General features: G+C 35.6%; 57 protein-coding genes, 1 tRNA gene, 1 other RNA gene, 1 pseudogene and 2 riboswitches (2 of these 62 running past the window's edge). Of the genes and pseudogenes, 15 read left to right on the top strand and 45 right to left on the bottom strand.

The window, feature by feature from the left end:
• The 5 genes in view from CS937_RS18720 to CS937_RS18700 are tightly spaced (at most 17 nt apart) and all read left to right on the top strand, a layout consistent with a single transcriptional unit that may run on beyond the window.
• Positions 1–371 carry the end of a metal ABC transporter ATP-binding protein gene (locus CS937_RS18720; protein ID WP_099159976.1) on the top strand. It extends 385 nt beyond the left edge of the window, so only the last 371 of its 756 coding nucleotides appear in the window; its start codon lies off the left edge, out of view; the stop codon is at positions 369–371.
• A 17-nt stretch (positions 372–388) separates the two neighbouring features.
• The gene (locus CS937_RS18715) at positions 389–1243 is read left to right on the top strand and encodes a metal ABC transporter permease (protein ID WP_099159975.1); all 855 of its coding nucleotides are present in this window, start codon (positions 389–391) and stop codon (positions 1241–1243) included.
• Positions 1240–1653, top strand: coding sequence for a Fur family transcriptional regulator (locus CS937_RS18710; protein ID WP_099159974.1), 414 nt, complete (start codon positions 1240–1242; stop codon positions 1651–1653). The genes CS937_RS18715 and CS937_RS18710 overlap by 4 nt, the downstream gene beginning before the upstream one ends.
• Complete coding sequence (gene crcB / locus CS937_RS18705) at positions 1638–2045, top strand: fluoride efflux transporter CrcB (protein WP_245835807.1); 408 nt, start codon at positions 1638–1640, stop codon at positions 2043–2045. Before CS937_RS18710 ends, crcB begins: the two co-directional genes overlap by 16 nt.
• Positions 2042–2386: a fluoride efflux transporter FluC gene (locus tag CS937_RS18700; protein ID WP_099159973.1), complete on the top strand. Its 345-nt coding sequence runs from the start codon at positions 2042–2044 to the stop codon at positions 2384–2386. Before crcB ends, CS937_RS18700 begins: the two co-directional genes overlap by 4 nt.
• A 34-nt stretch (positions 2387–2420) precedes the next feature.
• Here the strand turns inward: CS937_RS18700 and CS937_RS18695 are convergent, their stop codons facing one another.
• The 6 genes from CS937_RS18695 to CS937_RS18670 form a co-directional block, all read right to left on the bottom strand.
• Positions 2421–3224 (bottom strand): VLRF1 family aeRF1-type release factor, encoded by an 804-nt coding sequence (locus CS937_RS18695; protein ID WP_099159972.1) that lies wholly within the window; start codon positions 3222–3224, stop codon positions 2421–2423.
• Positions 3225–3292: 68 nt separating this feature from the next.
• Positions 3293–3607: a DMT family transporter gene (locus CS937_RS18690; protein WP_099159971.1), complete on the bottom strand. Its 315-nt coding sequence runs from the start codon at positions 3605–3607 to the stop codon at positions 3293–3295.
• Positions 3607–3948, bottom strand: a complete 342-nt coding sequence (locus CS937_RS18685; RefSeq protein WP_099160118.1) for a DMT family transporter — start codon at positions 3946–3948, stop codon at positions 3607–3609. Before CS937_RS18685 ends, CS937_RS18690 begins: the two co-directional genes overlap by 1 nt.
• Before the next feature lie 59 nt (positions 3949–4007).
• Positions 4008–4102: riboswitch (guanidine-I (ykkC/yxkD leader) on the bottom strand.
• Positions 4103–4135: 33 nt separating this feature from the next.
• On the bottom strand, positions 4136–5329 hold the full coding sequence (locus tag CS937_RS18680) for a hypothetical protein (protein ID WP_099159970.1): 1194 nt from the start codon (positions 5327–5329) through the stop codon (positions 4136–4138).
• Complete coding sequence (locus CS937_RS18675) at positions 5319–6530, bottom strand: DUF58 domain-containing protein (protein ID WP_099159969.1); 1212 nt, start codon at positions 6528–6530, stop codon at positions 5319–5321. The genes CS937_RS18680 and CS937_RS18675 overlap by 11 nt, the downstream gene beginning before the upstream one ends.
• Positions 6527–7471, bottom strand: coding sequence for an AAA family ATPase (locus CS937_RS18670; protein WP_099159968.1), 945 nt, complete (start codon positions 7469–7471; stop codon positions 6527–6529). The genes CS937_RS18675 and CS937_RS18670 overlap by 4 nt, the downstream gene beginning before the upstream one ends.
• A gap of 409 nt (positions 7472–7880) precedes the next feature.
• Between CS937_RS18670 and CS937_RS18665 the strand changes: the two genes are divergently transcribed.
• Positions 7881–8465, top strand: coding sequence for a YitT family protein (locus tag CS937_RS18665; RefSeq protein WP_099159967.1), 585 nt, complete (start codon positions 7881–7883; stop codon positions 8463–8465).
• A 23-nt stretch (positions 8466–8488) separates the two neighbouring features.
• Here the strand turns inward: CS937_RS18665 and CS937_RS18660 are convergent, their stop codons facing one another.
• From CS937_RS18660 to CS937_RS18640, 5 genes and pseudogenes are all read right to left on the bottom strand, one after another.
• On the bottom strand, positions 8489–9988 hold the full coding sequence (locus CS937_RS18660; RefSeq protein WP_099159966.1) for a BCCT family transporter: 1500 nt from the start codon (positions 9986–9988) through the stop codon (positions 8489–8491).
• A gap of 131 nt (positions 9989–10119) precedes the next feature.
• Positions 10120–11307, bottom strand: coding sequence for an MFS transporter (locus CS937_RS18655; protein ID WP_099159965.1), 1188 nt, complete (start codon positions 11305–11307; stop codon positions 10120–10122).
• A 325-nt stretch (positions 11308–11632) separates the two neighbouring features.
• Positions 11633–12220, bottom strand: a complete 588-nt coding sequence (locus CS937_RS18650) for a nitroreductase family protein (RefSeq protein ID WP_099159964.1) — start codon at positions 12218–12220, stop codon at positions 11633–11635.
• 218 nt (positions 12221–12438) lie between these two features.
• Positions 12439–13623: a C40 family peptidase gene (locus CS937_RS18645; RefSeq protein ID WP_099159963.1), complete on the bottom strand. Its 1185-nt coding sequence runs from the start codon at positions 13621–13623 to the stop codon at positions 12439–12441.
• A 285-nt stretch (positions 13624–13908) separates the two neighbouring features.
• Positions 13909–14621 (bottom strand): annotated as a pseudogene (locus tag CS937_RS18640) (isocitrate lyase); the annotation flags it as partial.
• Between the two features lie 101 nt (positions 14622–14722).
• On the opposite strand from CS937_RS18640, the gene CS937_RS18635 reads away from it, so the two are divergent.
• Positions 14723–15739: an FUSC family protein gene (locus CS937_RS18635; protein ID WP_099159962.1), complete on the top strand. Its 1017-nt coding sequence runs from the start codon at positions 14723–14725 to the stop codon at positions 15737–15739.
• Positions 15740–15787: 48 nt separating this feature from the next.
• Here the strand turns inward: CS937_RS18635 and CS937_RS18630 are convergent, their stop codons facing one another.
• From CS937_RS18630 to CS937_RS18580, 11 genes are all read right to left on the bottom strand, one after another.
• The gene (locus CS937_RS18630; RefSeq protein ID WP_099159961.1) at positions 15788–16420 is read right to left on the bottom strand and encodes a response regulator transcription factor; all 633 of its coding nucleotides are present in this window, start codon (positions 16418–16420) and stop codon (positions 15788–15790) included.
• Positions 16413–17456 (bottom strand): sensor histidine kinase, encoded by a 1044-nt coding sequence (locus CS937_RS18625; protein ID WP_099159960.1) that lies wholly within the window; start codon positions 17454–17456, stop codon positions 16413–16415. The genes CS937_RS18630 and CS937_RS18625 overlap by 8 nt, the downstream gene beginning before the upstream one ends.
• The gene (gene liaF, locus CS937_RS18620; RefSeq protein ID WP_099159959.1) at positions 17453–18184 is read right to left on the bottom strand and encodes a cell wall-active antibiotics response protein LiaF; all 732 of its coding nucleotides are present in this window, start codon (positions 18182–18184) and stop codon (positions 17453–17455) included. Before liaF ends, CS937_RS18625 begins: the two co-directional genes overlap by 4 nt.
• Before the next feature lie 102 nt (positions 18185–18286).
• On the bottom strand, positions 18287–18922 hold the full coding sequence (locus tag CS937_RS18615) for a PspA/IM30 family protein (protein WP_099159958.1): 636 nt from the start codon (positions 18920–18922) through the stop codon (positions 18287–18289).
• Positions 18923–18936: 14 nt separating this feature from the next.
• Positions 18937–19287, bottom strand: coding sequence for a lmo0954 family membrane protein (locus CS937_RS18610; RefSeq protein ID WP_099159957.1), 351 nt, complete (start codon positions 19285–19287; stop codon positions 18937–18939).
• A gap of 286 nt (positions 19288–19573) precedes the next feature.
• On the bottom strand, positions 19574–20596 hold the full coding sequence (gene ltaE, locus CS937_RS18605; RefSeq protein WP_099159956.1) for a low-specificity L-threonine aldolase: 1023 nt from the start codon (positions 20594–20596) through the stop codon (positions 19574–19576).
• Positions 20597–20621: 25 nt separating this feature from the next.
• Entirely contained in the window at positions 20622–21626 is a 1005-nt protein-coding gene (locus CS937_RS18600) for an LLM class flavin-dependent oxidoreductase (protein ID WP_099159955.1), read from the bottom strand.
• A gap of 119 nt (positions 21627–21745) precedes the next feature.
• Positions 21746–23032 (bottom strand): nucleobase:cation symporter-2 family protein, encoded by a 1287-nt coding sequence (locus CS937_RS18595; protein ID WP_099159954.1) that lies wholly within the window; start codon positions 23030–23032, stop codon positions 21746–21748.
• A 1-nt stretch (position 23033) separates the two neighbouring features.
• The gene (locus CS937_RS18590; RefSeq protein ID WP_099159953.1) at positions 23034–23612 is read right to left on the bottom strand and encodes a xanthine phosphoribosyltransferase; all 579 of its coding nucleotides are present in this window, start codon (positions 23610–23612) and stop codon (positions 23034–23036) included.
• A 145-nt stretch (positions 23613–23757) separates the two neighbouring features.
• A riboswitch (purine riboswitch) is annotated at positions 23758–23859 on the bottom strand.
• 318 nt (positions 23860–24177) lie between these two features.
• Complete coding sequence (locus CS937_RS18585; protein WP_099159952.1) at positions 24178–24504, bottom strand: SAP domain-containing protein; 327 nt, start codon at positions 24502–24504, stop codon at positions 24178–24180.
• Positions 24505–24587: 83 nt separating this feature from the next.
• Positions 24588–25163, bottom strand: coding sequence for a DUF1836 domain-containing protein (locus tag CS937_RS18580; RefSeq protein WP_099159951.1), 576 nt, complete (start codon positions 25161–25163; stop codon positions 24588–24590).
• Positions 25164–25302: 139 nt separating this feature from the next.
• Between CS937_RS18580 and trhA the strand changes: the two genes are divergently transcribed.
• Positions 25303–25950 carry a PAQR family membrane homeostasis protein TrhA gene (trhA, locus tag CS937_RS18575; RefSeq protein WP_099159950.1) on the top strand — a complete coding sequence of 216 codons (648 nt, stop codon included), beginning with the start codon at positions 25303–25305 and terminating at the stop codon, positions 25948–25950.
• A 228-nt stretch (positions 25951–26178) separates the two neighbouring features.
• Here trhA and CS937_RS18570 read toward each other — a convergent pair whose 3' ends face one another.
• The 3 genes from CS937_RS18570 to CS937_RS18565 all read right to left on the bottom strand — a co-directional run bounded on the left by CS937_RS18570 (position 26179) and on the right by CS937_RS18565 (position 28207).
• Positions 26179–27258 carry a M42 family metallopeptidase gene (locus CS937_RS18570; RefSeq protein ID WP_099159949.1) on the bottom strand — a complete coding sequence of 360 codons (1080 nt, stop codon included), beginning with the start codon at positions 27256–27258 and terminating at the stop codon, positions 26179–26181.
• A 95-nt stretch (positions 27259–27353) separates the two neighbouring features.
• Positions 27354–27464, bottom strand: a complete 111-nt coding sequence (locus tag CS937_RS19260) for an anti-repressor SinI family protein (protein ID WP_176555887.1) — start codon at positions 27462–27464, stop codon at positions 27354–27356.
• A gap of 125 nt (positions 27465–27589) precedes the next feature.
• On the bottom strand, positions 27590–28207 hold the full coding sequence (locus tag CS937_RS18565) for a TetR/AcrR family transcriptional regulator (protein ID WP_099159948.1): 618 nt from the start codon (positions 28205–28207) through the stop codon (positions 27590–27592).
• 464 nt (positions 28208–28671) lie between these two features.
• Between CS937_RS18565 and CS937_RS18560 the strand changes: the two genes are divergently transcribed.
• From CS937_RS18560 to CS937_RS18550, 3 genes are all read left to right on the top strand, one after another.
• Positions 28672–30258: a peptide chain release factor 3 gene (locus CS937_RS18560; protein ID WP_099159947.1), complete on the top strand. Its 1587-nt coding sequence runs from the start codon at positions 28672–28674 to the stop codon at positions 30256–30258.
• 274 nt (positions 30259–30532) lie between these two features.
• Positions 30533–32014: an alkaline phosphatase family protein gene (locus tag CS937_RS18555; RefSeq protein WP_099159946.1), complete on the top strand. Its 1482-nt coding sequence runs from the start codon at positions 30533–30535 to the stop codon at positions 32012–32014.
• A 949-nt stretch (positions 32015–32963) separates the two neighbouring features.
• A complete protein-coding gene (locus tag CS937_RS18550; RefSeq protein ID WP_099159945.1) occupies positions 32964–33380 on the top strand; it encodes an LAGLIDADG family homing endonuclease in 417 nt (138 codons plus the stop codon).
• Between the two features lie 673 nt (positions 33381–34053).
• Here the strand turns inward: CS937_RS18550 and ssrA are convergent.
• The 6 genes from ssrA to secG all read right to left on the bottom strand — a co-directional run bounded on the left by ssrA (position 34054) and on the right by secG (position 39392).
• Positions 34054–34396, bottom strand: a transfer-messenger RNA (tmRNA) gene (gene ssrA, locus CS937_RS18545).
• Positions 34397–34526: 130 nt separating this feature from the next.
• The gene (smpB, locus tag CS937_RS18540) at positions 34527–34994 is read right to left on the bottom strand and encodes an SsrA-binding protein SmpB (protein ID WP_099159944.1); all 468 of its coding nucleotides are present in this window, start codon (positions 34992–34994) and stop codon (positions 34527–34529) included.
• Positions 34995–35066: 72 nt separating this feature from the next.
• Positions 35067–35876 (bottom strand): zinc transporter ZupT, encoded by an 810-nt coding sequence (zupT, locus tag CS937_RS18535; protein WP_099159943.1) that lies wholly within the window; start codon positions 35874–35876, stop codon positions 35067–35069.
• 209 nt (positions 35877–36085) lie between these two features.
• Positions 36086–38263: a ribonuclease R gene (gene rnr / locus CS937_RS18530; RefSeq protein WP_099159942.1), complete on the bottom strand. Its 2178-nt coding sequence runs from the start codon at positions 38261–38263 to the stop codon at positions 36086–36088.
• A gap of 60 nt (positions 38264–38323) precedes the next feature.
• The gene (locus CS937_RS18525) at positions 38324–39070 is read right to left on the bottom strand and encodes an alpha/beta hydrolase (protein WP_099159941.1); all 747 of its coding nucleotides are present in this window, start codon (positions 39068–39070) and stop codon (positions 38324–38326) included.
• Between the two features lie 88 nt (positions 39071–39158).
• A complete protein-coding gene (secG, locus tag CS937_RS18520; RefSeq protein ID WP_099159940.1) occupies positions 39159–39392 on the bottom strand; it encodes a preprotein translocase subunit SecG in 234 nt (77 codons plus the stop codon).
• A gap of 174 nt (positions 39393–39566) precedes the next feature.
• On the opposite strand from secG, the gene CS937_RS18515 reads away from it, so the two are divergent.
• Complete coding sequence (locus tag CS937_RS18515; RefSeq protein WP_099159939.1) at positions 39567–40484, top strand: alpha/beta hydrolase; 918 nt, start codon at positions 39567–39569, stop codon at positions 40482–40484.
• A 98-nt stretch (positions 40485–40582) separates the two neighbouring features.
• Positions 40583–42295, top strand: coding sequence for a phosphoenolpyruvate--protein phosphotransferase (ptsP, locus tag CS937_RS18510; RefSeq protein ID WP_099159938.1), 1713 nt, complete (start codon positions 40583–40585; stop codon positions 42293–42295).
• A gap of 327 nt (positions 42296–42622) precedes the next feature.
• Here ptsP and CS937_RS18505 read toward each other — a convergent pair whose 3' ends face one another.
• The 14 genes from CS937_RS18505 to CS937_RS18440 all read right to left on the bottom strand — a co-directional run bounded on the left by CS937_RS18505 (position 42623) and on the right by CS937_RS18440 (position 55905).
• Positions 42623–43180, bottom strand: coding sequence for a nitroreductase family protein (locus CS937_RS18505; RefSeq protein ID WP_281251929.1), 558 nt, complete (start codon positions 43178–43180; stop codon positions 42623–42625).
• Positions 43181–43326: 146 nt separating this feature from the next.
• Positions 43327–44283, bottom strand: coding sequence for a nucleoside hydrolase (locus CS937_RS18500; RefSeq protein WP_099159936.1), 957 nt, complete (start codon positions 44281–44283; stop codon positions 43327–43329).
• A 162-nt stretch (positions 44284–44445) separates the two neighbouring features.
• Positions 44446–45732, bottom strand: coding sequence for a phosphopyruvate hydratase (gene eno, locus CS937_RS18495; protein ID WP_099159935.1), 1287 nt, complete (start codon positions 45730–45732; stop codon positions 44446–44448).
• A gap of 34 nt (positions 45733–45766) precedes the next feature.
• Entirely contained in the window at positions 45767–47305 is a 1539-nt protein-coding gene (gene gpmI, locus CS937_RS18490) for a 2,3-bisphosphoglycerate-independent phosphoglycerate mutase (RefSeq protein ID WP_099159934.1), read from the bottom strand.
• A complete protein-coding gene (gene tpiA, locus CS937_RS18485) occupies positions 47302–48060 on the bottom strand; it encodes a triose-phosphate isomerase (protein ID WP_099159933.1) in 759 nt (252 codons plus the stop codon). The genes gpmI and tpiA overlap by 4 nt, the downstream gene beginning before the upstream one ends.
• Before the next feature lie 17 nt (positions 48061–48077).
• Positions 48078–49259, bottom strand: a complete 1182-nt coding sequence (locus CS937_RS18480) for a phosphoglycerate kinase (protein ID WP_099159932.1) — start codon at positions 49257–49259, stop codon at positions 48078–48080.
• Between the two features lie 138 nt (positions 49260–49397).
• Positions 49398–50408, bottom strand: a complete 1011-nt coding sequence (gene gap / locus CS937_RS18475; RefSeq protein WP_099159931.1) for a type I glyceraldehyde-3-phosphate dehydrogenase — start codon at positions 50406–50408, stop codon at positions 49398–49400.
• A gap of 39 nt (positions 50409–50447) precedes the next feature.
• Complete coding sequence (locus tag CS937_RS18470) at positions 50448–51476, bottom strand: sugar-binding transcriptional regulator (protein ID WP_099159930.1); 1029 nt, start codon at positions 51474–51476, stop codon at positions 50448–50450.
• A gap of 141 nt (positions 51477–51617) precedes the next feature.
• On the bottom strand, positions 51618–51857 hold the full coding sequence (locus CS937_RS18465) for a glutaredoxin family protein (RefSeq protein ID WP_099159929.1): 240 nt from the start codon (positions 51855–51857) through the stop codon (positions 51618–51620).
• 2 nt (positions 51858–51859) lie between these two features.
• Positions 51860–53152, bottom strand: a complete 1293-nt coding sequence (gene rpoN, locus CS937_RS18460; RefSeq protein ID WP_099159928.1) for an RNA polymerase factor sigma-54 — start codon at positions 53150–53152, stop codon at positions 51860–51862.
• 163 nt (positions 53153–53315) lie between these two features.
• Entirely contained in the window at positions 53316–53528 is a 213-nt protein-coding gene (locus CS937_RS19255) for a hypothetical protein (RefSeq protein WP_141554377.1), read from the bottom strand.
• 138 nt (positions 53529–53666) lie between these two features.
• Positions 53667–55208 carry a solute symporter family protein gene (locus tag CS937_RS18450; RefSeq protein WP_099159926.1) on the bottom strand — a complete coding sequence of 514 codons (1542 nt, stop codon included), beginning with the start codon at positions 55206–55208 and terminating at the stop codon, positions 53667–53669.
• Between the two features lie 3 nt (positions 55209–55211).
• Positions 55212–55562 carry a DUF485 domain-containing protein gene (locus CS937_RS18445; protein ID WP_099159925.1) on the bottom strand — a complete coding sequence of 117 codons (351 nt, stop codon included), beginning with the start codon at positions 55560–55562 and terminating at the stop codon, positions 55212–55214.
• A gap of 267 nt (positions 55563–55829) precedes the next feature.
• Positions 55830–55905, bottom strand: a tRNA-Arg gene (locus CS937_RS18440).
• 218 nt (positions 55906–56123) lie between these two features.
• Here CS937_RS18440 and CS937_RS18435 point away from each other — a divergent pair.
• On the top strand, positions 56124–57128 hold the full coding sequence (locus CS937_RS18435) for an ABC transporter ATP-binding protein (RefSeq protein ID WP_218012847.1): 1005 nt from the start codon (positions 56124–56126) through the stop codon (positions 57126–57128).
• Positions 57125–57671 carry the 5' portion of an ABC transporter ATP-binding protein gene (locus CS937_RS18430; protein ID WP_099159923.1) on the top strand. It continues 434 nt past the right edge of the window, so 547 of the gene's 981 nt are visible here — the first part of the coding sequence; it begins with the start codon at positions 57125–57127; its stop codon lies beyond the right edge, outside the window. Before CS937_RS18435 ends, CS937_RS18430 begins: the two co-directional genes overlap by 4 nt.

The following is a 57671-nucleotide window of genomic DNA, read 5'->3' as shown; positions in this document are numbered from 1 at the left end:
TAGGTATGAGTGAATATGCTCATCAAAACATCGGAAATTTATCCGGCGGACAACAGCAACGAGTTTTTATCGCCAGATCGTTGGTTAATAATCCTAAACTGCTCATACTAGACGAGCCAACTGTTGGTGTAGATAATGACAATGTACAACGGTTTTATAAATTATTACATCAATTAAACAATAAACAAAACATTACATTATTACTTGTTACACATGATACTGGTATCATAACGGAACATGCTACCGATATTGTCTGTTTAAATAGAACGTTGCATTTTCACGGAGATCCGAAAGAATATACTTCATTGACAAATCGTGACTTATCACAAATTTACGGGCATGCGGTAAGCATCGTTTCACATGATCATTAAGTTGGAGGAAAACAGCTATGCTATCAGATATTTTAGAATATGATTTTCTTAGAAATACATTTTTAACCGGTCTACTAATTGGTGTAATCGCTCCACTACTAGGAACGTTTATTGTTGTACGACGCTTGTCCTTAATAGCGGATGCATTATCTCATGTTACACTTGGTGGTATAGCATTCGGATTACTGTTAGAGAAAAAATTTGCCACGACAATCATCACGCCACTATATGGTGGTATGATTTTTTCCGTCATTGGGTCAATATTTATTGAGAAGCTTAGAAGCGTTTATAAAGCATATGAGGAGCTTGCGATACCTATTATTTTATCTGGGGGGGTTGGGTTAAGTCTTATTTTCATTTCCCTTGCTGATGGATTTAACACGGAGCTTTTCAACTTTTTATTTGGTTCCGTTTCGGCAGTGAGTCAAAAGGACTTTTTGTCAATAGTAGGGATTTCAATTTTTGTTATAATCATTATCGTTCTATTTTATAAAGAATTATTTACATTGTCTTTTGATGAAGAACATGCAAAAGTTTCAGGGATTCATGCAAAACGAATCCATTTATTATTTATCATACTGACCGCATTGGTTATCGCCGCATCCATTAGAATTGTTGGTGTGTTGCTCGTATCTGCATTAATGACATTGCCAGTCGCCTCTGCCATGAGATTGGCAAGAGGTTTTAAACAAACAATTATTTTATCTGTTATTTTTGGAGAATCTTCTGTTATTCTCGGATTATTCTCAGGTTATTATTTTAATATACCACCTGGAGGAACAATTGTACTTGTTTCAATTATTATTTTATTACTTTCAATAAGTGCAAAGCGTCTTACTTTTAATTCAAAAAGAGAGAGGGAATCAGCGTGAATATAAATGAAGCTATCGATCTTTTGAAGGAAAAAGGATACAAAACAACTGGAAAACGAAAAGATATTCTTACTTTTTTTGAGCAAGCTGATGGTTACCGTACAGCAAAGGATCTTATTCAGCATTTAGAAACGACTTACGAAGGTATAAGTTTTGACACAGTATACCGAAATTTACATTTATATAATGAAGTAGGTATTTTAGAAACAACTGAATTAAATGGAGAAAAACTATTTCGAATGAATTGTACACATCACCATCATCATCATTTTATCTGTAAAGATTGTGGTAAAACTAAAGAAATTGATGTATGTCCAATGGAAGAAGTAGTAAGTGAGTTAGCAAATTATGATATAGAAGGTCATAAGTTTGAAATTTACGGGGTATGTCCAGCATGTCAAACCGTATGAGTAATCTCCATTCCTTTAAACTTTATATTGCAGTTGGGATAGGTGGAATGATTGGAGCTATTGGTAGGTATGTTATTTCACTTTTATTCCAAGCAAGTGAAGTATTCCCTTACGCAACGTTGATTACGAATTTAATTGGTTGCTTTTTGTTAAGCTTTGTATTGAACAAAGGACTGATAAATCAAAAACTATCCCCTGAAATGTTCGCTGCACTGGGGACTGGAATGATTGGAGCGTTCACAACCTTTTCCACATTTGCCGTTGAAACAGTTGAACTATGGCAAACAAATCATTACCTCTCTATTCTATATATAGTACTTAGTATTTTCGGTGGACTTGGATTTTGTTATCTCGGTTTTATGTCTGCTAGGGGAAGAGAGGTTCTGTCATGAGTTTTCTCTTCGTGGCTATAGGTGGATTTTTCGGTAGTATGCTTCGTTTTTATATTTCAGTTAAAGCTAAAAAACATCTGTTTGGCACATGGATTGCTAATATAACCGGTTCTATTCTATTAGGTATAACGGTACATTTTCATATAACGAATCAATTATCAGAAATAGTTTGGCTATTAAGCGGTATTGGATTTTGTGGTGCCTATACGACTTTTTCTACTTTTGGGAATGAAACATTACAGCTTATTTTTGATAAAAGATATGGAGTTGCTACTGGATATATTGCTAGTTCTCTAGTTGTTTCATTGTTTTTTGTATATACCACATTAGTTGTAATGTAAATAAGAGAGTTGGATCATTGCCCAACTCTCTTATTTAAGCAAATACTTCTTCAAGTACTCTTGATTCTTCATGATCCAGCATATTCTTCTGAATTACATTATCAACAGACTTGTTCATTTGTGCTTCCACATTATGTGATGCATCCGCTTCTCCAACAACATAAATTTTTTCCCATTCATGATCCTTTGCTAATTTGTCCAGTTTTGGCGCAATACTTTTATACCATCTATGTTTATTCGCCTCATAGCGGTCTTTGAAATTATCTTGCTGCAAACCTTTCCCACCTTTTCCCATTGAAGCATCCGCTTTATGTGGTCCGGCAAATTGACGCCACTTATCCGTGTCTATATCCAGATTATAATGTGTAGTATCCTGTATTTCACCTAACTCCGCTTCTATAACTTTAACATGATCCTGCTGAACGAGTATAACACCTGATTTTGGAAATGCCTCATACATAGCCTTTAATTGTTCTAATTTTGGTGTCTCCTGCCAATAAAATTCTGTTTTTACTCGCATTTGTACACGGTAGGCGAACCAAATATCTTCATCAGCTGTGGCAAACAGAACAATTCCTTTTCGAAAATTTTGTTCATTGCCGCGAACAAATTTTTCTACCTTTTGTCTAACTTGTTGAAAATTTTTTAATTCCTCTTTATTATTATCTTCTTCCAGATATTGTTCAAAATTGCGCATTCCATTTTTAAAATGGATTTTCCATTCCCCACCTTGTTGCTCGGGATCAGAGGGATCTGTATTCAAATACATCGTTAAAACTTTATTCGTATTATCTTTTCGTACCTTTTCCAGCTTTTTGATTTGTTCATGTAAATCCATTAATATCGGCACTCCTTTTTTACTATTTTAGTAATGTGTAGCCGATATTATCATATGATAAACATCGTTTAGGAGATTAACTTTAAACCAACTGCCGACAACAAAATCATGCTGATAAATAAGATCCTTCGCCAATTCTTCGATTCCCCAAAAACAAACATTCCAACTAGTGCACTACCAACAGTTCCAATTCCAGTCCAAACTGCATAAGCAGTACTCATCGGAATGGTTTCCATGGCAATGGATAGGAATACAAAACTTAACAAAAACCCGCCAAACAATACTAGAAACGAACTCGTGTTTTTTTTCTGATTTACTTGATTTATTCCTAATACACCTACTACCTCGCCCACACCAGCAATGATTAGATAAATCCAAGCCATTATGCATTCTCTCCTTCATCGGTTGTTTCTATTGTAATTGTTTTAAGGCCGATTACACCATACAGTAACAGTAGGATTAAAAATACCTTCATCAGTTTGAATGGCTCTCCAAATACAGCAATTTCAAAAATAACTGTTCCAGCAGTTCCAATACCGGTAAACACCGCGTATGTCGTACCTACTGGAAGCCTTTTGGTAGCTACAATTAATAAATGCATACTCATGTAAATAGCAATTGCAGTTAGAACCCACGTTCCAATATTGTATGCGTGCTTTAAACCAACTACCCAGCCTATTTCAAATAACCCTGCAATAAATACTAAATTCCAATCTCGTTTCATATTATTAGCACCTCTATAATTATCCAAATAAAAGCCCGGAACGATATCTGACATCGATATCCTCCCGGGCTTTTGTCCCTCCGTGTACACAAACGTGCGTTTTCTCTTGGACCAGACCAATAAATAACATTGCGGAACCCTAGAAAACTTTTATTATTTTAAAGTATAGAAACAGTTGATGAAAATGTCAAACCTTCTCATCTAACTTAGCCTCAGCCCGAAGTAGCTGATCCCTTAATACGCTAACTTCATGATCACTAACTTTTTTTTCACCATATCTGACTTTCTGATACACAGTTAGATTATCATCAACCCCTATACGTTTTAGCCAATCCTCTACTGTTTCAAATGGATTTCTCCCATACCCACCTTTAGACGCTTTTCTTTCAAATTGATAGACTAGTTTTCTTACTGGATGATTCGGTTTCTTTTGAGATGCAAATATCTTATTTATGAAATTTCTATTGTCCCTAGGTTTATCATCCAAATCACCATAAACGATTGCATCACTCACATCTGCTTGCTCGATTCGTCTAAATTTGTTGTTAAAGAAACGAATTGCTAGAATAATTACCAATCCGGTTATGATAATGGCGATTGCCCAATACATGTATGGCATGATCTTCTCTATTAATGAAGTATTACTGCCTTGTTGCAATTCATTCAGCTGATTTTGCTGCTGTCCCATCGGTGAAGAATCCCCAGGCAATTGTACTTTATTAAAATCTAAATATTGAAAAACCACTGCTACTTTACTAGCAACCACTGCCGCAATATAGCTGAGCCCTTCACCAATTTTTAAAAATAAATTACGACCAGGATCAAACAATAGAAAAATGATGACTGATCCAGTTACCAACATGAAGCTAATATAAAGCCAGAGTTTCTTATCAAACCGCTTTCTCTCCTCTTTGTGAATAACGGTCAAATGACTACTAATATATCCAACAATCAAAAATAAAAATTGTAAAAATGCAAAGAGGACAATCTGATAATTATTAATTAATAGCATAAGCCCCGTTGCCAAAACTAACGTTATTTTTATATAACCCATTTCCCGATTCAATACTGTTTCATTTCGAATATTAATAAAACGCCATGTTAATATAACTGAAAATACAACACTCATGAAAGCCGGGTAATTACTAATATAGAATATTACCATCAAAAAAGGTGCTGATATAATATACCACATATAACTATTGCTAATTTTGGTAACTAACAAATATACGACGCAAATTCCACATGAAATAGCGAAATAACTTCCATATGGAACCCATTTATAATGAAAATACATTACTGGAAGACAGATTAAGAAAAGAAGAATAGCCTCACTCAAAAAATGATAGGCATATGTAATGATTGGATGTTTAGTTTGCATGATAAATCGCGTCCTTTACCCAACGTTTCAGATGTGCTTCCTTTTCCAAGGACTCAATATGAAAAATATTCTTTTGCGTTTGCTTCCATTTGTCGATAATTTGATCTGCTTCTTTAGGAATCTGTCCAATTAAAACGATCGTTTTTGGTTTATAAAATTTTTGCCCCACGCGGTGCAGCATTTGATTAAGTGGAACAATCATCGATTGCGAACGAATACGCGCTAGTATTTCAAGCGCATGAACATAATGGGTTTTCCCTTCCCCATCCGGCAAAACCATATAAGGCGTTTTCCCTGGTACTCTAGCATTTATAACCAGTTCAAAGGGATAGCCTTTTTCAGTAGCGTATTGACATAGATAGGCAGTGTACGATAACAACTTTTCCAATTCTTTATTTAACATGTTTAAACTGTGCTGTGTACTGAGATTAACGATAAAAACATATGACATATCAACTACCTTGTCAAAAACATTCGTTTGCAATTCTTGTGTTTTGGCAGAGGCTTTCCAATTAACTCGATGGAAGGGATCACTATAACTATAATCTCTCGTTCCGCGTGGACTCTGCACATCTTCAAATGGTGAAAAATTCGTTCGTTGTGAGCCTGCTGTGACATGGGAAATTGATTCTATCCCTTTCACTTGAATCGGCTTTGGATACACGACATATTCCATATAAAAAAATGGATTATACTTTAATGTTACGGAATCAAAGTTGAACAAGTGTGGAAATCTATAATTTATATTTTTTATTTTTGATGTACCACGTTGTTTAGCTTTGATTGGTAATGTTACAGTAACTTTCCCTTTACCAACTACTGACAATGGTAACGTAAACTGGTTCCAATATTTGCTTGATGACTCAACATAGTTAGTTGCTACAATAGCCTGTTCAGTTTGGAACTGAAATTCACCATTAAGAATCGGAAACATAGAATGGTTTTGAAATTCAAACGTCATCACTGTCTCGTCTCCTGGAAACATTCTTACAACCTGGTGTTGATTTTCAAGAAATAATTTCTCCCCGATTCGCTTATCATAAAATTTATTTAGTAACAGATAGGCAGTAAACAATCCTACTACAATAAATAATATCGGTTTTCTAAATATAAACCCAATTACAACCAATACAACAATCGCAGCAAGTAAGTAATCGTAGTTTTTGTCATTAGTTAAGCCGAATTCCTTTTGCCACATCATGCTTGATCGACTCCAGCTTCAATAGGAACAGCAACATTTGTTATAATTTCATTCACTACTTCTAATGCTGTTGTCTTAATTGAACCTTCCATTGATAATATCAGACGATGTTCAAAAACATACGGTGTTAATACCTTAACGTCTTCTGGAGAAACATAATCTCTATTCTGCAAAAATGCCCTTGCTTGTGCTGCACGCATTAATGCTAATGTGCCACGCGGACTAATTCCAAGTTCAATACCAGCGTGAATTCTCGATTGCTGAACAAGTGCTAATAAATAATCAGTTACTACATTCGAAATAGTTATTTGTCTTATTTCATCCTGCAACATAATTATATCTTCTACTGAAAATGATGAAAAAACTGATTCCATTGGATCGTTCGTCCGATATGTATGGAGAATACGCTTTTCCTCTTCCTTTGATGGATAACCTAAGTCAATTTTAAACAAAAAACGATCTAACTGGGCTTCCGGTAAAGGAAAAGTCCCATAATTACTTTCCACCGGATTTTGAGTTGCAATAACTAGAAACGGTGCTTCCACCTTTACTGTTTCCCCATCGATTGTAGTTTGATATTCTTCCATTACTTCAAGAAGACTCGATTGTGTTTTCGGGGTTGCTCGGTTTATTTCATCAGCAAGTAAAATGTTTGTTACAACTGGGCCAACACGAAGCTCAAACGCTTGTGTTTTCGGATTAAAATAACGAATTCCGGTTACATCACTGGGGAGAACATCAGGTGTGAATTGTATACGACTAAATTTCCCATCGAACACTTTAGCAAAGCTTTTTGCTAATTTTGTTTTACCTGTACCAGGAACACTTTCAAGTAGTACATGGCCTTGAGCAAGTAAAGCAATAAATAATAAATCGATAACCTCTTCCTTACCAAAAATAATTCCATTCAAATCTGTTTTCGCTTGCTTGAATTTATCCATACAGCTACCAACCTTTCTCCCATATTCACTAGTTTTTTGACTATTATCATTATTATTACATACTTCTTTAGAACTAGAAAGGTTTCAAAATGACTTAATTTTTCCTTTATTTAAAACTACTATATACTTTTTTAAAATTTTAAAAAAGACAAATCCTATTTTGAATTTGTTTTTTTCAACACTAATTCGTTCTTATTTCACTTGCTTTTTTCTAGTATCCATAATTTCTTCTAAAATATCTTCAAGCGTTAACATTCCTGCAGTTCTATCACATTCAAAATTTGACAATTGATAATTTAGGTCTACTTAAATCTTTTTATCTTTTTTGCAATAAAAGGATAAATGGATAGATTCCCGCATAACTATTCATATATAAGTATTTTTGGACAAGTTGAGTAGGTGAATCCATATGATACAAAAAATACTATCTATTATGATTGGAAGTACGTGTGTAGCGGTTGGGATAAATTATTTTCTAATCCCAAACCATTTACTGGATGGAGGAATTATTGGGCTAGGATTAATCGCTAAATATTCGTTAGGTTTAAAACCTGGTTTAACCATAATCGTTTTAAGTCTACCTTTATATATGATTGCATGGTTTCGTTATCGAACATATTTTTACAATGGTTTACATGGATTACTATTCTCTTCCCTGCTGATAGATTATTTCCATCCATTATCTCACATGGATACGACCCCAATACTTATCAGTTCTTTAGCTGGAGGACTGTTAATCGGAACAGGTATTGGGATAATGCTGATAGCAAATATCAGTACAGGTGGAACAGATCTTTTAGCATTAATGTTATCCAAGGTTACTTCACTGAACGTAGGGATATATATTCTTCTCATCGATAGCATGGTGATTACCTTTGGTTGGATTGTAATACAAGAAGCAACAATAACGTACTCTGCAATAATGGTGTTAATGGTTGGTTTAACCACCTATTTTATTACGAGTTGTTTCCAAACAGATACAAAAAGCAGCTGAGTGGACAGCTGCTTTTTAGTGAATTATTTATCATTTTTCATGGTAGACTCTTTCCTTATCATCCTAATAAAGGCGACGACGATAAGTAGTAATATGACCGTAAACGGTAGCGCTGAAATTAATGATGCTGTTTGTAATGCATCCAAGCCACCTGCTAGTAATAATACAACCGCAATAGCTGTTATAAGTACACCCCACACGATTTTAACAAACAAAGCAGGATTCAAACTTCCTTTAGATGTCATACTTCCAAGTATATAGGTTGCAGAATCGGCAGATGTAACAAGAAACGTAAAGATTAAGAACAATGCTAAAATGGAAAGTACATTTGGAAACGGCATATCACCAAACGTTTGGAATAAAGCGACTGCCATATCATCATTAACCGCTTCAGCAATTTGTGTACCTTTGTTTAAATCGCTATATATCGCAGTACCACCAAATGCTGCAATCCATAAACATGCGATAGCTGGTGGGACAATTAATACACCAAATACGAATTCACGAATCGTTCGCCCCTTTGAAACACGGGCAACGAATGCACCAACAAATGGTGACCAAGCGATCGCCCAAGCCCAGTAGAAAATCGTCCAGTCACGGACCCATGTATCACCTGAGTAAGGTGTTAACCGTAAACTATATTGGATAAAGTTTGTAAAATAATCACCTAATCCTAATACAAACGTATTCAAAATAAATACAGTTGGTCCTGCGAAGAAGACAAAAATAAGTAATAAAAGACACAATCCGAGGTTAAGATTACTTAACCATTTGATTCCTTTATTTAAACCAGTACTAGATGAAAGTAAATACATTACAAGCATGATTGTTGCGATGATAATTTGTATCCAAATTGAATTTGGTATGTCGAATACAGTATGTAGACCACCGTTCATCTGCAATATACCCAATCCCAATGAGGTGGCAACACCCATTACTGTAGCGATGACCGCTAAGGAATCAATCGTATTGCTTAGTCCGCGGTTTCTACCCACAACTGGTTGGATTGAAGTTGAAACAAGACCTTTCTTTTCTTTCTTAAATTGCAAATAGGCCATAATCAATCCAACGATGGCAAATACCGACCACTGACTAACACCCCAGTGAAAAAACGCATATCCCATTGCTACCCTTGCTGATTCCTCCGTTTGCGCTTCTAATCCTGGAAATGGTGTTGTGAAGAAGTGACTCATCGGTTCTGCTACACCCCAGAATACAAGCCCTGCACCAAAACCCGCCGAGAACAACATTCCAATCCAAGTGAAAAATGGATATTCTGGTCGTGAACTTGGTGGTCCAAGCCTAACTTTCCCATATTTACTAATAGAGAGACTGATCAAAAATAGTACAAATATAAAAACTGCTAAAAGGTAAAACCAACCAAAATTTATCGTCGTGAAATTAAAAAGATTGCCTGCCACTTCTCCAAACTTTTTCGGTTTAAATGCACCTATTACTACTAAAAGAAAAACAATAATTGCGGATACGTAAAATACTGGATTGTTATATGTATTTTTTTTCATTTCAAGTCCTTTCTTATGCTGAATTTTTTAGTTACTATGTATGAGATGGTTGGAGGAAAATATTAAAATAACACATGAAATATACCCGTAATTTAGGTTGTTAAACATTATTTTGGGAAATTAGCTTAATTTTATACTAATTTCTGCTGAAAAACGAACCAACTAAATGCTAAGCAAAATAATATTGAACTTGCAACTAAATATACGGTGGTAAGACTAAAAAATTGAATAACGATAAATGCAATAAATGGACCCAGTGCTGCACCTACATCTACAACCACGGTATGCGCTGTAATTATCTTTATAGAATTCGTTGTTGCTGCAGCATTTGTCGCCAAAGTATCTGTAGTTGTGACAAACATTGTTGATAAGAGTTGAAAAATTAGTAAAAATCCAATGAGCATTTCAATTGGTTGATAGATTCCTAGAATTATTAACAAAATACCACCAACTAGTAATGGAATGAACAAAAAGTTAATCTGTGTCCTAGCTACATCTAATCGTTTACCAATTGCCGAGGCAACAAATGGATCCCATCCCCAACGGATTGCTTGAATAAAACCTGCTATTGTAGCTGCACCAATGATTATACCTCCAACAGTCCACTCGGTAGTATAACTTCTTTCAATTAATTGACTTAACGTTGAAGCGAATAAACCAAATATAATAAATCCCATTGTTAATCCTGTTATCAAAACCAGCCAAACATACGAAGAAAAGCCTTTTTTGGATTGAACACCGGTCTGATCATTTTCCACTTTTTGTTTGGAAATAGGAACAAATAAAAAAATTATTGGAATAGCACATATACCTACTAAGGCAAAAATAGTTGTTACAAAGATTACCGAAGTCTGTTCAACAACTAATCCACCACCAAGCATCCCAACTAAGCCACCAAGACCCCAAATCCCATTATATAATCCAACAAACTTACCTCGTGTAGTCTGAGTCGCTACTTCAATCACCGTTAAATAACCACCCAGTCTAAGTAATGACCATGCAATACCCCAAAGTGCTCTTGCGAAAAAAAGAAACCAAAAGTTATGTAATACACCATAGGAAAACGTAGAAATAATTGCTAAAAAAATAGCAATTAGCAAACCTGTCCGCAGCTGATACTTTTGATAGAATAGTCCGATAAATGGATTTATTGGTAACCGAATAAATCGATTAATTGATAAAAGAGCACCAATTTGCCAAATTGCCGTTAAACCAAAATCTCGCCAATAGATTGGAAGCACAATTAGTAACATGGAATCACCCATGATCGCAAGCCCTGTTAAAAGAGCAATACCTACTACACGTTTTTTTGCTGTCATCACATTACCTCGTTATATGTAAATTTGTTGAAGATTAAAATATTAGCATAGTGTGAAGCTTTGTGCAATATAATTTTGAGTTTTGGATGACGGATTCGTTCTCGGGTTGATGTTTTGGCTCTGGGGATGATGCTCTCGCTCTTGGGATGATATTATAGCCCTCGGGGTGATTCGCTATCTTCGGGGATGATACAACTCCCTCGGGTTGATATCCTCGCCCTAGGAATGATTGTCCGTCTCATCACACGCGACGTTCCCGGTTCACTAGTAAAGTAAGTATCTATAATAAATAAGATGACTCCCCACTGGAAAGTCATCATTTAAGCTATTTCTCTTGAAACGTACCTTCAGACATAAAATCTTTCACTTCATTTCGATCAGAAGGTTTTTCGCGTTCTTGGAATTGTTCAAGCAATGATTCTTTTTCTCCTTGATACCCTAAAGCGATAATCGCATGGACATCGTAGTTTTCAGGAATAGTTAATACTTCTTTTGCTTTATCACGATCAAATCCACCCATTGCGTGTGAAACTAATCCTTTGCGGGCCGCTTCTAATGCTAAATAACCCCATGCCGCTCCTGTATCAAACGCGTGTGAAGGATTATGTCCACCAGTAAATGTTGAATCGGTTTTGGATACAACAGCAACTAAAACTGGTGCATTACTACACCAAGCAATGTTTCCTTCGTATATAAAGGATAAAAACTTCATACGATCTTCCTCATTACGTGCGGTAATAAACCTCCATGGTTGAATGTTTGCCGCCGATGGTGCCCAACGTGCAGCTTCAAAAACACTGTAAAGAATGTCTTCTGGCACTTCCTTATTTAAAAAGGATCTTGGTGACCAACGCTTTACATAGATAGGATCTATATCATAAGATGGTTTACGAAACTCTTTAACTTCATACATTGATGAATGCCTCCTCTATTTGTCTATTCATTACTAGAAAAAAGTTCCGAAACTATTATACTATTTACACTTACTTTTTAAAACCCTTTTACCATTTGTAATAAGTAGTATAAAAAGAAACCGTATGACTTTAACTAAAAAAGTACCGACCCCCGAAAATTAGAATTTCACTCTAATCTTTGGAGGTCGGTACCAAATCACACAATTCCACTATTATATTATCTTACGCGTCTAACATGTCCTGCAAAATGATTTTTCCAATAGCCGCTTGTCATATCAGCAACTGCTAAACCAGTTGAATTCTGTGAGCCGATAAACTTGCCACCACCAACATAGATACCAACATGTCCATTCGTTTTATATGTGTTAAAGAATACTAAATCACCAGGTTGGATATTACTATATGAAACCCTACTACCTGTAGATTGTAACGCCGCAGTACTAGATGGAATAGAAATACCTGCTTGTCCAAATGCCCATGATACGAAACCTGAGCAATCAAATCCACTTGGAGATCCGCCTCCCCAAACATATGGTACACCTAGATATTTATATCCTGCATTGATTGCGGTGCTTAAATTGCCGCTAGCTACTGGTTTTGAAGAAGATTTACTACTTAATTGTGTTAACTTCCCACCATCTGATGACGATTGGTCATCTGAAACGCTTCTGTCAACCTCTGCTTGAATAGCTGCCAAGTTGTTATCTTTTATCTTTAACTCTGCTTTTAAATCTTTTAAATCTTGTACTTTCTCTTTTAATTCTTCTTTTTTCTTCTCATTTTGTTCACGCTGCTCAATGATTAATTCTTGCATACCTTCTAGTTCAACTTTCATCTCATTAAGTCCATCGAGCTTTTTCTTTACTTTATCCTGTTTCTTTTCTAATTCTGCCTTAGCCTCTTCTTGTTCTTTCATCAAATCTGTATCGGAATCGGCAATTTTTGATACAGCAGATACACGGCTGATAAAGTCACCAAAATCCTTTGATCCAAAGATAACTTCTAAATAACCAATGTCCCCGCCACTTTTTTGATACGAAACTATACGATCTCGCAGAATCTCATACCGTTTTTCAATTTCATCTTCTAATTTTACTATCTCTTTTTCTAGTTTATCTACTTCTTTTTTTGTACTAGCAATTTTATCTTTCGTATCTTTCATTTGTTTTTCATTATCTGCTAGTGCGTCATCAACCTGTTTAATTTGCTTTTCAAGGTCTTTAAGCTCGATTAATGCATCAGCAATTTTTGCTTCTGCATCTGATAAATCTGCTTTAATTTCTGAACGTTCATTACTAATTTGTGAAGCAGATCTCTCTGCATATGCCGTTCCAGTTAAAAATGTACTAGACAAACCAACCACGGCTACAGTGGTCATCGTTACGATTGATTTTTTCAACATTTTTCCCCGCTCCCATTAACACGCCAATAACCTGTATGTATACGTTTTATATTTAAGCGTGTGTAATTTTTTATGTAAATTATTTAATCTATGTAATCTAGTAAACTATCTTAGGTAATTAGTAGTATAACATCAAAAAATGACAATCATGTAATATGAATATTACAATTATGTTTCAAAGGAAACAATTTTTTACATTAGTGTCGAAATATCTCAGGTTGAGGAAATTTTAGCATAATAAAATGCCCACTCAATCGAGGGACATTTCGTTATAAAGATATTCAGCTATCTTGTAAATTGCTTAGATTCAGTTGAGCCCTTTAATGCTGTAGTTGATGATGTCCCTCCCGATATAATCTGGGAAACTTCATCAAAGTAACCTGTCCCTATCTCACGCTGGTGACGGGTTGCAGTATATCCATATTTTTCACTGGAAAATTCCGCTTGCTGCAAGTCTGTATAAGCTGCCATTCCTTCATTTTTATATTTTCTTGCAAGGTCAAACATACTATGATTTAATGCATGGAAACCTGCTAACGTTACGAATTGGAACTTATAGCCTAATTTACCTAATTCTTTTTGAAAACTAGCAATTTCCGGATCTGAGAGTTTTTGTTTCCGATTAAATGATGGTGAGCAATTATACCCCAAAAGTTTATCTGGAAATTTTTCATGAATTGCTTGAGCAAATTTCTTTGCCTCATCCAGGTTAGGTTCTGCAGTTTCACACCATACCAAATCGGCGGAAGGTGCATAGGCTAAAGCTCGTGCGATCGCTTGATTAATACCTGCCTCAGTTCTATAGAAACCCTCCAGTGTTCGTTCACTTGTAATAAATGCTGCATCGTAAGGTCCACGTCACTTGTAATCAAATCTGCTGCATTCGCATCTGTACGTGCGATAATTATTGTTGATGTTCCCATAACATCTGCCGCAAATCGTGCCGCAATTAAATTTTTAACAGCAGTTTGTGTAGGTAAAAGGACTTTCCCGCCTAAAATTTAAATAGTCGATTTTTCTATCTATGTTATTAATAGTTGCAAATAGCTATTATTACTGGAAAAATAGAGACATCTGCTAAATGAATGAGGGAAAATGTATGAAAAAATTTAAAATTGCCGGCAGTCGAATAGTAAAAACAGGGGTAGCGATTTTTTTTACTGCGTGGATTTGTGTCCTATTGAATTGGCCACCAGTCTTTGCTGTAATTACTGCAATCGTTACAATAGAACCAACAGCATCTGATTCGATCAAAAAAGGAATCATTCGATTTCCTGCATCAGCGATTGGCTCTGCCTATGCTGTTTTATTTATTTCACTGTTTGGAAACTCCCCAATAACCTATACGTTTGCTGCAGTATTTACTATAGCAACTTGTTTTAAATTAAAATTACATGCAGGGTTACTCGTGGCAACACTAACCTCTGTAGCAATGATTGAAGTAATACATAGCAATTATTTAATTTCATTTTTCATCAGATTAGGTACAACGACAATTGGCTTAGTAGTCTCAACAGCAGTAAATATGTTTCTTCTGCCCCCTGATTATACAAAAGATATAGCCACAAATATTCAAGGGATTAGTAGGCGGACAGGTATAATCATTGAAAAAGTATTTAAGAACATTTTAGAAGATAAACAAGAAGATATTGCAGAAAAAGAAATAATTGATCAAATGGACAAAAAATTATCACAGACTGAAACACTTATTCGCTTCCAAAAAGATGAAACCAAATATCATCCACTAGTTGGAAATGAAAAAAGTTTATTTCTAGATGTGCAAAAACAATTAGTGAGACTACAATTAATTAACTACCATTTAGATAATTTGATAAACGCGCCACTTAGTACTATCACATGGGGTACAAAAGAACGGAAAAAAATTTCACAAGCAGTAGAATCACTTGCCAATAGTCTTAAAAATGCTGCTTACTTCGATAAAGAAAAACACCATCTTCAATTAAAACAGTTAATGGAACAGTTTTGGGAAGGTAACGAAAAAATCACAAAAAATAATAATCGGCACCCAACTTTTTTCACACCCGAACTCATTATACTGTACGAGTTGCTTTCGATTTATAATCTTGTTTGGAAGTTTTATCAAGAGGAAAAATAAAACAGTGTTAGATCATTTTTTGATCTAACACTGTTTTTTTAACACTTGTTAATTTACCAAATCATGTTTAAAAGCATATATAACCGCCTGTGTCCGATCCTGCACTTCTAATTTCCCTAGTATATTACTCACATGCACCTTTACTGTCTTCAGTGCAATAAATAATTGATCTGCAATTTCTTGATTCGTCTTTCCTTCTGCAATCAGAAGTAATATTTCCATTTCTCGATCAGTTAATTGGCTATGCAACTCAAGTGCAGGTTTTTCTCGCATCCGTGTCATAATCTTTCCTGTTACTTCAGGTTCTAAAATGGAGCGACCTTGATGAGTGGAACGGATTGCTTTTGCAATTTCACCTGCTTTTGACGTCTTCAACATATAACTTGTTGCCCCAGCCTCCAATGCTGGATATACCTTTTCATCATCAAGGAAGCTTGTAACGATGATTATTTTTGCTTCTGGCCATTGTTTAATAATTTGTTTCGTAGCCTCAATACCATCCATTTCTTTCATCACAAGATCCATTAAAATAATATCAGGTTTCAACTCTATGGCCTTTTGAATTGCTTCACTACCATCGTCTGCCTCAGCAACAACTTCTATATCAGGTTGGGCTGAAAGATACGCCGAAACACCAATTCTTACCATTTCATGATCATCTGCAAATAACACTTTAATCATTACGCTCATCCTCTTTATTTAATCGTGGCACTTTAACTTCTAGACGAGTACCTTGGTCTGGTAAACTGATGATTTTAAATGTTCCTCCAACTTCATAAGCACGCTCTCGCATGTTTTGCAGGCCATATGAACTAGCACGAGCCTGTTCCACATCAAATCCAATGCCATTATCAATCACTCGTAAAATGATAGTATCATCACGTTCAATTAGTAATACATTTAGCTTCGTTGCTTTTGCATGTCTCAATGTATTTGAAACAGATTCCTGAAGAATTCTAAATAACTGATCCTCAATTCCTTTAGCAACCTCAAATGATTCCACATTCGAATCAATCTCCATAGGTACCTTTTGTGTCAGCTCTATTAAAAGTTCCTCAACACCCTTTTGTAATGATTTTCCTTTTAATGCTACTGGTCTAAGATGAAGTAATAATGCACGCATTTCAAGTTGTGATTGATGAATCATTTTTTCAACTGTTAATAGTTGTTTTTTAATGGCATCATCTTCTGGTGGGTTTGCTTCATTAATTGCTGACATCATCATGGAAGCGGCAAATAATTGCTGGCTAACAGAGTCATGTAATTCACGTGCTAGGCGATTTCGCTCTTGGACAACAACTTCCTGAAGACTTTTTTCCCGCTCGTTAGCACGTTCAGTTGCTAAACGTTGCGCATGTTCTGTTTGGATCATAAATTTTTCCTGTATTTGTTCGATCCTTTGCTTAATGTTATCCAATTCTTTATAGGGTTCTTCATCATTAGATAACTTTTGACCTTTAACAACCTCATCCAGCTGACGGTCGATCCAGTGAAAACGCTGGCGCCAATACCAACCAGTTGTTATCCCTATAACAACACCAGCCAAAACTGGAACCATGATTAATAATAAGATAAATGGTATGCCTGAAATGGTTCTTTCTAAAAGAATTGACCAATTATCTGGCGGAAATGTAAATAAGGTTATCCCAATCACAATAATTGAAATAAATATACTAAACAATACTGCAGTGACAACATTACGAGCCATCATACTCATATCCGCTTCACCTCGATGTCTCCAGAAATTAACGAGGTAACAATTTTGACACGCGGATATGTTGAGTCATAATTGTCTGTTTGGTATAACAGTGTTTGATTCATTAAATTCCAATGATGCTTTCCAAATATATGTGCTCGACCAAAGATTGAGCTGTGATTAATGCTAATTTCAACCTCATATGGAACATAAATTTCTATATTTCCAACAAGGTGGCGAATCGAAATTACAGCGGTATCATTTGGAAGAACTGTATTACTTAGATCAATCACACGATCACCATAGACCCCATGAATGTTAATATCCTGCCATTTGTATGCATGATCAGCTGTTTTTTGGTCACCAAATAATCGATGATTAAACAACGGATTGAGTTGTATTAATGGTTCTGTATTTACATCATCAGACGGTAAAATATACGGATTGATTTGATCTGGGACCTTCTTTGTTCTTGAAAAGTCAATTATGAATAATACAATACCGGCAACAATTAAAAAGCGAACTGCTAGCATATTAAACACCGAGAATACTACACCAATAATACCGATCCAAAACAAGAATTTCCCCATTAATCGATAAAACTTTTTCCAACCAATATAAATCAATAAACCTGAAAATAATGTTGAAAAAATCATACCTCCGTGAAAAAAGGCAATTTCAGCAACAAAGAGGATCACCCCAATAATCATGATCCAGTTTAATGTATCTGTCGACAATCTGCGAAACATTCAGGTGACCCCCTTTCCTATGTAATCAAACAGACGCAAGAAGTCTTGCGCCTATTTAGTATATCATGATTTTATTCTTTACTCATTGTAAGAAAGTGAACTTTAATTAACTTTCTCTTTATCTTGCATTTCTTTTTCCAAACGGGCAATTTTACTGTCGAATGTGCTTCGATAATACGAACTGTTCACTTTATATTCTAGTCCCTCGATATAATTCTCTAACTCAGCAAAACGCGAATATGGTTTGTCAGATGATTCTTCAATTACTTTATTAATTTGATGGTTGGCATGTGCCACATTTTCACGCCCCATCAATTCCATACGTCGCAAATGCATATCTTTTAGTTTATGTTTCATTTCTTCATATTTTTGCTCTAATCCTTCAAGCTGTTTAACCGCTTCTTCACGTAATGTTTCCATTCTATCTGCACGCGCTTGATATTCTTCATGTTCATTCAATGCAAATTTATGAAGCTCCTCTTCCCCCGCCTTTTCAGCAATGGCTGCTTGCTTTAACCTTTTATCAGCGAAGTCTTGTGCTTTGTGGTACTCACTAGTAAATTCATCCTTCAATTTATACTGACGTTCAACAAGCTTTCTCACTTTTTCCTTTTCCTGTTCACTTTGACGTAAGTATTGATTCAAAGCTGCGATTGGATTTTTTTGTTCCTTTTGATCCAATATGTTGTGTAAATCTGCTGAAACAGAATCTTTTATACGTGTAAATAAATTAGCCATGTAAATCGCTCCTTTTAATAATTATTAAGCTCTTGCCATTGTTTTTCAAAATTTGTAAATGGATCATCAGTTGTTACTTCTTGTTCAGGACTGCTCTCCTTCTTCCAATTCCTGAAAATCATATATAGTACATACGCCGCTGCAAGCCCGATGACCGCATACACATTTGATAACGCGATCCCTAGAACAAATAGACCTGCAATTATCCAGCCGATTTTTCCTATTGTTGAATCGCTCTTAATAAACTGCTTAAAGATCACATATAGCAACCAAACACTAACACCAAGCAAAACCATTGGACCTAAGCTTCCAAGTAAGATTAAAAGGGCAACTAACCCTCCAACAAATAACATAAATTTCTTCATGCATTTCCGCCTCCTTTCTTTATCTTGACTCCATCTTACCTTGGAAAGGATTTTTAGATAACGAGCCTGAGCTATATTTTTGGCTAGGACTTAAGGCGTACGGGCATTTAATACCTAACGTAAAAAAAGGAACTCATCATTAGATGAACTCCTTTTTTTACATTTTTCTATTGTTTCTTGTATACGCTGTAACAACAACTCCAGTAACGTTAAAATGTATATACGTAGTTTTAAAATACCTCCAAAAGATTTTTCAAATTACCCTATATGATATGTAGATGTAATCTTATATTAATCTATTTACCTTATGTATAGCATCTTTAATTTGACCTTTTGAAACATCAAAATGAGTAGTAAAACGCACCGTATTAGGTCCAAATGATACTGCTAAAATCCCGTTTTTCTTTAACATCTCAATAAATTCAATAGATGATATACCCGCTTCCTTCGTATTTACTAGTACTATATTCGTATCAACATTATTTTCAATGGTTATCCCCTTTACTGCTTCTAATCCCGAAGCAAGCAATTTAGCATTTTGATGATCTTCAGCTAACCGGTTAACCATCGTTCTTAGCGCGACTAGCCCTGGTGCGGCAATAATACCCGCTTGCCGTAATCCACCTCCAAGACGTTTACGCCATTTTCTTGCTTTTTTTATAAATGTTTTGGTACCTCCAATAATTGAACCAACTGGTGCCCCTAAACCTTTAGAAAGACAAAATTGAACGGAGTCTGTATACATCGCATATTCTTTTACATCTTTTCCAGTAGCAATTGCTGCATTAAATAGCCTTGCCCCATCTAAATGGACAGGTATCTGTTGATTATGTGCTATCGAATATATTTCCTTCATATTTTCTAAAGGAACAATGGTACCTCCAGCTCGATTGTGTGTGTTTTCAAGACAAATGAGCCCAGTTTCAGGAACATGAATATCACTAACATCTCTTACAGCATTTTTAACAGTATGAGGATCCATCACTCCATTTGTCCCAATAATTGTTCGAGGTTGTACACCTGCAAATGCAGATATTGCCGCACCTTCATAATAATAAATATGTGATTCTGCTTCTAAAATGATTTCTTGACCAGATTGACAGTGCGTCAAAACGGCAATTTGATTCCCTTGCGTTCCACTAGGCACAAACATTGCGGCTTCTTTTCCAAGTATTTTAGCAGCTTCATCCTCTAATTCAATGAGTGTTGGGTCTTCGTTGTACACATCATCCCCAACAACAGCTTCAAATGCCGCTTGTCTCATTTCTGCCGTTGGTTTTGTTACCGTATCACTTCTTAAATCAATCATTTTAACCCCTCCGTTTTGCATATAGTTAGCTAACTGATAGCATCTCTTTAGCGATTAATTCATAAGACTTAAGTCTTGCCTCATAGCTATGTGTTATGGTTACAAGCATGAATTCATTTACATTATATAATTTCTGTAGCTCTTCCAATTTACTTCTCACTTCTCGTGGATTGCCTATGATCATCTTACGCTTCCATTTATGAATCATTTCGTGCTCTTCATTTGAATAGGCATAATTTTTTGCATCTTCGATAGATGGGACTCCGTTCGTGTCTTCACCTTTTGCACGCTGAACACTCCATATAAAAGCACTCTCCGCAATCTCTTCTGCTTCAATTGTTGTTTCAGCACAAATAACTGAAACAGCCACAATTGCTTTTGGGTTCATACCAGAATATTTATGTTTATATTTTTTTACATAGTTTCGTACAATAGAAGGACCCTCTTGGTCACTCATGAAATGACCAAATGCATAGGCCATACCTTTCTCAGCTGCTAAAATAGCACTTTTTTCACTTGTTCCTAACAACCAAGGTTCCGGTGATATTTGTGGAACAGGCGTCGGTTTAATCTTTGTGTACATATCTCCTTTCGAGAAATCATTATGTATAAAGTGTAGTAATTCATCAAGTGATTCTGGCATTTTTTTAACTTGCTCAAGAAAATTATCTGAAAGTGCCATCGTTGCCTCAGCTGATCCACCTGGTGCCCGACCGAGGCCTAAATCAATACGGTTAAAAAATAAAGTTGCTAGCATGTTATACGTTTCTGCCACTTTGAATGGTTTATAATGTGGTAAAAGCACAGCACCAGAGCCAATTCGTATTCTGCTTGTTTGAGTACCGATAATACCAAGCATTACATCTGGGGTCGGACACGCTAATCCAGACATATCATGATGTTCTGCAATCCAATAACGTGTATATCCTAAACGTTCACCTAATTGAGCAAGCTTCACCGATTCTATTAATGCATCTTTTGCAGATGTACCAGCTGAAATCGGCGCTTGATTTAGTATACTGAGTTTCATGGATAGTACCTTCTTTCACTCAAAATCTCTTGTTATTCATTATAATCTTTTAATTTCACATAAGTAAAATGACTTACCCAATGGCAAGTCATTTTTAGAGTGATTGATCTTTGATTTAGCTACGCTTCTTTCTCAACCAAATTTCTGACCGTTTTTTTCGATGGAATCATATTGAATACAATATTTAATACAATTGCTGTTACACTCCCAGCAACAATTCCATTACTTGTTAAAATTTGAATGCTAGATGGAAATTGCGCAAATAATTCAGGGACTACAGTCACTCCAAGACCCATACCAACTGAACATGCAATAATCATAGAATTTCCTTGCGAATCTGAAATTACATTACTTAGCATTTTAATTCCTTGAGAAACTACCATTCCAAACATTGCAATCATCGCACCACCTAATACTGCTGTTGGAATAATCGTTGTTAAAGCTGCAATTTTGGGAATAAACCCTAGTCCAACTAACATAATACCTGCAACGAAGATCACTTTACGGGATTTAACACCTGTCATTTGAATTAACCCCACATTTTGTGAAAAAGCCGTATATTGAAAAGCGTTGAAAATCCCTCCAAGTAAAATTGCCATTCCCTCTGCACGATAGCCTTTAGACAAATCATCTTCATTTAACTTTCTATCTGTAATATCACCAAGGGCAAAATATACACCCGTTGACTCAACTAATGATACCATTGCTACCAAAACCATGGTTAAAATAGCTGACCATTCAAACGTTGGTGTCCCAAAATAAAAAGGGTGAACCATGTGAAATAAAGATGCATCGGAAACTGCTGTGAAATTAACTCTACCCATAAGAGCCGCAACAATAGTTCCTGCAATTAAACCAATTAAGATAGAAATAGATCTTAAAAATCCTTTTGAGAATCGATACAATACAATGATAAAAATTAACGTACCAAAAGCTAATGAAATATTTGAAAGAGAACCAAAGTCACTAGCATCCTGTCCTCCTCCCATATTATTGATTGCAACAGGAATCAACGTAATACCAATAATTGTTACAACGGAACCAGTTACAACAGGTGGGAAAAAACGGACCAGTTTTCCAAAAAAACGACTTATTAAAATTACAACTAGACCTGAAACGATAATTGAACCATATATTGCTGATATTCCATATTCTCCACCAATTGCAATCATTGGACCAACCGCTGTAAAAGTACAACCGAGAACAACAGGTAGTCCAATTCCGAAAAAACGATTGTTCACAACTTGTAAAATCGTCGCAATCCCGCACATTAAAATATCTATCCCGACAAGATAAGTCATTTGCTCGGAAGTTAAGCCTAAAGCCCCACCAACGATAAGTGGAACTAAGATTGCACCTGCATACATCGCTAGAACATGTTGAATACCTAATGCCGCTGTTTTCATTTTACTGTTCCTCCTTAAACGTAACATTTCCATCCGTTAATGACGTAATAGTTGTTAACGCTTTTAAACGAATACCTCGTTCCCTAACTATCCTTCCACCATCCTGGAAGCCTTTTTCAATAACAATTCCAACGCCAGCCAGTGATGCACCTGCTTGCTCAACAATTTCCAAAAGTCCAAGCACAGCTTGTCCATTTGCAAGGAAATCATCCATTATGAGCACAACATCTTCATTTGATATATAATCCTTTGAAGCTGAGATTTCACTCGTTTCATTTTTGGTATAAGAGTAGACTTTTGCCGAATATAGATGATCAATTAATGTAAGTGATTTTCGTTTTCTTGCAAAAACTACCGGGACGCCTAGTTTCAATCCTGTCATCATCGCTGGTGCAATACCAGATGATTCAAGTGTCAAAATCTTCGTGACACCCGTTTCCGTAAAACTCATAGCAAATTCTTCACCGATATGCTGCATTAATACAGGGTCGATTTGGTGATTCAAAAATGAATCAACCTTCAAAACATTGCCAGGCAATACTTTTCCTTCTCTTAAAATCTTTTGTTTTAGATGCTCCATTTTTATCTCCTTCCCAGGAATAATAAAAAAAGCCCGAAGAACTCGTCTCCACTTCTACTATGAGCGGAAAACAGTCCTTCGAGCTTTGAGGAAATTCGAAAGATGACGAAAAGATTACCCCTCTCTAAAAATAGGCATAATCTATTCATCGTTTATTGCTACTCATAGTCGGTTTATTTACGGTAAACCGGTAGAAACTTGCAGGCCATATTCCCGCGATTATATGATTATATGAAATTAGAATGTTATTAGTATAGCACTTGATGTATGAAAAACAACCCCGATAACAATAAAAAAACTATTTAAATAATTTTTGAATCTCATCATTATGTTGAAACAATAATTCTTCCCTGTATTCTTTAGAACCCGGATTTCTTTTTACCTGTTGCCATAAGTAAGCAGCCACTTTTAATTTATCGGCATTCCTCTTGTTCTTTTATCTTTATTAAAATCCCTTGATATGTCCTATCCTCAGGAGACATTTTTTCTCACTTTTTCCTTGATGTTTTCCTTCTTCATAAACCTTTATTAAATCAGCTACGTCACAGCTTGATCCCCTCTTCGCTCAGCATCCCTTAAAGCTTGAGCCATATGTTTGTGAATGAAAATTTGGAAACATTATAATGTCTTTAAAAAACTCTCTTGCCTGTCGATTGAATTTAAATCCTTCTGGAATTAATTTCGTATCAAGCGTAATTTCCTTTGGGATCGCACTTTTTCTAAGATTTGTATGTTGCTTTCTATCGTCAGCGATATCTTCTCCAGCAAGAAATCCTTTTATTCTATGTTCCAACTCAGCTTTAATCCCATGTGATGATACATTATAGTTTAAACAAATCTTTTTAAGTTCTTCTTTATTCCAATAGTGGCTTGAAAATTCTTGTATGGTCATTCGTGGATGAAATTCTGGTCTATTTAACTAATCCAATATACATCCTCCAAGTATCCTATAAACTATAATAAACTAACGAAACCTCATGTTTCTCTTCCTATCCCTATCTCGTCTACTATTTTTTCCGCTGCTTTACGGTATAAATTGCTCATATTTATGAGGGAGGCAATCAGTAATAATTGTTCCAGGTAAGTAGAATCTTCATCGTCTAATTTATTTATTTCCTCATTTACCTCGTTTACATTGTCTTTTACATCCTCAACAAATTTGTCCGAGTTTATTTCAGCAAGATAAAGAAAGCTATTATAAAACTTTTCTAAATTAAATTCAGCTTCAGAAACCTTTTTATTTAAACCTTCTAATGATAGCTTAATATCATTTATTGATAAAGCGCCCTTCAACTGATAAATAAAACTTATTAGAATGAGATGTTCTTTTGAATACTTTTTATTGTTAATCGGGAATAATAACTTTCCTTTAGCATAATTGTTTATCATTGTTTTTGTTAAAACTTTTTCCTCTACATTTCTTTTTGAACCTTCATACTTCTTTTCAAATAATTGAATTACTTGATCCATATATAAATCTATATCTGGAATGTCTTCTAATGTTAGATGGTTATCCAAGGTTGACTTTGCTATTAACTCTATTTTTTCCAATACTAAAACTCCAATTTATTTATTTTCATATATTATAATGTAAAACCGCAGCAAAAGTAAACCTTGACTACATACTAAAACACCTTTATTATTATATGTAGTATCAAAAACTACATATAATAATAAAGGTGTTGATCATTTGAATACATACATTCGTGAGCCCATTAATGGATTTACTCATTTGTTTGGAGCAGTTCTATCATTTGTTGGATTACTGGCACTGGTAGTTAAAGCATCCTTGGTAACGGATTCTGCTTTTGCCATCATGGCTGTCATCATTTTCGGTATAAGTATGATCCTTTTGTACACGGCATCCGCTACATATCATATGGTAATTGCCAAAGATCATATTATTGCTTTTTTAAGACGGATTGATCATTCAATGATTTTTGTACTTATTGCTGGTACTTATACACCATTATGTATCATTAGTCTAAACGGGGTAACTGGCTGGGTTCTCTTCGGTGTCGTTCAAAGCCTAGCACTTATAGGAGTAGGGTACAAATTAATCTGGTTCCACTCTCCAAGATGGTTATCAACTTCTTTGTATATTGCAATGGGCTGGATTATCGTTCTTTTCAGTTCCTCTCTTACAGCTTCAATAGGAGTCAACGGAATGCTTCTACTGATTCTCGGAGGGATAGCCTATACGATAGGTGGAATTATTTATGGGTTAAAGCCTAAATTTTTATCTTTTAAACATATGGGTTTTCACGAGATCTTTCATATTTTCATTTTAGTTGGAAGCCTTTTTCACTTCTTATGTGTATATATGTATGTGCTTTAAAAATAATAAGCATGTGAATTCAAATGGAGTTCACATGCTTTTAATAATTAGGTGTTAATTTCTTTAGTAATGATAAAGGATACAGACTACTGCAGCAAGATTCCCACCTGCACTATCCCTCGCTACAGATTAATGCTAAATACTTTTGTGTGTTTAGCAATTCATTCTTGTGAATCATATTCACTGCTTGCAGGACTACTTACGTTTGGTAATTTCATATAACTTTTATTAGTATGATACAAGATTTGATAAAACATAATGGTACAGTAATTGTTCGGTATATTCCAGTGACGTTTCATGAGTTCTTTCAAAAGCGTGGGAAGAATCAATTCCCGGTCCTATAAGTCCATGAACAATATCATGCCCAGCTCGAATAGCTGCTGAAGCATCTGATCCATAGTATGGATAAATATCCAGTTTATAGTCAACATTGTTTGCCTCTGCAAGCTGTACGAGGTGTTTACGTAATCCAAAATGATATGGGCCGCTAGCATCTTTTACACAAATCGAGACAGTATATTCGTCAGTTGATTGACCGTCTCCCATAGCCCCCATGTCAACTGCTAAGTATTCAACAGTTTCTGGAGTAATGTTAGAATTCCCGCCATAGCCAATTTCCTCATTATTAGAAATAAGGAAGTGTGTGGTATATGGTAACGCAGTGTTTTCTTCTTTCAATCTTTTTATTAACTGTAAAAGGATAGCGACACTCGCTTTATCATCTAAATGACGCGATTTAATGAATCCATTATCGGCAATTTGGACACGAGGATCAAAAGAAACAAAATCTCCTACTTCTATTCCCAAATCACGAATCTCATCGGCATTTTCAACTTTCGCATCAATACGGACTTCCATATTTTCTTGATTTCGCTTAGCATCTCCAGCGTCCTTATATACATGGACAGACGTTTGGTGCATCAAAATGGTACCTGTAATAACCTTTCCAGAAGAAGTATGAATCTCACAATATTCCCCTTCAATCGAGTTGTAACGGAATCCACCAATAAGATCCAGACGAAGACGACCATTGCTTTTAATTTCTTTCACCATTGCTCCTAGTGTATCAACATGAGCCGTTAACATTCTATGTTCGTTATCATTTGCTCCTGGTAAAGTCGCAATTAGTCCACCCTTACGATTCCGTTGTGTCTCTATATTTAATTCCTTTAAAAAGTCTTCTACATATTGAATAACATTTGCTGTAAACCCGGAAGGACTAGGTATAGAAACCAATTGTTTAATAAGGTCTTTCGTTTCATTTACGTTTGGATATGTATTCAAAAAAATTCCCCCATTCAAAATCATCAATTATATTGTATCGCTAATTATGAAGACTAACAACAAATCAATATAAAAAGGCTTCCACAACCGGGAAACCAGTAAAATCTAGCATCTATTTATCATTGTTGTTGAATAGTATCTATACTTTCCTTTTGCTTCAAGAACGCCCTAACTTGAGCCGGAGTTAATCCGATATTTTTAGCAGCCAAAATAAGATTAACCCAGTCCATTTCATTTTTTTTCCTTTCCATTTCCTCCATTAATTTAACGATTATAATCAGCCCCTTAATTTTATAACGAGGAAATATCTTGTTAGAGGATAATTGTGTTATTTCTTCTACGTTTTAGGCACTTTTCACTCGTATACAAAGTTCACTTTATTGTCAATAAACATTCCAAACAACAATAGATGGACAACTTCATTTGCAAGTTCCTCTGGTTTTTTTATTCCCATTAATAATTTTGTTGCGGTAAGACGCTCAATTATTCCAGTTAAGCATTCCGCCACAATGTACATATCAATGTCGGAACGGAAATAACCTTCTTTTTGTTCATAGATAAGGTTTTTAGCTATTTGACTAGATAGTTCATTTTTCATAACCTCAGCATCTGAAGCAACAAAGAGTCCAATCTTGGTTAGATTAGCATGGTTAACGAAAAACTGAAAAATTGCTACTAATTTTGTTTTAATTGTATCTGAAACAGTATTTAAATTAACTCGTGACTCAAGTCGGCTATTCCTAATAAGATCAAATAATTTTTCGCGAAAACTATCTACCAATTCCTGAAAAATTGTCTTTTTGTTTTTGAAATATAGATAAAAAGTAGGTTGGGTTACACCAGCTCTCTCAACAATATTACTAATTTTTGTTTCATAATACCCTTGTTGAGCGAACTCATCGGCAGCAATTTCTAATAATAACTCTCTACTTCGTTCTCCATTTGCTCCTTTTTTTCTTCCTCTATTACTCATCAAAATGACAACTCCAAGCAGTATGTAATTATATTACTCATGAGTATCATACTATATAACGAACAATTGGTCAATAATAATTTTCCGAATACTAATAAAAAAAGGCTCTTTCCACATAGATTGTTGCTATTATTGAGAATACAACCTCATCTTGTTTGGCATCCTGAGACCGCCCCGGAAAGCATAGCGTTTACGGGTGGCAGAGCAATAAGCAATAAAAAGACGAAATCACCACAACACTTACGTCACTTTCTCAAATATTTAGATAAGATGCACACATTTGAAAAAGTAATAATCTTTAATAAACAGCTAAAAATAAAAAAGTTTCCCTCTGAAACGAAAAAGAATATAATATAAAATTGTACAGAAAAAAATAACCACATATAAAGGAGAATTGTTCCAATGTAAATCCCAAATAACCATAACGTAAACAGAAACTAATTAAAAATGGAAAGGGATTTTTTATGAGTTTATATAATGAAGTTAATAAACGAAAAACATTTGCAATAATATCACACCCAGATGCGGGTAAAACGACATTAACAGAACGAATACTTTTGTTCGGAAATTTAATTCGGTCAGCTGGAACGGTTAAAGGCAAAAAATCTGGGAAATATGCTACATCAGATTGGATGGAAATTGAAAAGCAACGGGGTATCTCAGTTACCTCCAGTGTGATGAATTTTCCATACAAAGACTATCAGGTAAATATACTGGATACACCCGGCCATGAGGATTTCAGTGAGGATACCTATCGGACGCTTACCGCAGTAGATAGCGTGGTAATGATTATTGATGCAACGAAGGGAATTGAAGCGCAAACAAAGAAGTTATTCAAGGTGTGTCGAATGCGTGGCATTCCGATTTTTACTTTTATCAATAAACTGGATCGTGAAGGTAGAGAACCCCTCGAATTATTAGAAGAAATTGAGGAGGTTTTAGACATTGAGACCTATCCAATGAACTGGCCAGCAGGAATGGGGAAACGGTTTCTTGGTATTTTCAACCGTAATGATAAACAATTTGTTCGGTTCAATGGTAATGAAGAAGAAACGTATATACCATACACTGATTTAGATAAGCCTGAACATCAGGATTTAGTGTCACAGGAAGCTTACCAAGTAGCAGAAGATGAACTATCCTTATTAGACGAAGCGGGAGATACGTTCTCATTAGATTCCGTTCTAAATGGAGAACAAACCCCTGTATTTTTCGGTAGTGCTCTAGCACCATTTGGAGTTGAAACTTTTTTTGATACGTTCATTTCTATGGCGCCAGCACCAACTCCAAGAAAATCAGAAGAAGGAATCGTGCAGCCAGATAACCCAGACTTCTCTGGATTTATTTTTAAAATCCAGGCCAATATGAATCCCGCCCATCGTGATAGGGTAGCATTTTTACGTATTTGCTCAGGTAAATTTGAGCGTGGTATGAATGTCAAATTGGCTAGAACGAATAAGATGATTAAACTTGCTCAAACACAACAATTTGTCGCATCATCCAGAGACACTATAGAAGAAGCTTATGCTGGTGACATTATCGGAATTTATGATCCTAATATTTACCGGATTGGAGATACATTGCTCGAAGGCAAAAAACAATTTGAGTATAATGAGTTACCACAATTTCCACCTGAACTATTTAAAAAAGTTACAGCTAAAAATGTTATGAAGGCAAAACAGTTTAGAAAAGGGATTGAACAGCTTGTACAAGAAGGGGCAATCCAGCTTTATAAAGATCATCGGAGCGAAACTAATATATTAGGCGCAGTTGGTGAACTTCAATATGAAGTCTTCCAGCATCGTATGAAAAATGAATATAATGTAGAAGTGATGTTTGAATCGATAGGAGAACGCATCCCACGCTGGTTAAAAGATGACAAGATAGACAAATCGCTTTTCGATGAGCGGAACATGTTAGTCAAGGATCGTGAGGATAATTACGTTGTTTTATTCAAGAATGACTTCTCTTTACGGTGGTTCCAAGATAAACATTCTACTATTGAATTGATTGATTTGTTTGAAGTGAATACGTACGATCAGGTAAACTAACGTATGGAAATTAGATTTGATGACTAACTTATGATTTAAGTTAGTCATTTTTTATTACAAGCAAAGTACAGTTTAAATAATCTCGCTTATCCAAAAAATTCATTCCCTCTAAGGCTTTAATCGTTCAATAAAGGTAGTCTTCATGAAGGAAAAAAGTGGATAGTATATTAAATTATAAAAACCAAATGATAACAGCATAGGTAAAAATTGTTGGCAAGAGATCCTTTTTAATTTTTCTATAATAACAGCGTATAGTAGTAAGGATGAATACATCATGAAACAATACCCACAATCGCAAAAACCAGTCATATTACTTAACATCGATTCTTTAATGCCCGAACCTTTAGAAGTAGCCGTGCAAACCGGACGTGCTCCTGCTTTACAATTTTTGATGGAAAACGGCACTTATATCCCAAATATGGTCAGCTCGTTTCCAACCATGTCCGTTACGATTGATAGCAGTCTTTTAACGGGTACATATGCTAATAAACATCATATTCCAGGTTTAAATTGGTTCGATGATTCTAGGAATGAAATCATTAACTATGGGACAGGTTTCCGTGAAACGTTTCGACTAGGTATGCGCAGGTCCATCCATAATATGCTCTACCGACTAAACAATGAGCACTTGAGCAGTGAAGTAACCACAATTTATGAGGAATTGGCAAATATCGGGATACAATCCGCCTCCATTAATTCCTTTGTTTATCGTGGCAATACACCGCAAAGGCTACATGTTCCTCGATTACTTAGTACATTGACCCGCTTTGAAAATGGCAAATGGACAACCAATACCCCAGCGACTTTATCTTTGGGTCTTTTTTCTAAATTACGACCGCGAGGGTTCACCATGCAAATTGCTGCAGGAAATTATAAGTATACAGCTCGGGAGCTTAGGCATTTAATTCGTAAAAATAAACTACCAGGATTTACATTCTGCATATTTCAGGATATGGACGCTCGCATACATTTCAAAGGACCAACAGATATAAAGGACATTACTAAAATTGACCGACAAATTCAAAAAACATTAAATATGTACCCAAGTTGGGAAGAAGCACTAAATCAGAATATATGGATGGTGATGGGAGATAATGGTCAAGCTGCAACAGGTACAAGTTACCGGAAATTCATTATTGATTTGCGCAAAATATTAAAAAAATATCGTATCGCACGTATTGAGCGCCCTGTACACAAAAAAGATCAGCTTGTCCTATGTGTAAACCAGCGTATGGGCTATATATATGTATTGGACAACAGACTTCCGCTCCCTGCTGTTATCGAACGTCTGAAAAGTGATCATCGCATCGATATCATTGCATGGAAGGAGAAGGATTCCATTCATGTTTTATCCGGTATGAGAGAAGGATTGTTAATCTATCGTCCAAAAGGAGAACATAGCGATGTGTATAACCAAACGTGGAAGATTGAAGGAAACCATGAACTTCTAGATTTGTACATTTCAAATGAAAAAAAGGTGTCGTACGGAGATTATCCAGATGCCTTAGCACGGCTATATAGTGCATTGCATTCTCATTCAGGTCGTTTCATTGTAGTGAATGCCAAACCAGGCTGTGATTTTAAAGCACAATCGACCCCATTCCACCTTAGTGGCGCGGCTCACGGTTCATTACATAAACAAGAAACGCTTGTACCATTGGTGATTGCGGGAACAACCGAGAAACCTACATTCCCGCGTCTGATTGATATGAAAGCATTCATACTTCGGATTATATCTCAACAGTATAAGGGTTAACAAGTACTAAGAAGATACTACCAAAATACACATAGATTAATCAGTCATTTGAATATAAATATTTTAACTTGAATTATATATAGAAAATCGATGATAAGCTACTAAGAGCTATCTTATAAGCTATTGTAAAACAGTAATGCATCTAAAAAGTAAAAATAGCCATTTTTTATAGAGTTAAAGGGCAACCAAGTAATCACAGGTCATCTCATATTATTTTTTAAGTACCGGGAAAACCGACCGACTTTAATTCAATTAATGCTTGCCTGTATATGGCATTTAATTTATGTGTGAAATAACAGTTTATTTTTTGCATTAAATTAAAACCTGAGTATACAAGCTTCTGAAATAAACACTTGTATATTCGGCCTTTTTATCCATCAACAATCATGCCCGTTTATAGAATACGCTAACATTAATTTAAACTAATAGTATTCGAATGATTTAATACCCTTAACGAGATTCCGACGGCCAGGATCTCAGTAAGCCTGCAGACTGCAAAGGAAACGAATGGTTTTATAAGTGGATCAGCGGCAAGGCACATCACCGACTAAACCTCTTGTATGCCGAATTGCTCTATGGCTGTCCGACGAAAGGAAAGTATACATGGCAGCTCCACTATTGATGTGATCTAGCCTAAGTGTACGATTAGCTTCATATCTTCTTAAATTCCGACCTGGTACCAATCATCTATCAGGTCAGAATTGGTAATGCCGCTAATCTTCTTATTGTTATCTTGGAATTGATCTTCTACATAATTAATCAGATTCTCCGTAATCTCTACTACTCTCTTATTCTTTTCTTCATACCTATGATGGCAAATATACGTTTTTTTTAAATTTCATAAACAAAACAACCTGTTTACTATTTATTATTGAGCAATAGATAAATTTGTTATATATTTATAATAGAATGTATATTTTGTAATAATAATGGAAGAAGTGCTTGTTAAATGGAAAATTGGGAGGCTGCCTATATAGCAGGAATAATTGATGGTGAGGGTAGTATAACTCTTACCAAAATGCATAGTAAAGAACATAGAAGACCCTGTATTTCAATACCTTCAAATGATAGAGAAATGTTAGTATATATTAAGCATCTAACTGGTGGTAGGATTTACAATAAAAAGAATTATAATCCACTTAAACACCAAAATTCCTATACATTATATATCAAAAGAAAGGAAGAAGTATTTCGAATTTTAAAAGAGATATATTTATATTTAAGAATAGAAAGGAAAAAGAAAAGGGCAGAATGGATTTTAAAATATTATAATATAGTTACACCTAGGAATGGTAAATATAATGAGGAATCACTAAAAAAAAATTATTATTTGAAGAAAGTTTTTTTAAACTTTAGCAAAACATAAACACTGTTACTTAAACCATAATAATGTAATAAATTTAAATATGGTTATGTTTAATCTTCTGAACCCGATAATCATGAACTCGATTGGTCACGTGACTACAACACGGGCAACTATGCGGTTTCTTCTCCAACTCTACGTGAACTTGATATAATCCATCACGCTTACATGACTTGATAAACCCTTCTAAACCTGGGAAAGAAATGTTAGAATTCAATTACACGCATCTCCTTTTTTGTTTTTGTTTATTGGTCTAAACAAAGTCTAACAAAATTAGGAGATTGCGTGTTTTATTTATCAGATAATTTTCTGTACCCCAACAATTATTTTAGAGCCAAAAAACAAACACAAAAAAACCACCAACTTATGTATTGGTGGAGACGGTGGGACATGCTCTTCCATGCTTTCGACATGGCACTGACTATATCTTGAACCTAATTATTATAGGCTCTCCGGCGTCTTATGCAGAATATATATTTACCTTAAATGGGCAGGAACTCCACATCCTAGTACTACCAAATATGGCAGCCTATAAGTCGATACACGGCTGTTGGATTACTCCACACACCGCTCGGTATTGCCTTATTGCTTTAAAGGATATTCCAAATAGCAACTTAGGTTTCACCGATAAAGCCGGATTTTCACTTTTGTGTTACCACAAAAGGCGACTATTTACTAATCGAACCCACGTCCAGAGATATCGCCACTCAGGCTTCTACACGTGTAGTTGGTATATTATCATTCACTGACCTCCAGGCCTACCAACAGGCTTAAAAGGTAGCTAGTCTGATTAGTTTCAACTATCATCCTCAGACGGTGGATAACAGTATAGCCCGCTTCATTTGAGACCCTTCAATCTGCTTCACGGGCAAAAGCAGGAAGGATCGCTTAGCAGTGCTTACGCAGCTGCTAAAGCTGGTTGATTATTAGTTTTGCCAGTTATATTTAGGCGAGTAACGTTTTACGAGCCGTAACCTCGACGCGCAACCTGAGCTCAATCTACCCCTGTCGAATCCGTAACGTCCCCATAAAAGAGAAACGCTCGGGGTTTAACGAGCAATTATTTAATTAAGTGTCATCTAACGACAATTCTTATTATATCATATATCTTACTAAATTCAAGGGATGGAAGGATTTACAAACTGTTATCTATCTGTAATCACGGTCCTTAATTGCTCGGTCGATATCACGCTTCATCTGTTTTTGCTTCAAATCTTCTCGTTTATCGTATTTCTTTTTCCCTTTTCCAAGACCTATTAATACTTTAGCAACACCGTTTTTGATATAAACTTTTAACGGAACAAGTGCATAACCTTGTTGCTGGGTTAAACCAATTAGTTTATCAATTTCTTTACGATGCAAAAGCAGTTTTCGTGTTCGCGTTGGATCATGATTAAATCGGTTACCTTGCTCATAAGTAGCGATGTGCATATTAATTAGTTTAACTTCACCCTTATCAATTCTTGCATGTGAGTCCTTCAAGTTTATTCGACCAGCACGTATTGATTTAATTTCCGTACCTTGTAACACGATACCCGCTTCATATGTTTCTTCTATAAAATAATCATGAGATGCTTTTTTATTTTGTGCAATTGTTTTTCCAATTCCTTTTGGCATTACCGGTTCCTCCTACTACTTCGTGAACCTTATTTTACCAAAGATTAACTAAATAAGCCAACGTGATAAGAGCTAGATAAACAATAGCAAACTAATGGCCATTAGTACCATTCCACTAATTAAACCATAAATGGAGACATGTGCTTCATCATACTTTTTCGCAGCAGGTAATAACTCATCTAATGATATAAATACCATAATTCCCGCAACAGCTGCAAAAATGACGCCAAACACAACATCATTCAAAAATGGCATGAGAATCATAAAAGCAAACAATGCCCCAATCGGTTCTGCTAAACCAGATAAAAAGGAGAGTTTAAATGCTTTCTTTTTATCATTTGTGGCGTAATAAACGGGAACAGATACGGCAATACCCTCCGGAATATTGTGAATAGCTACCGCTACCGCAATTGCAAATCCTAGTGTCGGATCCTGTAATGCTGACGCAAATGTAGCTATACCTTCCGGGAAATTATGAATACCAATAGCTAGTGCAGCAAATATTCCCATCTTCAATAAGTCAGGGTTATCAACCACTTTACTTGGATTCTTCATATCTTCTACCTTTTTCAATTCATGCGGGTTTGATTGAGATGGAATAAATCGATCAATTAAAGCAATCAGTACCATTCCGGCAAAAAAAGATCCTGCTGTTAACCAGCTTCCTCCCTTTTCTCCTAACTCACCAATTAAAGCATCCTGTGCTTTAACAAATATTTCAACCATAGAGACATAGATCATTACACCAGCTGAAAACCCTAATGCAAATGATAAAAATTTCGTGTTGGTTGTTTTAGCGAAAAATGCCAACAAACTTCCAATCCCGGTTGCTAGCCCTGCAAACAATGTAAACAGAAATGCAATAATTACTTCTTCTGTCATTCACCACGCGCCCCTTTGTTGTACATGTTTATCAATGTTTCCTTAGGTAAACTATTTTAGTTATAGATACATCTTATTTTATTGACTAACAAAATGCAACTAAAAATTTCAAAACAAAAAAGATTAATTCTGCAGGAAGGAATGGAAAATCAACCTGTTCGAATTAACCTTTAGTTTCTTCATTTTTGCTATATTATTTTACTTCTATATTATTTAACTTTTTTCTTTTTCTTATTATCCTTCTTCTGTGGTTGTTTGCTACTTACTATTTCAAAATCTACTGCATGTTCATCTAAGTTAACACTGTCTACGCGAACCTCAACTTCATCCCCAATACGATAAATATTTCCGGTTCGTTCTCCAATCAATGCATAACTTCGCTCATCGAAATGATAGTAATCGTCAATTAATGTACTGACATGAACAAGGCCTTCAACTGTATTTTCCAGTTCTACAAACATTCCAAAATTAGTTACAGAACTAATTATACCTGTAAACTCCTCACCAATTTTATCCTGCATGTATTCTGCTTTTTTCAAGTCATCTGTATCTCGTTCTGCATTAACTGCTGCTCGTTCCATTTCCGATGTGTGTCTAGCAATTTCAGGTAAACGTTCTTTCCATCCTTGAATCGTTTGATTATCTATTCGTTTATCAATCAAATATGTCCGTATTAATCGATGAACAATCAAATCGGGATATCTTCTAATTGGTGATGTGAAATGTGTATAAAACTCTGTCGCTAAGCCAAAATGTCCAATACTTTGCGGATCATATTTTGCCTGTTTCATTGACCTCAGCATTAATTTTGATACGATCATTTCCTCTGGTTCACCTTGAGCCTCTTCAATTACTTTTTGCAAAGCTTGTGGATGCACTTCATTTGCAGTACCCTTTACAATATAACCAAGGCCAGCAAGAAATTCGAAAAAATGTTCTAATTTCCCATGATCTGGATCTTCGTGAATACGATGAATAAACGGCACATCCATCCAATGGAAATGCTCAGCAACTGTTTCGTTTGCAGCAAGCATAAACTCTTCAATTAAACGTTCTGCAACAGATCTTTCACGAAGCACAACGTCTTCAGCTTTACCATTTTCATCAACAATAACTTTAGCTTCTTTAAAATCAAAGTCAATAGCACCGCGTCCCATACGCTTTCCTCGTAAAATCGAAGCTAATTTCTCCATCTTTTCAAACATTGGTACAAGGGCATCATATTTACCTCGAATTTCTTCATCTTTATCTACCAAGATCTTATTAACATCACTGTAAGTCATTCTCTCAGTTGTTTTAATGACACTTTGGAAGATTTCATGATTGACAATTTCGCCTTTTGGATTGATTTCCATTTCACAACCTAATGTTAATCGATCTACTTGCGGATTTAATGAACAAATTCCATTTGATAGACGATGTGGAATCATCGGGATTACCCGGTCAACCAAATAGACACTTGTACCACGCTCATAGGCTTCTTTATCCATTGGTGTGCCTTCCTTAACATAATAACTAACGTCAGCAATATAGACACCGAGCTTATAATTACCATTCTCCAGCTCTTTAACCGTCACGGCATCATCAAGATCTTTCGCATCAGCACCATCAATCGTAACAATCACCTCATCACGCAAATCACGACGTAATGAAATTTCTTCTTCATCAATAGTATCCGGTGCATTTTTCGCTTGTTCTAGTACCTCGTCTGGAAAATCAATTTTGATCCCATGTTTATAAATGATTGAGATTATATCAATGCCAGGGTCATTTTTATGTCCAAGAATTTGAATAATCTCCCCTTCTGCACTCTTACGGCCTTCCGGATATTTTGTTATATAAACAATCACCTTATGGCCAGTAACGGCTCCGTTTGTCATCCCTTTGGGTATAAAAATGTCATTCGGAATTCGTTTATCATCTGCAACAACGAAACCAAATGAACGATTATCTTCAAACGTTCCGACTACTGTATGAACGGATCGTTCTAGAATTCGAATAACTGTACCTTCTGGACGATTGTCACCTTCACTTTTCTTTTCCAAACGAACCAATACTTTATCATTATTCATTGCAGATGCAAGATCAGAGTGATGTATGTACACATCCCTTTGTTCTTCATCATCGGGGATTAAAAATGCAAAACCTTTTGCATGCATTTGGATTTTACCACGAATTAAATTCATCTTTTCAGGCAACCCAAATCGATTCTTCCTTGTACGAACTAATTCACCGGCATCTTCCAATTCATTTAGTGATTTTACAAGCTCCTTAAACTCCACTGAACTTTCTAGATTTAACACTTCCTCCAGTTCATTTACAGATAACGGCTTCGTCCCGTTTTCCTTAAAGAATTCAAGTATTTTATCTTTTATATAATCGGTCATTTTGTTCACCTTCTTTCATATCTATTGTTTACCTTTTTGCATGATTTATAATCAAATTTGTTATACTTCCCAGTCGAGAGATTCTAAAAATAGAAAAATATCCTCATGTAATTGTTCTTTTTCTTTATCCAACGTAATAACATGTCCTGATTCTTCATACCATTTAATATCTTTAATGTCAGATTCCACATTTTCATAGATGTACGTCGCGCTTTTCGTATTAATCATCTCATCTTTTTCTGCCTGAATAACAAATGTCGGTGTATATATGGTATCGACATTATTTTTTACTTCTGTAATGAATTCACCCAATTGTTTAAACATAGCTTGTGAGTTTTCGATTAAAGAATTAACTTCTTTTTCTATTGCTTCATCTTTTTTTCCTTCCAACTGTTTAAATTCCTTTGCAAACGTGCGAAAACCCTGTGATAATTGTTTTTCATTGTCAAAAAACATTGGGGAGCACATGGTAATAATTGCTTTTAGTTGTTCGGAATACGACAATTTTAACCCTAAAACTCCACCAAGCGATAATCCAGCTACAGCTATTTCCTTGTAGCCAAGGTCCCGTAAATGTTGTAATGCGTTTTGTACATCCTCCCACCACTGGTCAGAATTTGCTTTTATCAATTCTTCCGGAGGTAATCCGTGTCCCCGGTAAATTGGTGCATGGCATGTATAACCCTTTTTCTCTAAAAATCTTCCAAGCATACGTACATCTGCAGAATGACCAGTGAACCCATGTAATAATAATACCGCTCGAGGGCCGGCTTCAAACGTAAATGGTTCAGGTAATTTAATTTTCATTTTGCTGCATCTCCTTCTTGATCGTTACCTTTGTATATTATTACAAAAAAAATAATCCCTTACCACAAATTTGGGTAAGGGATTATTTTTATTGTAAAACATAAGCACTTAAGAATGCTAGGACAAATAATAGAACTCCTGCAACCACCGTAGAACGATGTAATACTAAATCAGCACCTCTAGCCTTTTGCTTTCCAAATAATTGTTCGGCACCACCAGAAATAGCTCCAGAAAGACCTTCACTTTTCCCAGATTGTAATAGTACCAAAATAATCATAATAATTGCATCAATAACTAATAATATGTGTACAAAAGCTTCCATGTTACCAAAGCACCTCCTGCAACGTACAAATACCTACTTGTACTTTAGCACAATTTAGTTTTAATTAGCAAGTTAATTTTTAGAAAAGTACAGAGTTATTCATAACCTTGGACCTTTTAAAAAAATAGTTTTATTCTAAATTTATGACTTTATTTTGAAGCAGGTGAATGTAAAGTGGAAAATGAATATTGGTTAAAGATGCGTGATGGGGTTGAAGTATATACGAAAAAGTGGAGTGATTCAAAGCGAAAACCAAAAGCAATTATTCAGTTAGCCCATGGAATGGTTGAACATATTAACCGATATACTGATTCTGCCAATTTTCTAGTTAAACAGGATATTTTTGTATATGGTAACGATCATCGTGGTCATGGAAGAACTGGAGAAAGGCAAGGTTTGCTAGGTTATTTAGCAGAGAAAGATGGGTTCCAAAAAGTAACGGATGATCTATATGAAGTTTCCAGGAAAATAAAAACTGATTTTCCAAATGTACCTTTATTCCTACTTGGTCACAGTATGGGTTCATTTTTAGCGCGTAATTATATCCAATCCCACAGTGATGAAATTGACGGTGTTATTTTATCTGGGACTGGTTATTTCCCAAAAATCAAAACATATGCGGGGAAAAAATTATCTTCTCTCTTTCCACCTAGAAATCCTAACACACTAATGAATTTTCTTACCTACTTCTCGTATAATAAAAAAATTGGTAATCGTAAAACAACCCTTGATTGGTTAACCAGTGATGAAAAAACGGTCCAAGATTATATGAACGATCCCTACTGTGGATTTGTTCCAACAGCAAGATTTTTTTACGATTTAATGTCGGGAATCATAAATATTCAAGATGATATTCGTAACCAAACTATTCGGAAAGACCTACCAATGCTTTTGATTAGTGGTGACATGGATCCAGTTGGCGATTACACAAAAGGGATCTGGAAAACTGCACAATTATATAAAAGGGTAAATATTGAAAATATAATGGTAAGTTTTTTTAAGGATGGTCGTCACGAACTTCTAAATGAAACAAATAAATATGAGGTTTACCACGCTATTTTTGATTGGATAATAAACCAAATAGATGCCTAAATGCCTATGAATAAATATTATTATTTGTGCCTTACGTAATAAGAGTTTAAAATAAGAGAGATGGTAGATAAATTCATACGAAAGGCTGAGTTAATAGAATGGTAAATATAAACGGAATTGCAGCATCAAGTGGTATAGCAATTGCTAAAGCCTACCAACTTGTTACACCAAGTCTATCTTTTGAAAGAAAAACGATCAACAACCCAAATGAGGAAGTTGAACGTTTAAATAAAGCACTTGAAACTTCTAAACAAGAATTAGAAAAAATTAAAGAACATGCAAAGAAAGAAATTGGAGATGAACATGCTGAAATCTTTTCTGCTCATTTACTTGTCTTAAGTGATCCTGAACTTATTAATCCAATAAAAGACAAAATTAAAACAGAAAATATGATGGCTGAGGCAGCACTTGAAGACACTGCGAATATGTTCATCGAAATGTTTAAAACAATGGATAATGCGTACATGCGTGAACGTGCAGCTGATATTCAAGATGTCACCAAACGTGTACTAGCACATTTACTTGGCGTTACATTTCCTGATCCAGCATTAATCGATGAAGAAGTAATTGTTCTTGCACAAGATTTAACACCTTCCGATACTGCTCAATTAAATCGACAATTTGTTAAAGGGTTCGCTACAGATATCGGTGGCCGTACCTCACATTCTGCGATAATGGCAAGGTCACTGGAAATTCCTGCGGTTGTTGGAACAAAAGACATCTCAAGTACGGTACAACAACATGATATGGTTATTGTAGATGGTATAGAAGGTACGGTCATAATCAACCCTTCTGAGGATGATATCGCTACTTATAAACAAAAACAAATTGCGTATGAACAACAAAAAGAGGTGTGGGCACAATTAAAAGACGAGCCAACTGTAACTTCAGACGGAGAGCAAGTAGAATTAGTAGCTAACATAGGTACTCCAGATGATGTTCATGGCGTTCTTAATAATGGTGGAGAAGGCGTTGGACTATACCGTACTGAGTTTTTATACATGGGTAAATCGGAGTTACCTACAGAGGATGAGCAATATGATGCTTATAAATCTGTCCTCAAACAAATGGGCGACAAACCGGTTGTAGTTAGAACATTAGATGTTGGTGGCGATAAAGAGTTAAGTTATTTAGATTTACCAAATGAATTAAACCCATTTTTAGGTTTTCGAGCTATCCGTTTCTGTTTAGAAAATGAACCTGTTTTTCGGACGCAATTACGTGCATTGCTTCGTGCAAGTGTTCATGGAAACTTAAAAATCATGTTTCCTATGATTGCAACACTAGAAGAATTCCGACAAGCAAAAGCAATTCTATTGGACGAAGAAGAAAATTTAACACGTGAAGGGATAGACGTTTCAAATGATATTGAGGTCGGAATCATGGTAGAAATCCCTTCCACTGCTGTTATTGCACAACAATTTGCTAATGAAGTTGACTTTTTCAGTATCGGAACAAACGACTTAATTCAATATACAATGGCTGCCGATCGAATGAACGAACGTGTCTCCTATCTTTATCAACCATACAATCCAGCTATACTAAATTTGATTAACAATGTTATAGAAGCTGCGCACGCAAAAGATAAATGGGTCGGTATGTGTGGCGAAATGGCAGGGGATCCAATCGCTATTCCAATTCTGTTAAGTCTTGGATTAGACGAGTTTAGCATGAGTGCAACATCGATTTTGCCAGCACGTACACAAATTAGAAGCTTATCAAAAGAAAAACTTGCATCTTATAAGGACAAGCTCTTAACAATGGCAACAGCTGAAGAAGTAGTTGCGTTTGTAAAAGAAAAAACAGAATAACCTTATAAAAAACTCGCTCAGACTTGTATTAAGTGTCTAGCGAGTTTTTTTATTGCGGTGTTGTTTGAAGTGGGTGCGTGATTGCTGATGATTGGGCCGCGCCTCATTTATGGTTGGGGTACGTTTACTCGGGCTTATCGCACGCTCTCTCTCGTTTATCGCGCTCTCCCTCGTTTATTGCACGCTCCCCAGGTTTATTGCACACTCCCCAGGTTTATTGCACGCCCGCACACGTTTATTGCACGCTCCCCAGGTTTATTGCACGCTCGCACACGTTTATTGCTCGCTCCCCAAGTTTATTGCACGCTCGCACACATTTATTGCACGTTACTCTACAATCTCTAGTTTCTGTTCAATACTTGTTCGCCCTTTGTTTCTTGGTATTCTTTTCGGATATCCTATCTGTAGAACTGCTGCAATCTTTACCGTTTCACTGTCCAAGCCAATATCTTTTACAAACTCTTGGTCTTGCATATAGGGGGTGATAGTCCAAAGCATCCCAACATTAAATTCCCATGCGGCTAGCTGAGCGTTCTGAATAAATGCACATACCGCTGCATACTCTTCTTCAAATCGTACTGGATCCTGCTCTTTTTCAAAGTAAATTAATGCATGATGAGGAATTTCTAGTAAAAAATCTTTCATAGAAGTAATCATTTTTAATGTCTTCGGATTATTATCGTTTTTCAACATACCAATTCGCTGATAGCTATCAATAATCGCGTCTACAAATGGACGTTTTCCTTCTTTTTGGTATAGTTTTATATTCCAGGGCTCCTTCATATAATGGGTTGGTGCCCATGACCCATATGAGAAAATTTCTTTTAATATATTAATATCTACTTCTTCATCGGTAAATGTATGTATAGATCTGCGTTCAGTAATTGCTTTTAATAGTTCGATAGTTGCTCACCTCACAAGTCATGATCTATTTATATATAACAGATTTGTATGTTTTCACTGAGAGAAATTAGGTATGAAAATGATAGTTAAAGGGGGGATAGTAGTGAATATTTATATAAAATTAGCTGCTAAAATTCCTCCCCTGTCATCAAAGACATAAATTCCGAATAAAATTTTTCATAATCAAGTTTTAGCGCAATTCGAAATGTCTTTTCAACCTCTTTTTCTTCATTTGTATACGGCCTTATATCAGCTATGCTTTGACCTCTTGCATCTCCAGTCATGGATTGAACTATTTGTACGGGAAGATTGTTAAATGTAAACATATCCTCGTGAATTGTCGCCATTAAAGTTAAAGCATCGTGGACTGGGCTGCCTTGAACATTAGGGTTTCTTTTTTTATAGAAATCATAATAATAATCAAGTAATGGTTTCACAATTTTTGTTTTTCCTATGTAATCAATATAATTAACCATTTCTGGCGTTACAATTGCATATTTTGTGACGTTTAAAGGAATAATTGTTACATTGTGAGCGTATCTTAACACGATCTGAGCTGCAATTGGATCTGCATAAAAATTAGCTTCTGAGACTGGTGTAATATTACCCGGAACCCAAAATGCTCCCCCCATAATGTAAAAACTGTTAACTTTACTCATCAGTTCTCGATACAGTATAAACATAGTAGCTAAAGAGGTTAGCCTACCAATATTGACAATTACCAATTCATCTTGATATTCTTCAATAATTTTTACGATTTCAAAAAAGTTTTCAGTAATATCCCCATTATATACTTCACTAGGGATAATAGGGCCTAATCCATATTCACCGTGGATTTCAGGAAAGAATTTAGGTATTTCACCAGTCATTGGAACTTCAGCGCCACTAATTATACTAACCTCTTCTTCTGAAACATTAAATATATCAGACAAGTAATGCACACTAGCTATAGCACGTTCTCTTGGTACATTACCATAATCAGCCACAACTCCAATGATATCAACTTGATCTTTAAAATACCCATAATTCAAAGCGATTATATCATCAATACCAATATCTCCAAAGAGCAATACTTTTTTTTGCAAATTTTAATCTTCCTCTCATTGTAAATATATGTTATTTATATACTTTATTACATGGAAAGTTGTCTTATACATGATGTTATCAACTACTATATATATGCTATTTGAGAATAATCTTTACATAAAAAAGACAGGTTTTACCCTGTCTCTTCATGTAGTTCTATTTTATTTTTTCAAATTATAAAATGAATTTAAGCCACCATATTCACCCATACCAGCTAATTCATCCTCGATACGTAGTAACTGGTTGTATTTCGCCACACGGTCCGTACGAGATGGTGCACCCGTTTTAATTTGACCAGCATTTGTAGCAACTGCGATATCAGCAATTGTAGCATCTTCTGTTTCACCAGAACGGTGTGAGATGACTGCAGTATATCCAGCACGTTTTGCCATTTCAATTGCTTCGAAAGTTTCTGTTAGTGTACCAATTTGGTTCACTTTAACTAAGATCGAGTTACCGACACCTTGTTCAATACCTTGTGCAAGTTTTTTGGTGTTTGTAACGAATAAATCGTCTCCTACTAGTTGTACACGATCCCCTAGACGGTCTGTAAGTAGTTTATGACCTTCCCAGTCATTTTCATCTAGACCATCTTCAATTGAAATAATTGGGTATTTATTAACCATTTCCTCATACCAATCAACCATTTCAGCAGAAGTACGAACAACACCTTCACCTTTTAGATTATATTTTCCATCCTCATATATTTCAGATGAAGCTACATCCATTGCAAGCTTAACTTCTTCACCAGGTTTGTAACCAGCCGCTTCGATTGCCTCAACAATAGTTTGCAATGCTTCCTCGTTTGAACCTAAGTTTGGTGCAAATCCACCTTCATCACCAACAGCAGTATTGTAACCTTTTGATTTCAGTACACTTTTTAATGAATGGAAAATTTCTGCTCCAGTACGTAAAGCTTCTTGGAATGTTGGTGCTGCAACTGGCATTACCATAAACTCTTGAATATCCACGTTGTTATCAGCATGTTCTCCACCGTTTAAAATATTCATCATTGGTGTCGGTAACGTTTTTGCATTAAATCCGCCTAAATAGTTGTATAAAGGAAGTTCTAGGTAGCTTGCAGCTGCATGTGCTACAGCCATTGAAACACCAAGAATAGCATTCGCACCAAAGTTACCTTTATTTTCAGTACCATCTAGGTCAATCATGATTCGATCAATAATGTTTTGACGCGTAACATCAACACCAATTAATTCAGGTCCAATTATCTCATTTACATTTTGAACTGCTTTTAAAACACCTTTTCCTAAATAGCGTTCTTTATCTCCATCACGTAATTCAACAGCCTCATATTCTCCAGTTGATGCACCACTAGGAACCAATGCAGCTCCAAATGCACCTGATTCAGTAAAGACTTCTACCTCAACTGTTGGATTACCACGGGAATCTAATACTTCACGAGCATAAACATCTGTAATATATGGCATTAAAATCTCTCCTTTAGTTTCAAGTTTTATAAAATTATTTAATAATCAATGATTTACCTGTCATTTCTTCAGGTTTTTCGATATCTAACAAATCAAGTAGCGTTGGTGATAAGTCTGCTAAAATTCCTCCATCACGTAATGCGATGTTCTCTTTTGTTACAACTACTGGCACAGGGTTTGTTGTATGTGCTGTCATTGGATTCCCCTCAAGTGTTACTACTTCATCAGAGTTTCCATGATCAGCAGTTATAATTGCATATCCACCAAGTTCTAGAATTTTATCGACTACTTTGCCGAGACATTCATCCACTGCTTCAATTGCTGCAATCGTTGGTTTTAACATCCCAGAATGCCCAACCATATCTGGATTAGCAAAGTTCAAAAGAATTGCATTTTGCTCTCCAGAGTCGAGTTCTTTAAGAAGTGCATCGGTAACATCATATGCACTCATTTCCGGTTTCAAATCGTAGGTTGCCACTTTAGGAGAGTCAATTAATATTCGCTTTTCTCCAGGAAATTGTTGCTCACGTCCACCACTCATAAAAAATGTTACGTGAGGATATTTTTCCGTTTCAGCTATACGTAATTGATTCATCTTATTTTGAGAAAGTACTTCACCAACGGTATTATCCAGATTTACTGGTTCATAGGCGACATAGCCATCAACAGACTCACTAAAGTTTGTCAACATAACAAAGTCTAAATTTTTCGGAACTCCATTCCCACGATCAAAATCACGAAAATCATCATTAGCAAACGTACGAGATATTTGAATCGCACGGTCTGGTCGGAAATTATAAAAGATAATCGAATCTTCATCCTCGATTGTTGCATTTGGATTACCATTTTGATCTGTTATTACTGAAGGTATCACAAACTCATCATAAATACCATTTTCATATGAATCCTCAACTAAATCGATTGGATCTTGATAGCTTGGTCCATCACCGTAAACCATCGCATCATAAGCCTTTTTTACACGATCCCATCGTTTATCGCGATCCATAGAATAATAACGTCCCGATATTGTAGCAAATTTACCTACACCATACTCGTTCATTTTATCTTGTGTTTGTTTGATAAATTCTTTTGCTGTTTGTGGTCCAACGTCCCGTCCATCTAAAAATGCATGAACATATACTTTTTCTAATTCATTTTCTTTTGCTAACTTTAACAAAGCAAACAAATGATTAATATGACTGTGAACACCACCATCAGATAATAACCCAAAAATGTGCAGTGCTTTATCATGTTTTTTGGCATGCTGCATCGATTTTATAAATGCATCTTTTTCAAAAAAGTCGCCTTCTTTAATCGATAAGTTTACACGTGTTAGGCTTTGATAAACAATTCTTCCAGCACCAATATTTAAATGACCAACCTCTGAATTACCCATTTGCCCTTCCGGAAGCCCAACCGCTTCACCACTTGCCTGCAATTGGTTATGTGGATACTTATTCCAGTAACGGTCTAAATTTGGTGTATTTGCTTGCTTGACTGCATTTCCCATTACTTCATCACGAATACCAAATCCATCTAAAATAATTAATGCAGCTAATTTATTTTGACTCATTTTGTACCTGCCTCCACAAGTGTTAAAAATGATGCTGGTTCAAGGCTTGCCCCACCTACTAAAGCACCATCTATATCAGATTGAGCAAGTAATTCATCAACATTTGCCGGTTTGACACTACCGCCATATTGAATTACTACCTTTTCTGCAGTACTTTCGTTTGTGATATTTTTTATAACATTACGTATATGTGTACACACTTCATTAGCATCCTCACTTGATGCTGTTTTACCTGTTCCAATTGCCCAAATTGGTTCATAGGCAATAATTGTATTTGCGACTTGGTCATCAGTAAGTTCGGTTAATGCTTTTGTTACTTGGTTTTCCACATGGTTCATCGTTTCATTTGCTTCTCGTTGTTCCAGTGTTTCACCAACACAAACAATTGGAGTTAACTCATGCTTGAATGCTGCATGTGCTTTCTTATTTACTAATTCATCTGTTTCAGCAAAATATTCTCTTCGTTCGGAATGGCCAATAACGACGTGTGTTACACCTAAATCCTTCAACATTACTGGACTAACTTCACCGGTGAATGCACCATTTTCTTCATAATGCATGTTTTGTGCACCTATTTTCACATTCGATCCCTTTGCTTTTTCAACTAATGATGATAAAAAGATAAATGGTGCACAGATAATTGCTTCTACCTTGTCATCGTTTGGCGTTTTACCCACAACTTCTTCGATGAATTGATCTGCTTCTGATAAAACTTTGTTCATTTTCCAGTTACCAGCAATGATTTTTTTACGCATTATCTCACCTCATTAAATTATTTATTGTCTAACGCTTGTACCCCAGGAAGTTCTTTACCTTCCATAAACTCTAGTGATGCTCCTCCACCAGTTGATACATGGTCCATCGCATCAGCAAAGTCAAATTTTTCAACAGCGGCAGCAGAATCACCACCACCAATTACAGTGTACCCATCAGTATCTGCTAGTGCTTCTGCAACGGCCATTGTTCCACCAGCAAATGCATTGTATTCAAATACACCCATAGGTCCATTCCAAATAATAAGTTTTGAATCAGCGACAATGTCACCATATAATTCACGCGTTTTAGGTCCTATATCTAATGCTTCCCAGTCAGCAGGAATCTCTGAAATATCTACAATTTTTGTATTAGCTGTTTCCGAAAAATCATCTGCTACAACTACATCTTGCGGTAAGACGAACCGAACACCTTTATCCTCCGCTTTTTGCATAAATTCATTTGCCAAATCAATTTTATCTTCTTCTAACAATGATTTTCCAATCTCGTAACCTTTTGCTTTAATAAACGTATAAGCGAGGCCACCACCAATAATGAGGTTATCTACTTTATCTAATAGATGATCAATAACGTTAATTTTATCTTTTACCTTTGCTCCGCCAATAATTGCTGTGAATGGTCTTTCAGGGGCTTCCAACGCTTTTCCTAATACATCAATCTCTTTTTCCATTAAAAAGCCTGCTGCCGCTGGTAGTTTTTCTGCAATGCCGGTAGTTGAAGCGTGTGCGCGGTGGGCAGCACCAAATGCATCATTCACATAAAAATCAGCCATTTCTGCAAAAGCCTGCACTAATTCTGGATTGTTTTTTTCTTCACCTGGTTCAAAACGAACATTTTCAATTAATAAAATATCCCCATCACTAATTTGTGACAATGCTTCATTTACTTCTTTTCCATGTACAGCATCTGTCTTAACAACATCTTTTCCAATTAAATCACTTAATCTTTTTGCCACAGGGTCTAGACGTAATGCTTCAACAACCTCACCCTTTGGACGACCAAGATGGCTTGCTAAAATAACGATAGCACCTTGTTCAGAAAGATAGTTAATAGTTGGTAGTGCTGCCTTTATCCGTGTATCGTCTGTAACTTCTCCATCTTTCATCGGCACGTTAAAATCCACGCGACAAAAGACCTTTTTTCCTTTTACATCAAGGTCTTTTAGTGTTTTTTTATTCATAGTTTAGAAAGCCTCCTTTAATTTCATAACAGTATGTATAAGTACCCTACTTGTTTTTCCCTTTGAGAGCTCCTTTTAATCAAAAAAGTAAAAAGGAGGAGGAAAAAACATCCTCCCCCATTATATATTAAATCGTTCTTATAGTCCTTGTTTTTTAATATATGCAGCTAAATCAACGCAACGAGCTGAATATCCCATTTCATTGTCATACCATGAAACGACTTTTACCATATTGTCATCAAGCGTCATTGTTGAGAGAGCATCGAATAAAGATGAATGCGTGTTACCAACAATATCACTAGAAACAAGTGGTTCTTCTGAATAACCTAAAACTCCTTTTAAGTCACCTTGTTCTGCTGCTTCTTTGAAAGCTTTATTTACTTCTTCTTCTGTAACATTTTTATCAAGCTCTGCAACTAAATCAACCAAAGAACCATCTGGAGTTGGAACCCGAACAGCCATACCATTTAGTTTTCCATTTAAATCTGGTAATACTTTACCAACAACTTTTGCAGCACCAGTTGTAGTTGGAATGATATTTTGAGCAGCTGCACGTGCACGACGATAATCTTTATGTGGAAGGTCAAGGATTTGCTGATCATTTGTATATGAGTGAACAGTTGTCATTAAACCACGTTTCAAGCCAAATTGTTCATGTAACACTTTTGCAAGTGGAGCGATACAGTTTGTTGTACAAGATGCATTGGAAACAATGTGATGTTTACTAGGATCATAATCTTGTTCGTTAACACCCATAACCATTGTTAAATCTTCTTCTTTAGCAGGTGCAGAAATAATAACCTTTTTAGCTCCAGCTTCAATATGTTTCTGAGCGTCATTGCGGTTTGTGAAACGACCAGTAGATTCGATTACGATTTCAACTCCAAGATCTCCCCAACCCAAATTAGCTGGGTCACGTTCAGATAATACTTTAATTTCATTTCCACCAACAACAATATTTGAACCATTAACTGTGACTTCTTGCTCCAATCTGCCATGTACAGAGTCATATTTCAGTAAATGTGCTAGCATATTTGCATCTGTTAAGTCGTTTACTGCCACTACTTCTACTTCACTATTTTTAAGTGCTTGACGAAATACATTACGTCCAATACGTCCAAATCCATTAATCCCTATTTTTACTGCCATTTTTATTTCCTCCTTAGAATTTTCATTGTATTAATATATTTAAAGGGAGCTATCCCTTAATATCTGTTCTGCTGCTGCTTCATCTGTAATCAGTAAATCACTTTTACCTTGTTTAAAATACGAAGCAATTGCCTGCCCTTTGGAATGTCCACCAGCCACTGTGATCACACAATCTACAGTTTTTAAATCTTCTAATTGGATGCCGATTGTTCTTACCTTGTATACGACATCGCCTGTTTCATTAAAATAATAGCCAAATGCCTCACTAACAGCATTGTTTTCATCTAACTCCTGAATAACTTGTTCAGAAGTTTTCCGGCGCTTTGCCATGGTCTTGGCATCACCAATTCCATGTAACACAACATCTGCTCCACGTATCAATTCCAAGATCTCATTTATAGATGGCTCTTGAATCATCGTTTGATAAGAGGTCTCACTCAATGGGTCAGGTACATAAAGCATCCGGTAATCACCTTTTGCTTTCTTAGCCATTTCCGCAACAATCGTGTTTGCTTGGTTTTCTACTTGCTCCCCAATTCCTCCTCTTGCCGGCACAAATAAATAATGTTCTGACTCATCAAGTGGTGTCATTGTTTTTGCAATAGCAGCCATTGTTGTACCACCCGTAACAGCAATTGTTTGATTCGTTGGTATGCTTGATTTAAGAAAAGAGACACATGCTTTTCCCATTTCCTGTTTTACCCATTCATGGTTATCGCTATTACCAGGAACTACAATTACCTGTCTTACTTGCAATTTATCCATTAATTGTTTTTCTAAAACACTTAAACCCATTACTTCCTTCATAAAACTAGATAATTGATCTACAACTACTTTTCCCTCTTCTTTAATAAGCATTCCTTTTGATGTTACATTTATTAAGCCTTGATTGTGCAAAAAATCCACTTCGGCTCGGACATTTCGCTCGGTAAGCGAGGTATGCTCAGCAAGTCCACGCCTGCCGATCGGTTGAAAAAGCTGAACACTATTTAAAATCGTATAGCGTTGTTGCATAACTTCTAGTAGATCAGGAAATAATCTTTTTTGTAAATCAATTAATGTTCTCATAAACAAGCTCCTTATCTGGACATTATAAGTCCCGCATGGTCATATTATGTCCCACTTGCTTTAAAAAGAAACACAAAGGATAACCTTTGTATATTTATAGTTTATCATAATAGAATAAATAATCAATTGTTATGCATATGATTATGCTTTTTTTATTGCCTTCTCAATATTTTCCATATTAATCTGTTCACAGTTTAATTCTTCTTCATTAATTTTTACAAATGGTATTAACAATTGGTATTCTTCCAGCCACTCATCGTTTGTATAAATATCCCGTTCTTCAATTGTAAAGGTGTATTCGTTTTGTAATAAATACAGTAACGAACTAGCATCATCACATAAGGAACAATTTTGTTTCGTATAAAATATAACCTTTAACATATTTATTCACCTGTTCTTTTTCTTTTAGTAGAAGCAGAAATATTCATCTGCTTGCGATATTTCATAACTGTTCGGCGCGCTATTGTTATTCCAAATTCATTATATAATTGTTTTTTAATTGCTTCATCTGATAATGGTTTACATTTATCCTCTAGTACAATTAACTCTTTCATTAATTGTTTAATGACAAATGATGCAGTATGTTTTCCGTCTTTTTGACGAACTCCAGATTGAAAGAAAAATTTTAATGGAGTAACACCATGTTTTGTTTGTACATATTTATTCATTATCGTTCTACTAATTGTTGATACATGCATCTCCAATTTATTAGCTACATCTTTTAGTGTTAAAGGTTGAAGCATAAACGAACCATGCTCAAAAAACATATTCTGCTTTTCCACAATGGTTTGTATAACAAGTTCAAGTGTTTGTTTGCGATATGTAATAGCTTGCTTTAGCCAATCAACCTGTTTATATTTCTCTTTTAAATATGCTGCAGTTTCGTCTTCAAAACTGGAAACCTCTTTATATTCCTCCCTAATTTCAATTATCGGGGAATTCCATTTATAAAAAGAAATTTTTAGGGTTCCCTCGTCTTGATAAATAGTAGCTTCCGGGACGATGTACTCTGGAGTTGATGTAGTTAAAAGCTGTCCTGGTTTAGGGTGACAACCCTTAATTTTCCGAAAAATCTTATCAACAAATTCTTCCGTAACATCATACTGTTTACAAATAGCTTCAATGTTTTCATCAGCGATCCAATCCAAATGCTTTTCAAGCAATTCCGCCAGAAAGGATTGATAAACATCCATTTGCCTAAGCTGTAGAAAAATACACTCCTGTAATGTACGGGCACCTACTCCAGATGGCTCCAGCGTTTGAATTAGCATCAAAGCTTCTTGCACTTTGTCCAGTGTTGTATCACACTTTTCAGCCCAAAGTGCAAAGCTTATATCTAGATAACCATCTTCATTTAACGAATCAATTCCAAATAATACAATGGGTTTTAATTCATCTGTTAAATTGATTGTATATAGTTGTTGTTTTAGCTGATCATACATGGTTAATTCAGCTTGATTTATTTCACCGATTGCAGGAAGATTTTCATTTACCGATCTATAGGTCGCTATTTCTTGGTCAAAATTAACTTCTTCAATGAGAGGATTTTCTTTTGAAATCTCTTGGATATATTCAATTAACTCTACACCGGAAAATTGAAGTAAGTGGATTGCCTGTAATAAAGATTGGTTCATTTTCCTTTGTAATGTTTGGACTTGTGAAAGATTATGTTTCATTAGAATTCCCCCAAAGAAAAAGGTCCTTCACCCTATTTTGCCATAAAAACGAATAAATCTCAGCTATCTTTCTGTAATACAAAACAAAGTTGGCACTAACTCTAGCATTTCTATCTGGGGCAAAAGCAAATATAGTTAGGTAACAGATTCAACCGATACCTAACTATTGCCATTTGTTTCGTCTTCTAACATAATCTTCATGTCTTTTTCCATGTAAATACTCCCGATTTTTTTGTGAATATAAATTGGTAGCACCAAATGACAGCATTATCAGTAGCGCTCCGGTTACTATTCCAAAATTAAAATATCCTAAGTAAAAGCTAACTAAAGTGGCTATTAATAAAATGATGAAAATATAGATAAGCAATTTCCTCAACTTACTCCCTCTTTTCGGTTGCCATACAGATATTATATTTAAGGTATACATATAAAAATAGACTAACCATTCCCATTTATCAAGCCTTACGGGATCGGTCAGTCTATCCTCTTTATCAAACATTAACTAAATTAAGTTCTACTTTACCTCGTTTTCACGATAACCAGTATTTGCCTTCACCTTTACTTTAGCATAACGTTTTATATTAACTTCTTTAGAAAAAAATGTACCAACATATCCACCAAGAAAGCCTAAAGGTACTGAAACAATAGCTGGATTAGTGAATGGAAAAATTGGATCGCCAACAAATATTGCTGCACCTTCAACAGGTGAGAAAACGTTTGGGCTAATAACAACGAGGATGACAGAAGTAAGTAAACCCGTTAACATTGCTGTTAGAGCACCAGACGTATTAAATCTCTTCCAGTAAATCGTGTAAATAATTACTGGTAAATTTGCACTTGCAGCCACACAAAATGCCAATGATACTAAGAAGGCGACATTCATATTTTGTGCAAATAATGCTAATAAAATAGAGAAAACCGCTACGCCAAGTGAGGCATATTTTGCAGCAAGCATTTGTTGTTTATCCGAGATTTTCCCTTTCTTTATTATTTGACCATAAATATCATGCGCAAACGCAGATGCACCTGATAATACAAGGCCAGCAACAACAGCTAAAATTGTTGCGAAAGCCACCGCAGATACAAATGACATCAAAAAGTCCCCGCCTATTGCTTCAGCTAATAATGGAGCGGCCATATTTCCAGCTGGATTTGCTTCTAATATTGTATCGAATCCCACAAATGCTGCTGCACCAAATCCAAGAAATATAGTTAAAACATAAAATATCCCCACGACCCACGTAGCTGTAACAACAGAACTGCGTGCCGTTTTGGCATCTTTAACGGTGAAAAATCGCATTAAAATGTGTGGTAAACCAGCAGTTCCTAAAACAAGGGCAATCATCAAGGAAATGGTACCAAGAGGGTCCGTATATTTAAGACCAGGTTGCAGGTATTCTGCCCCATGACTTGTAATCGTTTTCATTTCGTTGAACATGTTTAGGATATTGAAATCAAATTTTGCTAAAACAAGAAACGAAATAATAACCGTTCCGATCATCAGTAGAACTGCTTTGATAATTTGTACCCAACTAGTAGCAGTCATTCCACCAAATAAAACGTATATCGTCATCATAACACCAACAATTAATACTGCAACCCAATAATCAAGACCAAATAATAACTGTATTAGTGCACCCGCCCCAACGAGCTGCGCAATCATATAGAAGATAACAATTGTAATCGTGTTTAATGCTGCCACACCACGAACTTTTTTAGCATCAAAACGAGCATTTATCATATCAGCTAATGTATATTTTCCTAAATTACGGAGTGGTTCAGCGACAATAAATAATACGACTAAATAAGCAATAAGAAAACCGATACTATAAAAGAAACCATCAAAACCAAATAACGCGATAGCCCCAGCAATACCAAGAAATGAAGCAGCCGATAAATAATCCCCGGCAATTGCTAAACCATTTTGCCAACCAGTCAATCCCCCGCCAGCGGTGTAGAAATCACCAGTTGTTTTTGTCTTTTTAGCAGCGTAATATGTAACAACAAGTGTTAATGCAACGATAAGCAGGAACATGATAACTACTGACGCATTCATTTATTATTTAACTCCCTTCTTTAATTGCGTTTCAATTACATAATTTGCCTTCTTATCAAACGAAGCAGACTTCTTTACATACAACGTACATAGCACCCAAGTCATAATGAATTGAGTAAAAGCGAATAGCCAAGCCCACGAAATATCACCAATGGCTGGAGTGTTTAAAATAGTCGTATAGGATGTAAGAATTGGTAATGAAAAATAAAACACTAAGAAAAAAATCGTTAATGGAATGATAAACCTCTTTCTTTCGTGTATCAATTGCTTGAACTGTGGACTGTTCGCCACATTTTCAAAATCTGGTTCTTCATTAAACGCTGTTGAACTGTCAAACTCGTTTACACTTCCCATAAATATATTCCTCCCCATTCTGTTAATCATCGAAAGATTATTAATATTCACAAACAAACTTTCAGTGTATATAATATATTGAAATTATTAACAATTCAATTAACTTTATAAAAAATAAACCAAAATACCCAAAAGGAAGGGAGAATTGCGTGCGTATCCTTTCTGCATTAGTTAGCAGTAACATTCTAACTAGATTGAAGTATCACTTATATAAAATGCAAAAAAAGACAAGGAGCAAAATTATCTCCTTGTCTTTTATTTCGTTAGCGCGCCCGGAGGGATTCGAACCCCCGACAGACTTGGTACCGGAAACCAACGCTCTATCCAACTGAGCTACGGGCGCAGATACTAATTATTAAAATAGACACATACGATATTATAACGCCACTATCACTTAGATACAAGACTTTTTAAACAATCTACTATAATTTTATGTTCTTCTTTCTTTATTTTTGAGAAAAAAGAGAAAAACTCATCGTATGACATAAACCTATGTATAATATATGTTAATTCAAAACTATCTAATTAATCAAAACTATCCCACAACAAAGGAGGATGTATATGGAAAGTGAATCACCACTACTCAAAGTAAGTAATCTACATACACACTTTTTCACAAAATCGGGTATTGTCAAAGCAGTTGATGGTGTGGATTTTGATATTAAACCCGGTGAAACTCTAGGGATTGTTGGAGAATCAGGGTCAGGTAAAAGTATTACCGCTATGTCAATTCTCGGATTAGTTCCTTCACCTCCAGGAAAAATTGTTAACGGTGAAGTACTTTTTAAAGGGGAAAACCTTGTAGACAAAACTGATAAACAAATGAGAAAAATCCGTGGAAATGAAATCTCCATGGTCTTCCAGGATCCGATGACATCCTTAAATCCAGTTTTCACTGTCGAAAAACAAATGATTGAAACAATTCTTGCACATGAAAAATTCACTAAAAAACAAGCTAGAAAACGTGCTATCGAATTATTGGAATTAGTCGGTATTCCCGATCCACAAAAGCGACTAAAAAATTACCCTCATGAATTCAGCGGTGGAATGCGACAACGGGTGATGATTGCAATAGCGCTCTCTTGTAACCCTTCCCTTCTCATTGCTGATGAACCTACAACAGCACTTGATGTGACAATTCAAGCGCAAATTTTGGAGCTTTTCAAGAAGATGCAAAAGGAACTTGATATGGCAATCATTATGATCACCCACGACCTTGGTGTTGTTGCTGAAGTTTGTGACCGTGTAATGGTAATGTATGCTGGGAAACCAGTGGAATTTACTGATACAACTAATCTTTTTGATGAGGGAAAACATCCGTACACACTTGGATTAATGAATTCAATACCTAAAATAACAGCAGAAAAGCAAAAACTTGAAGCGATTGATGGTGTCCCGCCTGATTTACGAGCTCTCCCAAAAGGATGCAGTTTTGCACCAAGATGTAAGCATGTAATGGAAAGTTGTTTAACAATTGACCCTAACCTAAGAGAGGTAGATGACAATCATTTAGTTCGTTGCTTATTATACGAGGAATCTGAATCTAAAAAGGCGGTAACCCCATGAGTACATTATTAGAGGTAAAGGACTTAAAAAAACATTTCCCATTAAAAGGACAATCACTATTTTCCAAAGAGAAACCAGTTTTAAAAGCGGTCGATGGCATTTCATTATCTGTACAAACTGGTGAAACATTAGGACTCGTTGGAGAAAGCGGTTGTGGTAAATCTACTGCTGGTCGATCTATTTTGAAATTGCTGGAACCAACAGATGGTGAGGTCATATTCAAAGGTGAAAATATTACAAATTACCGTGGAGAAAAGTTACGTAAGCTTAGAAAAGACATGCAAATTATATTTCAAGATCCATATGCATCATTGAATCCAAGAAAAACGATTGAACAAATCATCACAGAACCTATGAAAATATTCAATGTACCGAAAGATGAACGCATCAAAAAGCTCGAAAGATTACTTGATGTAGTTGGTTTAAGCTCTTACCACAAGCATCGTTATCCGCATGAATTTAGTGGTGGCCAACGACAACGAATTGGAATTGCTAGATCAATAGCACTAGATCCCGAGCTTGTCATCTGTGATGAACCTGTTT

The organism is Virgibacillus ndiopensis, assembly GCF_900187325.1.
Classification (GTDB): Bacteria; Bacillota; Bacilli; order Bacillales; family Amphibacillaceae; genus Virgibacillus_E; species Virgibacillus_E ndiopensis.
The sequence above is the reverse complement of the archived record's forward strand: the minus strand, read 5'-3'. Positions and strand labels throughout refer to the sequence as shown.

Excerpts from the sequence above, each read along its gene's own strand:
- CS937_RS18715 (WP_099159975.1), top strand. The coding sequence starts at position 389 with ATGCTATCAGATATTTTAGAATATGATTTTCTTAGAAATACATTTTTA.
- crcB (WP_245835807.1), top strand. The coding sequence starts at position 1,638 with ATGTCAAACCGTATGAGTAATCTCCATTCCTTTAAACTTTATATTGCA.
- CS937_RS18700 (WP_099159973.1), top strand. The coding sequence starts at position 2,042 with ATGAGTTTTCTCTTCGTGGCTATAGGTGGATTTTTCGGTAGTATGCTT.
- CS937_RS18695 (WP_099159972.1), bottom strand. The coding sequence starts at position 3,224 with ATGGATTTACATGAACAAATCAAAAAGCTGGAAAAGGTACGAAAAGAT.
- CS937_RS18690 (WP_099159971.1), bottom strand. The coding sequence starts at position 3,607 with ATGGCTTGGATTTATCTAATCATTGCTGGTGTGGGCGAGGTAGTAGGT.
- CS937_RS18685 (WP_099160118.1), bottom strand. The coding sequence starts at position 3,948 with ATGAAACGAGATTGGAATTTAGTATTTATTGCAGGGTTATTTGAAATA.
- CS937_RS18680 (WP_099159970.1), bottom strand. The coding sequence starts at position 5,329 with ATGCAAACTAAACATCCAATCATTACATATGCCTATCATTTTTTGAGT.
- CS937_RS18675 (WP_099159969.1), bottom strand. The coding sequence starts at position 6,530 with ATGATGTGGCAAAAGGAATTCGGCTTAACTAATGACAAAAACTACGAT.
- CS937_RS18670 (WP_099159968.1), bottom strand. The coding sequence starts at position 7,471 with ATGGATAAATTCAAGCAAGCGAAAACAGATTTGAATGGAATTATTTTT.
- CS937_RS18665 (WP_099159967.1), top strand. The coding sequence starts at position 7,881 with ATGATACAAAAAATACTATCTATTATGATTGGAAGTACGTGTGTAGCG.
- CS937_RS18660 (WP_099159966.1), bottom strand. The coding sequence starts at position 9,988 with ATGAAAAAAAATACATATAACAATCCAGTATTTTACGTATCCGCAATT.
- CS937_RS18655 (WP_099159965.1), bottom strand. The coding sequence starts at position 11,307 with ATGACAGCAAAAAAACGTGTAGTAGGTATTGCTCTTTTAACAGGGCTT.
- CS937_RS18650 (WP_099159964.1), bottom strand. The coding sequence starts at position 12,220 with ATGTATGAAGTTAAAGAGTTTCGTAAACCATCTTATGATATAGATCCT.
- CS937_RS18645 (WP_099159963.1), bottom strand. The coding sequence starts at position 13,623 with ATGTTGAAAAAATCAATCGTAACGATGACCACTGTAGCCGTGGTTGGT.
- CS937_RS18635 (WP_099159962.1), top strand. The coding sequence starts at position 14,723 with ATGAAAAAATTTAAAATTGCCGGCAGTCGAATAGTAAAAACAGGGGTA.
- CS937_RS18630 (WP_099159961.1), bottom strand. The coding sequence starts at position 16,420 with ATGATTAAAGTGTTATTTGCAGATGATCATGAAATGGTAAGAATTGGT.
- CS937_RS18625 (WP_099159960.1), bottom strand. The coding sequence starts at position 17,456 with ATGAGTATGATGGCTCGTAATGTTGTCACTGCAGTATTGTTTAGTATA.
- liaF (WP_099159959.1), bottom strand. The coding sequence starts at position 18,184 with ATGTTTCGCAGATTGTCGACAGATACATTAAACTGGATCATGATTATT.
- CS937_RS18615 (WP_099159958.1), bottom strand. The coding sequence starts at position 18,922 with ATGGCTAATTTATTTACACGTATAAAAGATTCTGTTTCAGCAGATTTA.
- CS937_RS18610 (WP_099159957.1), bottom strand. The coding sequence starts at position 19,287 with ATGAAGAAATTTATGTTATTTGTTGGAGGGTTAGTTGCCCTTTTAATC.
- ltaE (WP_099159956.1), bottom strand. The coding sequence starts at position 20,596 with ATGATTGATTTAAGAAGTGATACGGTAACAAAACCAACGGCAGAAATG.
- CS937_RS18600 (WP_099159955.1), bottom strand. The coding sequence starts at position 21,626 with ATGAAACTCAGTATACTAAATCAAGCGCCGATTTCAGCTGGTACATCT.
- CS937_RS18595 (WP_099159954.1), bottom strand. The coding sequence starts at position 23,032 with ATGAAAACAGCGGCATTAGGTATTCAACATGTTCTAGCGATGTATGCA.
- CS937_RS18590 (WP_099159953.1), bottom strand. The coding sequence starts at position 23,612 with ATGGAGCATCTAAAACAAAAGATTTTAAGAGAAGGAAAAGTATTGCCT.
- CS937_RS18585 (WP_099159952.1), bottom strand. The coding sequence starts at position 24,504 with ATGACCATACAAGAATTTTCAAGCCACTATTGGAATAAAGAAGAACTT.
- CS937_RS18570 (WP_099159949.1), bottom strand. The coding sequence starts at position 27,258 with ATGATTTTGAATGGGGGAATTTTTTTGAATACATATCCAAACGTAAAT.
- CS937_RS19260 (WP_176555887.1), bottom strand. The coding sequence starts at position 27,464 with ATGGACTGGGTTAATCTTATTTTGGCTGCTAAAAATATCGGATTAACT.
- CS937_RS18565 (WP_099159948.1), bottom strand. The coding sequence starts at position 28,207 with ATGAGTAATAGAGGAAGAAAAAAAGGAGCAAATGGAGAACGAAGTAGA.
- CS937_RS18560 (WP_099159947.1), top strand. The coding sequence starts at position 28,672 with ATGAGTTTATATAATGAAGTTAATAAACGAAAAACATTTGCAATAATA.
- CS937_RS18555 (WP_099159946.1), top strand. The coding sequence starts at position 30,533 with ATGAAACAATACCCACAATCGCAAAAACCAGTCATATTACTTAACATC.
- CS937_RS18550 (WP_099159945.1), top strand. The coding sequence starts at position 32,964 with ATGGAAAATTGGGAGGCTGCCTATATAGCAGGAATAATTGATGGTGAG.
- smpB (WP_099159944.1), bottom strand. The coding sequence starts at position 34,994 with ATGCCAAAAGGAATTGGAAAAACAATTGCACAAAATAAAAAAGCATCT.
- zupT (WP_099159943.1), bottom strand. The coding sequence starts at position 35,876 with ATGACAGAAGAAGTAATTATTGCATTTCTGTTTACATTGTTTGCAGGG.
- rnr (WP_099159942.1), bottom strand. The coding sequence starts at position 38,263 with ATGACCGATTATATAAAAGATAAAATACTTGAATTCTTTAAGGAAAAC.
- CS937_RS18525 (WP_099159941.1), bottom strand. The coding sequence starts at position 39,070 with ATGAAAATTAAATTACCTGAACCATTTACGTTTGAAGCCGGCCCTCGA.
- secG (WP_099159940.1), bottom strand. The coding sequence starts at position 39,392 with ATGGAAGCTTTTGTACACATATTATTAGTTATTGATGCAATTATTATG.
- ptsP (WP_099159938.1), top strand. The coding sequence starts at position 40,583 with ATGGTAAATATAAACGGAATTGCAGCATCAAGTGGTATAGCAATTGCT.
- eno (WP_099159935.1), bottom strand. The coding sequence starts at position 45,732 with ATGCCATATATTACAGATGTTTATGCTCGTGAAGTATTAGATTCCCGT.
- gpmI (WP_099159934.1), bottom strand. The coding sequence starts at position 47,305 with ATGAGTCAAAATAAATTAGCTGCATTAATTATTTTAGATGGATTTGGT.
- tpiA (WP_099159933.1), bottom strand. The coding sequence starts at position 48,060 with ATGCGTAAAAAAATCATTGCTGGTAACTGGAAAATGAACAAAGTTTTA.
- CS937_RS18480 (WP_099159932.1), bottom strand. The coding sequence starts at position 49,259 with ATGAATAAAAAAACACTAAAAGACCTTGATGTAAAAGGAAAAAAGGTC.
- gap (WP_099159931.1), bottom strand. The coding sequence starts at position 50,408 with ATGGCAGTAAAAATAGGGATTAATGGATTTGGACGTATTGGACGTAAT.
- CS937_RS18470 (WP_099159930.1), bottom strand. The coding sequence starts at position 51,476 with ATGAGAACATTAATTGATTTACAAAAAAGATTATTTCCTGATCTACTA.
- CS937_RS18465 (WP_099159929.1), bottom strand. The coding sequence starts at position 51,857 with ATGTTAAAGGTTATATTTTATACGAAACAAAATTGTTCCTTATGTGAT.
- rpoN (WP_099159928.1), bottom strand. The coding sequence starts at position 53,152 with ATGAAACATAATCTTTCACAAGTCCAAACATTACAAAGGAAAATGAAC.
- CS937_RS18450 (WP_099159926.1), bottom strand. The coding sequence starts at position 55,208 with ATGAATGCGTCAGTAGTTATCATGTTCCTGCTTATCGTTGCATTAACA.
- CS937_RS18445 (WP_099159925.1), bottom strand. The coding sequence starts at position 55,562 with ATGGGAAGTGTAAACGAGTTTGACAGTTCAACAGCGTTTAATGAAGAA.
- CS937_RS18435 (WP_218012847.1), top strand. The coding sequence starts at position 56,124 with ATGGAAAGTGAATCACCACTACTCAAAGTAAGTAATCTACATACACAC.